The sequence below is a fragment of the Shewanella sp. 125m-7 genome, assembly GCF_052977045.1.
On record NZ_JBRILQ010000024.1, the window covers coordinates 1 to 57671 of the forward strand.

Sequence of the window (57671 nt, forward strand, 5' to 3'; positions counted from 1 at the left end):
TTCCCCTGTAGTTCAGTTGGTAGAACGGCGGACTGTTAATCCGTATGTCACTGGTTCGAGTCCAGTCTGGGGAGCCACTTTGATTTAAGTTGTTATGTTTTAAAGGTTTTCTCAATTCCCCTGTAGTTCAGTTGGTAGAACGGCGGACTGTTAATCCGTATGTCACTGGTTCGAGTCCAGTCTGGGGAGCCAACCTTTCACTTCTTGCTTTATCCTTCCGGTTATAAATTCCCAAACAAATCAACTGCAATAAAACGATAAACCTGTTTATAATAGCCCCAATTAAACCTGTGTAACTCAAATAATGACGAGTTATTGACCGCGTTGAACGGACTCTTTATGGCAACCTCTAAACTTTTTCAGTTGTTTTTAGCTTTACTTTTTTCAGGTCTCACCTTTTTAACTTACCAACATGAAAAGAACAGTTTAACGACCCAAGCCGAGCTGCAGCTGGAGCAATACGTCGTTGCGATTAAGCATGAAAAACAATGGCAAGGACCTGGTGAAGAGCTTTACAATACCCTCAAAAAGAAATTTAGCTTTCAATTTTTCCAGTACATCGACAAATCTGATAGCGGTAATAATTTCACCAAGGGCCAGTTAATCGTTAAACAAAAAACGGATTTAGCTCAATTATTCCCTCTTGAATCTCCTCATACTCAAACGCTTGCAGCCGGAAGGTTACAGGTCAAACTGTCTAACCAAATAACGATTGAGAATGCAGTTGCACAATTTCAAACTCATCTGATTGTGATTTGGGCAACCTTTTTGCTAATCAGTGTCGTTCACCTACTTTTAGGTATTAGGCAGAGAAAAAGTATTCGCTATATTTCACAGTCTATTGAAAGCTTAGCTCACCTTTCTTTCGGTGCAATTGAGCAATCCCGAATAAAAACTGAATATAAAAACATTGGATTGGCGCTTGAGACTGGCAAACGAGTCTTAAAGACAAAAATAGATGGTTTTCATGACGCTCATGAAAAACTGAGTAAAAAAGCCTTTGAAGATCCTATTACTGGTTTTGGAACGCGAGCTCGATTTACTGAAAAGCTCGACGAAATAGGTAAACCCGAGCGTAAAGAAAGCGGTATTTTAGTGGTTATTAGGGCGACTGAATTAGCCACGATTAATCAGATGCATGGCAGAGAAGCGGGAGATGACTACCTTACGCGTATTGCTGACGAAATTAGACGAGCACAGAAAGATTACCCCCAAGCTCAGTGTTATCGGATCTCTACAGCGGACTTTGCCATCGTTATTTCCGAGCTTGGTATTAAACATGCCACCATAATAGCGGAAACACTTAAAACCGCTTTTAATGAGTATCAACAGCAACTTGGCACACCTTCCATTGGTCATATTGGCCTAGTTCCTTATCTTGAAGATAGTGATCCTGTGTCGTTAATGACCTTGGTTGACACCGCAGTTAGCATTGCACAAACCCTAGGCCCCAACAGTTTCCATATTCAAGAGAAATTAACGGGAGGAGAACTTTTTGGCGAGAGTCGCTGGAAAGTGGCAATAAACGATCTATTACGACGTAAAGCGATAACGTTTTATGTGCAAGCGATACGACCATGTCGAAACGATGTTGAATCATACCGTGAGTTACTGTCTCGTTTTTATAACAGCCAAGGTAAGCTACTGCCCACAACTACGGTTATTGCGATGGCTGAACGCCACGGCATGAGCGAAGAGATTGATAAACTCGTCGTACTAAATACTCTGCGTATACTGCTAGCTAATCCCAAACTTAACGGCCTGATTGGCATCAACATAAGCGCAGCATCTGCCACCAATAAAGGCTTCGTCTTTTGGCTAAAAAACATATTGAGCAGACAGAGACAAATCGCCGCACGCTTAGTCTTTGAAGTCAATGAGTCTGGTATGCAAAGCAATCTTAGCGCGACCTATCATTTTATAAATGAGCTACACAGTGTCGGTTCTCGGATCTCGATTGAGCGCTTTGGCTTAGGTTTTACATCGTTTAAGTTTTTTAAAGAGGTCCGTCCTGATTTTATTAAATTAGATCATAGTTATACCCAAGGGATAAGCCAAGACCCACATAATAAGTTCTTTGTTAAAATGATTATCGATATCGCCCGAAAACTGGGTATTCGCGTCATCGCGACCGGAGTCGAAAAGCAAGAAGACAAGCTAATTATGGAGCAGTTACTCATAGATGGGCTACAAGGCTACTATATCGCTAAACCTACACCGTTTATGCAAGGTGAAAAGTCACTAAACCAAGCTTAATACGAGTGATTTATTAAGTAATATTTTATCCCTGCTTTCTATGTGTTGTTAATAACGTAGGAAAAGCCGATAATAGCGCTAATTCTGTCTAAAAAAATTGAATCGAGATGAGTGAATATCTCCTGTTATTGATTGGCACAGTGCTGGTCAATAATTTTGTATTAGTAAAATTTCTTGGTCTATGCCCATTTATGGGGGTGTCTAGTAAACTTGAGTCTGCTATTGGTATGTCAATGGCAACGACTTTTGTACTAACCTTGGCCTCAATTCTGAGCTACTTAGTCAATCAGTACCTCTTACTGCCGTTTGAACTTGGTTATTTGCGCACTATGAGCTTTATTTTGGTGATTGCTGTGGTCGTACAGTTCACCGAAATGTTAGTGCAAAAAACCAGTGCATCACTGCACCGCGCCTTAGGTATTTATCTACCGTTAATTACAACTAACTGTGCTGTTTTAGGTGTTGCCTTGCTAAATATCAATGAAAAACATGGTTTTATTGAATCTGCTATTTTCGGATTTGGTGCTGCAGTTGGATTTTCATTGGTATTGGTACTCTTCTCTGCCATGAGAGAGCGCTTAGCTGCAGCAGATGTTCCTACCCCCTTCAAGGGAGGCGCTATAGCTATGGTCACAGCTGGGCTTATGTCTTTAGCATTTATGGGATTCACAGGGTTGGTTAAATAAACATGTCAGGTATTGTCATCGCTATTGTTGTACTTACAATACTCGCGCTTGTCTTTGGTGTTTTACTGGGATTTGCCGCCGAAAAATTTAAAGTTGAAGGTAATCCGCTCACAGATCAAGTAGAAGCTTTATTACCTCAAACACAATGTGGTCAATGTGGTTACCCGGGTTGTCGCCCTTATGCAGAAGCTATCGCTAATGGCGACAAGATCAATAAGTGTCCGCCAGGTGGGTCCGCCACCATGGAGAAGCTGGCCGATTTGATGGGCGTTGACCCAGAACCGCTCAATGCCACCGAAGCAGTACAGGTCAAAAAAGTTGCCTATATTCGGGAAGATGAATGCATTGGTTGCACCAAATGTATTCAAGCCTGTCCTGTAGACGCCATTTTAGGTTCAGGCAAGTTAATGCATACGGTCATTACTGACTATTGCACAGGTTGTGACTTGTGCGTTGCACCCTGCCCTGTTGATTGTATTGATATGCTACCTGTAGAACAAACCACCAAGACTTGGAATTGGCAACTTAATGCCATCCCTGTTAAGCAGTTGCAAGAGGATAAGTCGTGTTAACTTTATTAGAGCAAATTGATAAAGGAACGCTTTGGCGCTCTCATGGTGGCGTTCATCCTTCTGAATTAAAAACATTATCTAACCAAACTCGTATTGGGAAGCTACCACTTGCTAACCAATACATTTTGCCACTCACCCAAGTTGGTGATAGTGCCCTTTTAGCGGTAAAAGTAGGCGAACGAGTCCTTAAAGGCCAATCGCTCACCACTGGAACAAGTTTTTCATATAGTCCAGTGCATGCCCCCACCTCTGGAACCGTCACCGTTATTAAGCCGATGCCAAGTAACCATGCATCAGGCATTGCTGTTTTGAGCTGTATCATCGAACCTGACGGGCTAGAAGAAGCGCTACAAGTAACTCCGGCAGATCCGCTAAAGCTGACGAATCAAGAGATCCTACACAAAATTCAACAGGCTGGTATTGCGGGCCTTGGCGGCGCCGCGTTCCCGACCCACATAAAATTGAGCCCCGCCAGTGAAATTGAGCTTGTTATTATCAACGGTATTGAATGTGAACCTTACATCACGTCTGATGACCGCTTGATGCGCGAGCATAGCGATGAAATCCTAGCGGGTATCGCGATTATCGAGAAACTTCTCAATCCAAAACGGATTATTATCGCTATCGAAGATAATAAGCCTGATGCTATAGATGCGATGCAACACGCGCTTAATCGCAGCGGTATTGCCGCTAATAGCGCTCGGATCACTGCCGTTCCCACCAAATACCCTTCAGGTGGCGAAAAACAGTTAATACAAATTTTAACGGGTCAAGAAGTGCCATCTGGCGCAATTCCTGCGCAACTCGGTATGCTAGTGCAAAATGTCGGCACGGCTTACGCCATTCAGGATGCCGTGATTAATGGCAACGCGCTAACCCAAAGAGTCGTCACAGTAACGGGGCTAAATAGTCAAACTCCCGGTAACTATTGGCTGCCAATAGGTACGCCGATAACACACATTCTTGATTCGCTCGGTTTTAGTGGCGACTTGGCCAAGGATGAAGTGATTATTGGTGGCCCAATGATGGGGCACTCGTTACCTGATGTGCAGGCGCCAGTGTTAAAGGGGACCAACTGTGTACTCCTTCCTAGTCGTGAAGAGATAGCCGATGATACAGAGGAAAAACCCTGTATTCGCTGTGGAGAATGCGCCGTTGTCTGCCCTGCCCTATTATTGCCACAGCAACTATTCTGGCATGCGAAAGCAGAAGAATACGATAAGGCTGCCAGTTTCAATCTTCATGATTGTATCGAATGCGGCTGTTGTAGTTTCGTATGCCCAAGCGATATTCCGCTGGTCGAATACTACCGTATCGCTAAATCGGCTATACGCACTCAAACCGAAGAAAAGAAACAAGCCGATTTTGCTAAGCAACGCTTTGAAGCGAGACTACAACGCTTAGAAGAAGAAAAGCGAGCGCGTGAAGCCAAGGCTAAAGAAGCTGCAGAACGTCGTAAGAGCACGATGTCAAATACTGACAACAATGCTGTAGCTGAAGCCATGGCGCGCATAAAAGCTAAAAAGGCTGCTGAAATGGCACAAGCTGATGCACCGGTAGAGGGCAAAGAGTTAGCCGAAGTCACGACCTTAGTCGATAAGAAAGCGCAGGTGGCTGCAGCAATTGCCCGTGCCAAAGCGAAAAAAGATAAACAAAGCTCAGAGCTATCTTTAAGCGCTGAGCCACAGGGTGATGCCAATAAAGTAGATGCCGCTCCGGTAAGTACTGCGCCAATAGATGACAAGAAAGCCCAAGTTGCTGCTGCAATAGCGCGTGCTAAAGCAAAAAAAGCCGTTCAAACAGGTGCTGACTCTCAAGCGACTGTTCTTGCCAGCAGTATTGAAAATGACGCTGCGCCAATAGATGACAAAAAGGCAAAAATAGCCGCCGCAATAGCGCGTGCTAAAGCAAAAAAAGCCGTTCAAACAGGTGCCGACTCTCAAGCGACTCACCTTAGCAGCAGCATTGAAAGTGACGCTGCGCCAATAGATGACAAAAAGGCAAAAGTAGCCGCTGCAATAGCGCGTGCTAAAGCAAAAAAAGCCGTTCAAACAGGTGCCGACTCTCAAGCGACTCTCCTTAGCAGCATTGAAAGCGACGCAGCCCCACTTGACGACAAAAAGGCAAAAATAGCCGCCGCAATAGCGCGTGCTAAAGCAAAAAAAACCGTTCAAACAGGTGCCGACTCTCAAGCGACGGACCTTAGCAGCAGTATTGAAAGTGACGCAGCCCCACTTGATGACAAAAAGGCAAAAATAGCCGCAGCAATAGCACGTGCTAAAGCCAAAAAAGCCGTTCAAACAGGTGCCGACTCTCAAGCGACTCACCTTACCAGCAGCATTGAAAATGACGCAGCCCCACTTGATGACAAAAAGGCAAAAATAGCCGCAGCAATAGCGCGTGCTAAAGCCAAAAAAGCCGTTCAAACAGGTGCCGACTCTCAAGCGACTGTTCTTACCAGCAGTATTGAAAATGACGCAGCCCCACTTGATGAAAAAAAGGCAAAAATAGCCGCTGCAATAGCGCGTGCTAAAGCAAAAAAAGCCGTTCAAACAGGTGCCGACTCTCAAGCGACAGCCGTTGATGCAGCGACTGATCTTACAAGCTGTATTGAAAATGACGCCGCCGATAAGCCCAATGTTGATGCAGTTGAAGTGATTGAGTCAGCTACAGCGCAAGCCGAGCGACAAGAGATGACAGTAGAGCAACGTAAAAAAGAGCGTATTGCGGCAACTATTGCTAAGGCAAAAGCCAAAAAAGCTCAAGCACAATTGCAGGAAAAGGAATAAACCATGGCGTTTAAGTTAGCCTCATCACCTCATTTAAAGGTACAGCTTCAAACCCAGACCGTCATGCGCCGAGTCATTTTGTGTGCGTTGCCTGGAATTGCAACTCAGTGCTATTTTTTCGGTTGGGGCGTGTTAATCCAAGTCCTATTAGCCATCGTTGTTGCCTTAGCTGCTGAAGCCGCTGTTTTGGCTCTCCGCAAAAGAGCCATTCTGCCGACCATCAGCGATAACAGTGCTGTTTTAACTGCGGTATTAATTGGTGTAGCCATTCCGCCTATTGCACCTTGGTGGTTAGTCGTTATTGGCACTTTATTTGCGATAGTGCTGGTAAAGCAGCTCTATGGTGGTCTTGGGCAAAATATTTTCAACCCAGCTATGGCCGCCTACGTCATGCTGCTTATCTCGTTTCCTGTACAGATGACAAGTTGGTCAATCCCAACTGCAATTGCACAAAATCCTATGGATATCGGGCTAAGCTTGCAGGCCATTTTCGGTTCAATGTCAGCAGAACAGATAAATCTTTATAAACTCGGTTTTGATGGTCTTGCAATGGCAACGCCGCTCGATACCGTTAAAACCGATTTATCTTTAGGCTTAACCATGTCTGAGAGTTTAAGCAAAGCGGTATTTGCTGATGGCTTTGGCGTAGGTTGGTTTTGGGTTAATATGGCTTATCTCACTGGCGGCTTAATTATGTTAAAGCTAAAGGTGATCCGTTGGCATATCAGTGTGGCTATTTTAGGCTCACTCTTTGTCTGCAGTGGTTTTGGCTACCTGTTAAGCCCTGACACCCATGTCGATCCTTTGATGCAGCTATTTTCTGGCGCAACCATGATTGCGGCATTTTTTATTGCCACCGATCCTGTAACCGCAGCAACAAGTGTTCGTGGTCGATTGATTTTCGGTGCGCTAATTGGCGTGCTTGTTTATGTTATTCGAACCTTTGGCGGCTACCCCGATGCTTTTGCTTTTGCCGTACTACTCGCTAACCTTTGTGCGCCTTTTATTGACTACTATGTCAAACCTCGCGCTTATGGCCACCGTACCGGTAACTGAGTATAAAGAGAGTTTACTTTGAAAAAATCGATGTTGAAAAATGGTTTACTCCTCGGCCTGTTTGCACTTCTATGTACAGGGCTCGTGGCAATTGTTAACCAATTGACCTATGACAAAATTAAGCAGCAAGAACAAATGGAACTTGCACGAGTGCTGCACCAGATTATTCCTGATGAGATGCATGACAATGAGCTTACCGCGCATTGCATTTTGATCGAATCAGCTGAATTTTTGGGCTCTAGCGATGCTCTGCCTGCCTATGTCGCGACTAAAAATGATAAAGGTGTCGCTATTGCGATTGAAGCCATCGCTCCCGACGGTTATAACGGTAATATTCGCATTATTATTGGCATAAGCAGTACTGGCGAAGTTCTTGGAGTACGCACCCTGTCTCATCAAGAAACACCAGGACTCGGTGACAAAATTGAGATTAGAAAATCTGATTGGGTAAAGTCGTTTGATGGATTACAGCTATTATCAGATAAAGACAAGCGCTGGAATGTCAAAAAAGATGGTGGTGATATCGATCAATTTACCGGCGCAACAATCACACCTCGCGCCTATGTAAAGGCAGTAAGGAAAGCGCTGCAGTATTTTAATGCCCATAAAGCACAGCTGTTATCAGCGCCTGCAAATTGTGAGGTTGGAAATGAGTGATTATAAAGAGCTAGCCAAACAAGGGTTGTGGAAAAACAACCCAGGACTAGTGCAACTGCTTGGGCTTTGTCCCTTGCTTGCCGTTACAGCAACATTAACCAATGCGCTAGGTTTAGGTTTAGCGACGATGTTAGTCCTTATCGGCTCTAACATTCTCGTCTCACTGGTACGTGACTTTGTGCCTAAAGAGATCCGTATTCCTGTTTTTGTGATGATTATTGCCGCCTTAGTTACCACTGTGCAATTACTCATTAATGCTTATGCATACGGACTTTATTTATCATTAGGGATCTTCTTACCCCTTATCGTCACCAACTGCGTCATTATTGGCCGTGCCGAGGCTTATGCTTCACGTAATAATGTTGCTAAGTCTGCCTTTGATGGATTAATGATGGGCTTAGGTTTTACACTGGTTCTTTGTATTTTAGGCGCAAGCCGTGAGATCTTAGGCCAAGGCACGCTATTTTATGGTGCCGATCAGTTGTTAGGTGAATGGGCAAAATCGCTAACGATTCAAATCTGGCAGGTTGATACCAGCTTTTTATTGGCTATGCTGCCACCCGGTGCGTTTATTGGTATGGGTTTGCTGATTGCACTTAAAAATGTTATCGACCAATATATCGCTGCAAAACAGCCAAAAACCGAACTTGAAGCGCCAACGCGAGCACGCATTACTAAGGTCAACTAACCTGCCGTAACGAGCACAGCTAATAATAAAAATAATACGGAAAAGTATAAATGAACGCAGAAAAACGTCGCTTGATCTTAGAAAGGCTGAGGGCAAATAACCCTCACCCAGAAACTGAGCTTAAGTTCTCTAGCCCATTTGAGCTGTTAGTTGCGGTGACGTTATCTGCTCAAGCAACCGACGTTAGCGTTAATAAGGCAACCGACAAGCTATTTCCGGTTGCTAATACCGCTCAAGCGATTGCAGCACTTGGAGTTGACGGGCTTAAGCAATATATAAAAACCATTGGCTTATATAACAACAAAGCCATCAATGTGGTTAAAGCCTGCGAGATCTTGGTCGAGAAGTATAACGGTGAAGTGCCTGAAGACAGAGAAGCGTTAGAAGCCCTGCCGGGAGTCGGTCGTAAAACCGCTAATGTGGTACTTAATACTGCCTTTGGTTGGCCTACAATCGCTGTAGACACCCATATTGATAGGGTTTCTAATCGCACTAAGTTTGCTATGGGTAAGAACGTGGTTGAAGTTGAAAATAAACTCTTGAAAGTGGTTCCAGCCGAGTTCAAAGTCGATGTACATCACTGGCTTATCTTACATGGTCGTTATACTTGTATCGCGCGTAAACCACGCTGTGGCAGCTGTATAATAGAAGACTTATGTGAGTTTAAAGATAAGGTTTACCCAGAAGAGTAAAACGCTTAAAAAAATCATGAGTTATAAGCAAATAAAAAGCCGCTATTAGCGGCTTTTTGATATACATGTGTTTAGAACATGCTGATAAAGAAAATAGATAAAGTCACAGCAATAATCGCGCTTAGAGCAAGCGACATTTTTAGTTCGGTTTGCATCAAAATCTCCTTAATTGATTCGGTTAATAGTATAAGAAAAGTGCGATATTCTCAGGCTATTTTCGCGCTTTTGTGATCTAGATACTGACTAAAGAAATTGATCTAGCGCAATTTTACAAAAAGTGTTTAATCACCTTCTTAATTCTTAATATTAACCGATATACTGGGCACATAAAAAACTTAACCCTAGGATATAAAATGGCACAACTACTACACACCATGCTTCGCGTAGGCAACCTTGAGCGCAGTATTGAGTTTTACACCAACATTTTAGGCATGAAATTACTCAGACAAAGCGAAAACAGCGAATATAAGTACACCTTGGCTTTTGTTGGCTATGACGACGAGTCTACAGGTAGCGCGGTTATAGAGTTAACTTATAACTGGGGCACTGAAACTTACGATCATGGTAATGCATTTGGCCATATTGCCATTGGTGAAGAGGATATCTATGCTCGCTGTGAAGCGATTCGCGCTGCTGGCGGAAAAGTCATTAGGCCTGCAGGCCCTGTTGCTGGCGGCAGTACTGAAATTGCGTTTGTAGAAGATCCTGATGGTTATAAAATTGAATTTATTCAGATGAGTTCAGCGCAGAAAGGTTTAGGTTAAGCGGTATTTTTGACAATAAAAAAGCGCCTTTCGGCGCTTTTTTTAGATCAAATAGCGAGTGCTATTTAGAAGTTCATGGTTACACCAGCAAAGAATGTACGACCGATAACGTCGTATACTTCAGGTACTGTACCGCCGTCACTGCCGTTAGAGACTTTTGATGGCTCTTCATCAGTAAAGTTCTTAACGCCTGCCGTTAGCATCCAAGCATCGTTGATGAAGTATGATGCTGATAGGTTGTGGTAAAGAACTGAACTAACATCATCAACTTTAGCTACACCGCCAGATGTATAATGGTCTTCCATTTCACCGATATAACGGTTGAAGTACATTACGCTCCAGTCATCTTGACTTGCTTTGATGGTGAAGTTGTTACGTACTTTTGCGTAAGCACCAAAGTTACCATCGATGGTTCCAGTATAATCAATACCATCTTGCTCAAAATTAAGCAGGTAAGTGGTATCGTTACTGATAACCCAATCAAGATTTAACGCTTCGAAGTTATACGCTAGGTTAAAGTCAAGACCACTAGTATCTTGGAAACCAACGTTAGTCAGTGAGTTGCTCAAATCATCTAAATTTCCATTCTCACCGATTTGGAATGCAATACATGCACTATCATCACCAATACCCTGTGTTTGATAAGCGTGGCATGAATTCAGGCCTGCTTGCGTATCAAGGCGGGTAATTGCGTTCTTCACTTTAAAGCGCCAGTAATCAAGAGTTAACGACAATCCTTCAACATAGCTTGGTGAGTAAACTAAACCTGCCGTGTATGATTCTGACTCTTCAGGCTGTAGATCTTCATCTGAGGTATAATTAACAAGGATCTGTGGATCTTGTTCTTTACCCCATGGATCTTTTAGGTAATCGAATGAACCTGAGTTACCACCATATAGCTCACTCACGCTTGGTGCACGGAAACCTGTTGCTGCTACAGTACGAAGCATTAAGTCATCAGTTGCTTCATAAGTAAGACCGATCTTCCAAGTAGATGCGTTACCAAATGTTGAGTAATCATCAAAGCGTAGTGCGAACTCACCAGTTAGCTTATCAGTAAAGGGTACGCTCACTTCTTGGAATACAGAGATAACGTTGTAGCTACCATCTGTTGGATCTTGTTGAGCTGATGTACTATCGCCATCTTGTACAATTTGATCAGGAGTATAGTAACCACTTTCATAACGGTATTCGGCACCGATTGCGAATGCTACTGCACCTGCATCTAGGTCAAATAGCTCGCCATTAAGACCTGCAGAGAAAACGTGTTGCTCGTTACCACCATCAGCTTCTTCCGTGTAACTTACTCCATCAAGAACATCTTGGTCAGTAATAGGTTGGCCGCTGAACCAAACATCTTGATTTTCATAAATTGACTGCGTCATCAATTTACCGTTGATTGAGTTTTCAACTGCTGTCTTAGCCTTGTTGTTACCGTAGGTATACGATGCATCCCAGTTCATGCCAGTATTGATGTCTAACGAACCTTCAAGGCCAGCTGAAACACGCCATGTATCTGTATCTTGAGTATAGACACGAGGGCCTACATCATTCATACGTTTTCTGTAGTTAATCTCACCATTTTCATCAGCAACAATTCCACCAGCTGCCATTGCAGATGTAATTTCAACACAGGTAACTTCGTCTTGGCCTGGCTCACAGACATCTAGCTGTAAATTGGCTGGTTGCGGAGCTAACTGTTGGTTTGACTTACGCTTGGTGTATAGAATATCACCAGTCATTACGATGTCATCGCCTAACTCTTGGGTCATGTTAGCGAATAAGCTGTAACGTTTATTTGGTGTTTGGTAGAAGCTATCTTGGGTGAAATCATAACCTTCAGGTTGAGCAACCCATTCACTGCCATTATAATTTTTAACTTCTTGTTTGATATTACCGTCTTCATCAAGAACAGGATTACCGTTTTCATCCAGTTTATTACCTACGATACCGCCTTGTGGTGTAAACGAGCTATTACCAGGATCTGTCCAATCACGATCTGATTGAACAACGCCACGACGCTCTGAGTATGCGGCACCAAACGTATAGTTACCCGTATCGGTATTAAAACCGTAAAGTGCGCTGATCTCACCGTTCTCGCCATCACTCTTATCGGTCATGCCACCAGTGACATCAACTTGAAAACCTTCAAAATCTTTCTTAGTAATGATGTTAACCACACCAGCGATAGCATCAGAGCCATACACTGCAGATGCACCATCTTTTAAAATTTCAACGCGGGCAATCATTGCGACTGGGATAGCATTAAGGTCAACAGCACTATCGGCACCCGAACCAGAGTTCACCATACGGCGACCGTTAAGCAAAACTAATGTACGTTGCGAGCCCATACCACGTAGATCAACCTGTGCAACACCGTCTGCTCCATTGTTTGTACTAGAACCAACAGCTTTACCACCCATAGATGTTTGTGCCTGTAGCAGTTCATCAACTGATGTAAATCCTTCAGCACGAATTTCAGCAGCATTAATCACGGTCACTGGCGATGCTGTTTCCATGTCTTGACGTTGAATACGGGAGCCGGTTACTGCAATGCGTTCTACATCGGCACCAGTTTCTTCAGCAAAGGCTGTATTTGATACGGTAAATGCAGTGGTAGAAACCGAAGCGATTAAGCCAAACTTTATCGCAGAGGCCAATTTAGATGGTCTGTTCATTTGTAGTACTCCCTAACCTAATTATTTTTATATACGTCATTTGTTATTTCTGACGTTGGTATCGATACTGCATTTTCACGTTTATGCCGTCAATCGAGCAATTTATTAACCATTGACGATATTGTGTTAATAAAATTAAACCCAAAAGTTACACTTGTGATTTACACATCCCTACACCAATGTGCACAACATCACATGCCAGTTTAATTAACCATAAACACACAATTAAACAGGTTAATAATCCAAAATGAGTGCAACTTTTTATTAACCAGCCCAAAAGGCATAAATGTGACGCGTATCACACTTTTGGGCGGGTTAGTTTAGTAAGAACAAGCGATTTAGTGCGATTTTTTAGAAGTTGCTCAAGTTTTTTATTAACGTTCTAGGGTAGTGATCAGCTTAGGTTCAGCAACGGAGTAGAGCAGAATTTGGAAATGTGACGAAATGTTACATCTAGGGGGCACCCATTCGAACTGAATATATCCTATAGGCAATGTCTTCAAGATATGGCTCCGCTCACTTTAAAAAGAAGTCGGTGTGCTTGTATCAATCGTACTTAATAGCAGTTCCAAGTCTCAAAAGCTTCAATTAAAACTGACTCGTTGAGGAAAGGGTTATTCCCTTTTAAGTCTGCGCACCGTAGAAGTGAAGTGCCTAAGTGACCCACTATGTACGGCTGATGTACAAAGCCAATTGCCCCCTCTGTATATCGTTAGATAGGCTTCAACAAACCATTCAGCTACGGGTTAGCGATTTAAAAAACAAAGAGTAAATCCCGAGGATGCGCGCAAAATTAGACTTGAAATTGAAATTGGAGTTGGAGTTGGAGTTGGAGCTGGAGTTGAAATTGGAGTTGAAATTCGAGTTGGAGGTGGAGTTGGAGGTGGAGTTGGAGTTGAAATTAGATTTTGAATAAACACTATAGATATTCATTAAGAACACAGAGCAGTATAGGCACGGAGACTGTAACTAACTTTGTCTAACTGCCTCTATTAATTAAACAGGAACCGTGCCTGCCATCGCCTCACGGTTCCTAATGATTAAAACCAATTACTAATTACTGATGATTAATGCTGATGACTAATGCTTAGGCTTCAGGCTTAATCATATTAAAGTGATTATAAGCTCTTGGGGTCGCAATGCGCCCTCTTGGCGTTCTTTGTATAAAGCCTTGCTGGATCAAAAATGGCTCAAGCACATCTTCAATCGTTTCGCGCTCTTCACCAATAGCAGCGGCTAAGTTATCAAGGCCAACGGGACCGCCCATAAACTTATCGATAATCGCCAGCAATAACTTTCTATCCATGTAATCAAAGCCTTCGGCATCAACATCGAGCATATCGAGTGCCTCGTCTGCGATTGCTTTTGTCACTGCGCCGCTGTGTTTAACCTCAGCAAAATCTCGTACGCGTCTAAGTAGACGGTTGGCGATACGCGGCGTGCCACGCGAGCGCTTTGCAATTTCAATCGCACCATCATCATCGATCTCAAGCCCCATCACCTTGGCTGAACGCGATACAATACTGGATAAGTCTTTAACGTTATAAAACTCAAGTCTTAACGGAATACCAAAACGAGCTCTTAACGGCGAGGTTAACGCGCCTGCTCGTGTTGTCGCACCAACTAAGGTAAACGGTGGCAAATCGAGTTTTATTGAACGCGCCGCTGGCCCTTCACCAATCATGATGTCCAGCTGATAATCTTCCATTGCCGGATAGAGGATCTCCTCAACCACAGGGCTTAAACGATGAATTTCATCAATAAACAGCACATCATTAGGTTCAAGGTTGGTTAACAGCGCCGCTAAATCACCCGCCTTTTCAAGTACAGGGCCTGAGGTAGATTTAATATTAACCCCCATTTCATTAGCAACAATCATCGCCAATGTGGTTTTACCTAGGCCTGGAGGGCCATAAATCAGCATATGATCTAATGCTTCACCGCGATTTTGTGCCGCTTGAATAAAGATCTTTAGCTGCGCGCGGGTATCATCTTGGCCAGTATACTCATCGAGCATCTTCGGGCGCATGGCGCGATCAACGGCTTCAATTTCATCGCGCTCTATTATATTGGGTTGTATGAGTCGGTCAGCTTCAATCATCTATATTCCTTAAAGCATCGATTTCAATGCAGATTTAATCAGCGTCTCTGAACTCATGCCATCGGTATAAACCGATGACACCGCTTTACTCGCCTGTGCAGGTTTATAACCCAAAGACAGTAATGCTGCGATAGCATCCTCTTCTGCTGTATTGACCACTACTGGCGCCTTGTAATTCGATTGCAACATAAACTCACGCTCTGAGCCTACAGAAGCTTCCATCAAGCTCTTTAATTTATCGCGCATTTCAACTAATAAGCGCTCTGCCGTTTTCTTACCCACACCCGGCAATTTTACCAGTGTGGCTATATCGTCACGTTCAACACAGGCGACAAACTCACCCGCGGTCATACCCGATAAAATCGTTAATGCTAATTTAGGGCCGACACCGTTTGCCTTAATCAATAATCTAAATAGACTTCTTTCTTGTTTAGATACAAAACCATAGAGTAACTGCGCATCTTCTCTTACAATAAAGTGAGTATAAATAACCGCTTCTTGACCCAGTTCAGGTAGCTCAAAAAAACTGGTGAGCGGCATTTGGATCTCATACCCTACTCCAGAGACATCAACCAGCACCTCTGGTGCTTGTTTCTCAATTAATAATCCGCGTATACGACCTATCATTTATATCGTCCATATGTTCTTACGCTGGCTCTGCCGCTAAGGGCGGCCAAACTTTGGCTAGTATGATAATGACACACAGCCACACCTAGCGCATCTGCCGCATCTGCTTGCGGCGCACTGGGCAGTTTCAGTAATTGCTGGATCATGTGTTGCACTTGTGATTTTTGCGCACGGCCGGTACCGACTACCGCACTTTTTATTTGTGTCGCGCTATATTCTGCAACGGGTAAATTGGCCGCGGTTGCTGCAACGATTGCCGCTCCACGCGCTTGTCCTAGTTTTAACGCCGAATCCGCATTTTTTGCCATAAACACGCGTTCAATAGCAAACTCATCGGGTTGGTATTGCCTAATAATCTCGGACAATCCATCAAAAATTTCTTTTAATCGAATAGGAAGTTCATCAGAACTTGTTCGAATACAACCACTTCCAACATAAACCTGTTGGCGACCAACGCAGTTAATTACGCCGTAACCTGTGATCCGAGAACCTGGATCAACTCCCAAAATTATTGCCATATAAGCTCTATTCCAGACCTTCCATCACTTGTTCAGAAATATCTGCATTATGGTAGACCTCTTGTACGTCATCATGATCTTCTAAATTATCAATAAGACGTAAAAACTTAGGTGCCGTATTGGCATCTAAATCTGCTTTCGTCGAAGGCACCATAGTGACCTCGGCATTAATAGACTCAAGCCCAGCGCTATCGAGGGCATCTTTTACGCGGCCAAAATCTTCTGGCGACGTTAGCACATCAATTGAACCATCTTCATGAGTCACTACATCTTCAGCGCCAGCTTCTAGTGCGGCATCCATCACGGTATCTTCATCGACACCTTCGTAGGAGATAATACCTTTTTTATCAAAAAGGTACGCTACCGAGCCATCGGTGCCTAAGTTTCCACCAGACTTACTAAACGCATTTCGAACGCCAGATACGGTGCGATTCTTATTGTCAGTCATGGTTTCTACTAGTACAGCGGTGCCGCCGGGGCCATAACCTTCATAGATAATAGTTTCCAGCACCTGTCCATCGAGCTCACCAGCGCCGCGCTTAATGGCGCGTTCAACGGTATCACGCGTCATATTGTTAGAAAGAGATTTATCGATAGCAGCACGTAAACGTGGATTTGAATCAGGGTCTGAACCACCTTCTCGAGCCGCTACGGTGAGCTCGCGAATAAACTTAGTGAATAGTTTGCCTCGCTTTGCATCTTGAGCCGCTTTACGGTGCTTAATATTGTCCCATTTACTATGTCCTGCCATGCCTATCTCCTCAATACATTCTTATAAACGACCTGCTTAACTCGTTAACCACTGCCTGTTTGCTCAATAACCAAGTGACTTTGATCGTGAGTTGCTTTGATAAAAAAGTCTTTTATATAAGCTGCTTTGATAAAAATCACTTGGGTATATTTGATCAAAAAAAAGCCGAGTCTTAACTCGGCTCTTAATTACGCTTTATTATTCCGCGTCTTTTGTTTCAGACTCTTTAGCTTCTGCTTCTACAACGCCGATTCCAAGCTCTGCCAGTTGTACAGGGTTTGCAAAACCTGGAGCATTCGTTAACGGACAAGCTGCAGTTGTCGTTTTAGGGAACGCCATTACATCGCGAATTGAGCTAGTACCTGTCATCAACATGATGATACGGTCAAGGCCAAAAGCCAAGCCAGCATGCGGTGGTGTGCCATAACGTAAAGCTTCTAACAAGAAGCCGAACTTCTCACTCGCTTCTTCATCATTAATACCTAGAATTCTAAATACTGCAGACTGCATCTTGCTGTCATGAATACGAACCGAACCCCCACCTAACTCACAACCATTTAACACCATGTCGTAAGCATCAGAGATAGCACCGATTGGATTCGCTTCTAGCTCTTCTGGCGTCATGTTGCTTGGCGCTGTGAATGGGTGATGCATTGCATGCAGTCCACCATCAGATGTGCGTTCAAACATTGGGAAGTCGACAACCCAAAGTGGTTTCCAGTCGCCTTGTAGCAAGTCAAAATCTTCGCCCGCTTTTAGACGTAGTGCGCCCATAGCTTCAGCAACGATATTGGCTTTATCTGCACCAAATAGGATTAGATCGCCCGTTTGCGCGCCAGTGCGTTCAAGTAGCGCGGTAACCACATCTTCACTTAGGAACTTAAGTACTGGAGACTGAATGCCTTCCATGCCCTTATCAAGGTCATTAACCTTCATCCAAGCTAGACCTTTCGCGCCATAGATAGTGACATACTTAGCGTATTCATCTAACTGTTTACGTGACAGCTTAGCGCCGCCAGGAATGCTTAATACTGCAACACGACCTTCAGGATCGTTTGCTGGGCCATTAAAGACGGCAAACTCAACGTCTTTAACGATATCAGCAACATCAATCAATTCAAGCGGGTTACGTAAATCTGGCTTATCTGAACCGAAACGACGCATCGCTTCTTCGAACGTCATTTTAGGGAACTCACCTAAATCAACGTTTAATAGCTCAAGGAACAAGCCACGTACCATCTCTTCCGTCTTCGCCATAACTTGATCTGAAGTCATGAAAGACGTTTCGATATCGATTTGAGTGAATTCTGGCTGACGGTCAGCACGTAAATCTTCATCACGGAAACACTTAACGATTTGATAGTAGCGATCGAAACCTGACATCATCAACAGCTGCTTAAATAGCTGTGGTGACTGTGGTAAAGCAAAGAACTGACCTTTATAAGTACGACTTGGGACTAAGTAGTCACGCGCACCTTCTGGAGTTGCTTTGGTTAAGATAGGTGTTTCGATATCTAAGAAACCGTTACCGTCTAGGAAACGTCTTACCGCACTGGTCACCTTAGAACGGAAGATAATGCGCTCAGCCATTTCAGGGCGACGCAAATCTAAATAGCGATACTTAAGACGTTGCTCTTCAGTATTGTGCTGGTTTTTGTCCATGTTGATTGGTAGTGGCGCAGAGCTATTTAAAATCGTTAGCGCTAAACCTAAAATCTCAACCTCACCAGTACGCATATCTGCGTTCACTTGGTTGTCGGGTCTCGCTCTTACAAGGCCTTTAATCTGAACACAAAATTCGCTGCGTAGCGTGCTTGCAACATCAAAAACTTCTGGAAGGTCTGGATCATAAACAACTTGAACAATACCTTCTCTATCACGAAGATCGAGAAAAACAACGCCGCCTAAATCTCGGCTGCGATTAACCCAACCCACTAGGGTCACTTCTTGACCAACGTGAGACTTATTGACGTCTCCACAATAATGACTGCGCATTTAACTCTTTCCTTTATTCCGCAAAGCGATGCTTGAGGATCTGGTTCAAAATAAGACAAAGCGGCATTATAGAGAACTATTGCCGTTTTCCAAATAACTTCTCGCTCGGTCGGCTAACTATCAATCAATTTAGGTTAAAAATTAATTGGTTCTGCTTATCTTAGCAAAACTAGCTACTTCTATATGCCCTGCCGCCCGCATTTTTAGCATGATACATACGTGTGTCTGCGGTTTTCAATAGTGTATCGATACTATCTCCATCATTTGGATAGACAGCGATACCTATGCTGGCCGATACAGATAAGGTTTGTTCACTTATGACAAAGGGCTCAGATAAACTATTTAATAAGTTTTCTGCCACGTCACACACTGATTTTATATCATGAATATCATTTAAAATAATCACAAACTCATCACCGCCCAAGCGTCCAACCGTATCAGAGCGGCGAATACCCATAGTTAAAACCTTGCTAACATGCAGTAAATACTCATCACCGGCATGGTGGCCAAATCTATCATTAATTTGCTTAAATCCGTCTAAATCGATGAAGATCACTGCAAACTGGGCGGTACCACGGCTATGGAGCAAAATTGCCTGTTCGAGCCTGTCTTCAAGCAAGCTACGATTAGGTAACTGTGTCAGACTATCGTGCTTAGCAAAATGTGCCATTTTATTCTCAGCCTCAATACGCCTAGCAATCTCTTTGCGTAAACGCCGATTTGCCAGTAAAGCAGCCACTATGACGACACTCAATATAACAAAGACTAAAATACCTAGCTTTAAGTTTCTTTCATACTCTTCACGACCAAATTCTATCGTCTGTGACACCCACTTTTCATGGATCTGCTGTTGTCGAGTCGCATCTATGTTAGCCAGCACGGCATTGATTAGCGGCAGTAGAGCCTTGTTGCTATTATGTACCCCGATATGACTGCGCTGCTCAGCAAAATCAACTAACATCGACATCTGCAAACTCGAAAACTCACCACTGCGAATATCACTGCTGAGATTAATCACCTTATCGATAAACACATCCGCCTTGCCTTGGCTGACCGCACGTAAACCGGCAGTGCTATTCGGCACTACAATCAATTTTAGACTGGGGTACTTTCGCATCAGTTCACCGACAATATGATAGCCTTCGATAACTGCGATTCGCTGACCACTGAGCTCATCTAAACTAAAAACATTCACGCTATTTAATGACGTTACAAGTCCCCATGGAGATGGCCAATAAGAGTCTGAAAAGCCCAATTGGAACTTCCGCTCTGGAGTCATGGCGACACTGCCAGCCATATCAACAGCACCAGAAACCAGGGCATCGAGCAAACTTTGCCATTCATCAAATGCCACTGGCTGTATATTCAAACCGAGTTCTTCACCTATGATGCCCATAACGTCGCTATTGATCCCTGCATACTCACCCTCTTCAACAAACTCCATGGGATGCCAATTGCGTAAAAAACCAACTTTAATAGGGCCAGTTTCATTAATTAACTGCTGCTGTTCTGAGGTTAAATGGATCTGGATCTCTTGATTGTTATAGATCCTGTCTTCAGGGTTTAACATCCACTTTCGTTCGATGTTAGCCAGCTCTAAATTCGACATCTGCTGGAAGCCCGCGGCAATGCGCTCCGCAAACCCCACATCACCATGTCGATTTAACACATATAATTGGGTTTTGAACGCTAGCGCTTCATATTGATGAAATTGATCCCAGCTCTGACTCAGTAACAGATAATGTTGCGTCCATGCTCCAGCGGCAACGAAGGCGCTAATATCTCCTAGCTTGGCAGCTTCTATCATGCTATCCACAGAATTAAAGTAACGAATGGACGTGTCTGGTAGCGCGTCAATGAGCTCCTGTAAATAAGGCGATGTTGCGGAAACACCAACCTTCTTACCTTGTAATTGTTCAAGGTTTTTTAGCGGTTGCTGATAGGAAAACAAACGACTCGTGACGCTATATATATTATGCGCCCGGTTAAGGCCTGTTTGCATTGCGTCGCTCTCAGGATAGGCTAATTGTACATCAGCAATACCGCGTTTTACGTTGTCTATGCTTTGCTTCATGCTTCCCGGTACAAAGCGGATCGGTAAGCCCGTTTTTTCGGACCAAAGTTGCCAGATATCAACCAATAAACCATGAGGTAACCCATCGGTGCCGATATCAGCATAAGGGCCCACACCTGTTTGCATCGCAATAACGATATCGTTCTGATAACGCTGATCACCTAACCATTGGTGAACATACTGTTCAATAACATCCGGTTTTATCGCCGCAAACCCTTGTGCCACTTTTTGCGCTAACCGCTGATTCGCTTTATTAAATGCAGGATAGATAAATAGTTCAGATATAGGCTTACGATTTTCTATAGGAAATTTTATCGATACAGCATCATTAATTTGGCTTTCTCGTAAAAATCCTTCTAAGCCGACAAACACTAGGACCTCTTCGTTTACGACGGCTTTTAATAATTCGGTACGGCTGTCAAAATAACTGAACGTCAAATTGGGCTCTTGTTGCTTTAAAATCTCTATTTGTGCCGCACCTTGCACTACGCCAATTTTATACGGACGTAGATGAGCCAATGTTTCAGGTTTAGGTAACTGGTAATTAACATAAAGAAAGCTATTTACACTGGCAATCTTGGGCGCAAAAATTAGCTGCTTTTCTCTGGTCACCGTTTTGGCCATGCCTATATGGACATCCGCCCTCGCCTGTTTAACACTTTCGACGGAGTCAACCCAGTCTGCTGGCTTAAATATCACTTTGGTATTGGTTTGTTCCGACCACTTCCGCCAAATATCGACCAAAAGCCCACTCGGTTGATTACTTTCATCAATAAACTGAAACGGGTAAGTGTCATTGCTCATCGCGATAACGATGGCAGGCTCTTCCTTGACCGTATCTGAAAGGGTTGGAAATGCGACAAACATAGTTGCCAAAGTGAGCAACAAACAAGTGATAGTTTTCAATTACATTTCCCAAAAGGTTAAATTTGTGAGCACATTTTGTTTTATTATTGCTATTAGACAAAATTTTATGAGTAAATTCCAGTACTAGTCTTGCTGCTTACTAAGATGATTAGCTAGAATGAAGTGTTGAACTCCCACTATTTGATCACATGAACACTTCTACAGATAATCTCTTTGCCAAGCCTTATGAACAAGTCAGCGATTTTCAGTTCGATGACAAAGTTGCCGGTGTCTTTAATGATATGATTAGGCGCTCAGTTCCAGGTTATGGACAAATCATCAATACCATTGGTGATCTCGCACAAAAGTATGCTACGCCTAATACCAAAATTTATGATTTAGGTTGCTCGTTAGGCGCTGCAACCTTAAGTATTCGCAGACGAGTTGAAGGTCGTAATTGTCAGATCGTCGCGATAGATAACAGCGAATCTATGATTGAGCGCTGTAATGAGAATCTATCGGCTTATGTTAGCGAAACTCCTGTTGAGTTAATCTGTGGCGATATTCGTGACATAAAAATAGAAAATGCATCTTTGGTAGTACTCAATTTCACCATGCAGTTCCTTTCTCCTGATGATCGTGAAAGCTTACTCAAGAATATTTACCAAGGTCTGATCCCTGGCGGTTTACTTATTTTGTCTGAAAAACTTTACTTTAAAGAAGATAAAATCCAATCAACTTTGGATGATTTACACCTCGATTTCAAAAGAGCAAATGGTTACAGTGAGTTAGAGATCAGTCAAAAACGTAGTTCATTAGAAAACGTGATGAAACCTGATACACTAACAGAACATGAGAATCGGATCAGGTCTCAGGGGTTTAGCCAGTTCAGCGTTTGGTTTCAGTGTTTTAATTTTGCATCAATGGTGGCAATTAAGTGATTAGCTTTAGCTCTTTCTATAAACAAATTTCCGACTCAAGCCTACAGCATTGGCTTGAGACACTTCCGTCTATTCTCGGCCAATGGCAGCGAGAGCATAAGCACGGGTCACTCCCCAAGTGGGAGAAAGTACTCAATAAACTGCATTATCCACAAGCTGACATCATCGACTTTAAAACCAGCGTAAAAATTGGTTCAGGCGAGCAGCTAAGTGATGGTGAAAGAGAAAAACTAGAAAACCTATTAGCTCTTTTCAAACCTTGGCGTAAAGGCCCCTACTCACTTCATGGCGTCGAAATTGATACAGAATGGCGCTCAGACTGGAAATGGGAACGCGTGGTACCGCATATTTCGCCATTAGCAAACCGTACAGTCTTAGATGTGGGCTGTGGTAGTGGTTACCATATGTGGCGTATGCTAGGCGAAGGCGCGAAACATGTGGTGGGCATTGATCCGTCACCACTATTTATGTGCCAATTTGAAGCCGTTAAACGCTTAGCAGGCAATGAACATCCCGTTCATTTCTTACCACTTGGTATTGAAGAGTTACCTCCTTTAGATGCATTCGATACCGTATTTTCGATGGGGGTGCTATATCACCGCCGTTCGCCTATCGATCACATTTATCAACTCCGAGATCAACTCCGCACAGGTGGAGAGCTTGTACTTGAAACCTTAGTTATCGATGGTGATGAAAACACGGTTCTCGTGCCAAAAGATCGCTACGGTAAAATGAACAATATATGGTTCTTACCTTCGGTCGACGCATTGATGCTTTGGTTAAAGAAGTGTGATTTCACCGACATACGTTGTGTCGATGTTGATGTTACATCACTTGCCGAGCAAAGAAGCACACAGTGGATGCCGAATGAGTCGTTAGTTGATTATTTAGATCCTAATGATGTTAGCCTTACAGTTGAAGGCTATCCAGCCCCCAAACGGGCTACGATTATAGCCACCAAAAATCAGCCAAATAAAGATTTGATCTAGCAAATAGTAAATGGGAAGCACTATGTTTAAGCAGATAATTTGTATTGCCGCAATCACAACCGCCATTTCTGGTTGTGCAATGACCAAAGAACCTAACGCACCAACACCTGTTGATGTCACGGTGCTAGAAGCTAGTTTAACCAAACAAGAAAGCAATATACTGGCTGCAATCGATACCTGCAATCAAGCTCAGGCTGCTGGCCTGGCATCGCTGACGACTCAAATTGATCAGCTCAATAGCAAAATTGCTGAGCTTGATGTTAAAGAAGAGCCCGCTGTGGTTCCGGTTATCGCGCCAGTAAAGTGCCCAGCTTCACCTATTGGTGGCAAGTTTATGCTAGGTGCTATCGAAAACGTTTATATTGATGAACTTAAAGCAAGCTTTGATACTCGAATCGATACTGGAGCAGAGTCGTCTTCACTGGATGCGCGTAATATCATTTTATTTGAAAGAGATGGCAGCCAATGGGTACGATTCGACGTCTTTACCCAAGGTGATAAACAACCCGCTCAAACATTTGAGTCTAAAGTCGAGCGTTTTGTACGCATCAAGCAAGACGTAGATGAAAATAGTGATCGTCGCCCGGTTATTCATGCCCATCTCCAAATCGGCCCATACAAAGCAGAAACCGATCTTAACCTGAGTGACCGTAGTAACTTACAATACCCACTCTTACTTGGGCGCAAGTTTATGCAAGACATCGCTGTTGTCGATGTTGGACAAACCTATATCCACGGAAAAAAACAAGACGCTCAGCCGTCTAAAACGAAAAAATAGGATTAGTACAAATGCATTCTAAGAAACCCTTTTACATTTTAGTGGTGTTACTGTTTATCAGCGGAATTACCGCCAGTGTCTACCGGGGAATTGAACACAGCGTGCCTTTCTTACCTGGTAAACAGGTACAAAGCTGGGCTGTTGACGCTAAAGTTAGCTTCCAAGGTACAGGTGAACCAGCCGAAGTGTCATTCTCATTGCCAGAAGATCCGGCCTATGAGATTTTAGTCGAGAACGCCACGTCACCAGGTTATGGTTTGACCATTACCGATAATGTAATCGATCGCCGCGCAATTTGGTCTATCCGCCGCGCCGTAGGCACCCAAGATCTGTATTATAAAGTGACTCTAATCCCTACAGGGCAAGATAAGCTTTTAGCCGATGAAACACCTGACACTCCTGCGCCATATATGTGGCCTGCAACAGAGCAAGCCGCGGCAGAACAAGCAACCGAAGAAGTCTGGTCTAAGAGCGCCACTAACCTTTCTTTTGCGCAACAGTTAAATAAAGAGTTAAATGCTAATGAGCGTAGCCAAAATATTGAGCTGTTACTAACAAGTAATTCACCCAATAAACTCTTTATCAGAATGCTACACACCAAAGGCATTCCCGCTAAAGAAGTCAGTGGCCTTTATTTAGAAGATCAACGTCGTAGACAGCAGCTTTCTAATTTTGTTGAAGTGTATAACGATGGCGAGTGGCACTTATTTAATGCAGAAGATGGCAGTCAAGGTCGCCCAGACAACCTACTATTATGGGATCGTTCTGGCACATCTGTCCTTGATGTTATCGGTGGTGTAAATTCACAAGTTAACTTCTCAATGTTGCAAGATACGCGCTCAGCGTTAGCGACTGCGATTGACGTGATGAAAAACGATAACGCCTTAGACTTCTCTCTATATCAGTTACCACTAGAAGAGCAAAGCCTATTTAAGGGGATCTTACTTATTCCTATCGGCGTATTAGTGGTTGTATTCCTTCGCGTGCTTATCGGTATCAAAACCTCTGGTACTTTTATGCCAGTGCTAATCGCCTTGGCATTTATTCAAACGACATTGATTACGGGCTTAGTCGGTTTCTTGTTAATCGTTTCCTTCGGCTTAATGATCCGCTCTTATTTATCAGAGCTTAACCTCTTGCTCATATCGAGGATCTCGGCCGTCATTATTGTGGTGATCGGTATCATTGGCTTATTCACGCTATTATCGTACAAGTTTGGTCTCAGCGAAGGCTTAACCATTACCTTCTTCCCGATGATCATTTTGGCATGGACCATTGAGAGGATGTCTATCCTATGGGAAGAAGAAGGCCCTAAAGAAGTTATCGTACAAGGTGGTGGCAGCCTATTTGTCGCCACGCTTGCTTACCTTGCAATGAGCGCGACTTGGGTGCAGCACTGGGTATTTAACTTCTTAGGCATTCACTTAGTGATACTGGCACTAGTGTTACTTATGGGGCAATACACTGGATACCGCTTGCTTGAACTTAAACGCTTCAAGCCTCTAGCTGGAGAAAAGTAATGTTTTTAGCGAGTCCTTCAGTCTTAAAGCGCAACGGTGTGCTTGGTATGAACAAGCGTAATATCGACTACATCGGTCGATATAACCCGCGTAAGCACTACAAGCGAGTGGACGATAAATTAACCACCAAGCAATTAGCCCTTGCCAATAATATCGCCGTGCCAGACTTAATCGGTATTGTGTCTGAACAGCATGAAATTGCCGAAATCCCTGCGATGGTCAAAGACACAGACGGTTTCGTGATTAAACCGTCTAAGGGTTCTGGCGGTAAAGGCATTTTGGTTGTGACCAAGGTTGAACATGGCCGTTATTACAAGCCAAATGGCCAAGAAGTGACACCATCAGAAGTCTATCGCCATGTATCAAATGTGCTCAGTGGTCTGTTTTCATTAGGCGGAAAGCCCGATGTTGCCATTGTAGAAGGTTTGATTCAGTTTGATCCCGTCTTCGATGGATACTCCTATGAAGGTGTGCCTGACATTCGTCTAATCATCTTTAAAGGCTTCCCTATTATGGGAATGCTACGCCTATCAACGGCAGCATCAGATGGTAAGGCGAACTTACACCAAGGTGCTGTCGGCGTGGGTATCGATATTGCAACCGGTAAAGGTTTGCATGCGGTGCAATTTGATCAGCCTATCGACTTGCACCCAGATACACAAAAAGAGTTGATCTCAATTGCCGTGCCCCAATGGGATACCTTGCTGCATACCGCATCAATGGCTTATGAAATGTCTGAACTCGGTTATCTTGGAACCGATATGGTTCTGGATAAATATAAAGGCCCACTTCTGCTTGAGCTAAATGCCCGTCCAGGTCTTGCTATTCAGATAGCAAATGGCCGAGGTATTTTGCCTAATCTTCGTCATGTTGAAAGTATGGGAAACCACAACATGAGCGTGGAAGAGCGCGTGGCCTATGCAAAAATACATTTCAGTGCCAACAGCTAAGCGAATTAAATGGCTGTTAAGCCCGTTTTTATTTGTAGTTTGTTGGTTTAACACGGCAGCTTATGCTGCCGTGTCGCCTATTCCACTGCTAGTTGAACAATGTTTAGCGTACGAGTTCCCCACGCAGCAACTCGAAAAACCCAGTGACAGTGACACATTAGCGATAACACTCGAACGCGAGTTAATTGGCTTCTTTAATATTAACGATCGAATAAAATACTATCGTCAGTTTCCATTAAGTTATGCAGACCGTGAATTAGTGCTGCAATGCCAGCTCTATTTAGCCGATGAACTGGCTCTATTTTTCAAGTCTGCGCAGTTTCAATCAACTCGTTTTACGCTCGCCGAAAGCCAAAGTCCCACAGTCCAAGCACTCGTCATGCGCATTAACCGACTTGCTAACAATATCGAAAAACCTAAAGATAAAGCCCAGCTTCATACGGCTCAAGCGGCGTTTAAGCAAGGCGTAAGTAGCCAAGCACTTAGCCTTAACTTCGCAAATAATAACTGTAAGCTATCAAGCGACAGCGACACTAATGTGGCGGCAGACTTTAACGGCTCACTCGCCAGCTATCTCATCAAACAACCCAATGAGCAGTGTCGCAAACAGGTGTGGCAAGCCTATCAAGCTCGTGCATCACATAAAAATAACAGCTCGCTGGACTTAATAAAAAACCTACGCCAACAGCAAGCAGAGCTTAATGGTTTTCGTGATCACAGCCATGAGCAAATACAGCAGCAATGGCTGTCTTCCCCAGAACTCGTCGGCCAATTTCTAGAGTCGCAGACTCAAGCCATCGCTATCGCGCCATGGAATGTTGGCTTGACGCTCGCGAAGGCCAAATCAACCACAGTTGAACCAATAGCATCGAGCTTATGGCTACAACAAATTATCAAACAGCTAGACGTTTTTTCAATCTCTGTAATCGCCGTTAATGATATCGTGCACCGTGTTTATCTAGAAGGACGACTATTAGGCGATATTTACCTTTCAAAGGGCACGCGAACCCAGGTCAAACTGATACGCCAGTTAGTTGTTGGGCAGCAGTTTGGCCAAGCGGAATTATCACTTAAGCCGGAACTGAGCAGTTACCAACAGCAAAGTGCTGTAATTACCGCAATAGCTAAAATCATCACTCAGTTCGCCAGCAGCCAAGCATTTTATTTGTCTAACACTATTAGCGATACTCAAGATACCGCAACCATAGATACCTTATGGCTACAGCTATATCTTAGAGATAAGCTCTTGCCCACCTTAGCGACTGATAGCCGCGAAGCATTAGTGCAGCAATACGCGACGCAGCTAAAGATATTTAGAGCAAAAGTGGCGATAAACACCTACCTAAACGACAACAGCGAACAACTATTTGATTTAAAGACTGCGTTTAGTCGCGCATTTTCAGCCGATTGGAACAATATCTCAGATGCCCCTTACACCTTCAGCGCCATCGTATATGAAGGCCCGCTTTACTACCAAAAGGTATGGCAGCCAGCCCTCGCAAACTCTATTTACCAATCAACAAAAGACTGTCAGAATCAAAAACTTGTTTTCGATTATTTAGTGGTTAATGAATCAGCTAGTAACATTGCAACTATTTTGCAGCGGTTATTAGGTGAGCCAATAGCTAAAGACTCACTCATTCAAAGGACTCAACATGCCTTCAATCATCAAGATCAGCACCCTCGCCGCTGCACTCTTTTGCGTTAATAGTTTTGCCGCAGACCTTGCTGTAACCGAGTCGACTAAAAACCTGGTTTATCAAGGTATAAAAAATAACCTTGAAGAGCACCTATTTGAGTTACCGCCACGTGTGCAAGGTCATTACGGTATTCGTCAATATCGCATGACCGGTGATGCTAAATACGCCAATGCTGCGTTGGTGGATCTTTATGTAGTAACCGAAGCCCAAGCCTTCTATGCCTGTAATTTAGATAAGCCTGGCTTCATATCTAAGCAAGCTGATCAAGCCATTTCTGCTTTAGGCAAAGGTCCTCGTGCTAAAGCACGTAAAAAAGCATTACAGCCCTTCCCTGAGTTTATCTTCTATACCGATGTACTATTGCGCTATTCAAGCCGTATCGATGAGTTTGGCTTTACCGGCCCCTGTCATGACAAATTAACCACAGCGTTAAAAAAGGCCGATCTAAAAACCGGTTTAACCGATAAAGCCATGATAAAAACATGGGCAGCTCAGCTCATTAACTATGTGTACTGGGCCAAGCAGATCGGTGTAGGTGATTACCTAGCGGATTACAAGCAAGCCTTTATAGAGGTCTACCCTGATAATAACGATAGCAACCTAGATAAGAAGCAATATCGCAACAAGCTATATGGTATGACGCACTTTATTTTTGCGGCCAGCGAGTACTATCAACACAATGTCGATGCTAAAGAGTTTGCGTGGATTTTAAACCACTTCGAAAATAACATTGACCGTATTTTAAACGATGCCACCGATGACATAATCGCAGAGGTTGGAATTAGCTTCTTACTCGCAGGCCAGCCCAACAACCCTGTCGTGAAGAAGACGCAACAGCATATGATTAATGCTTTTGACCCTAAAGAGCAGATCATTCCCTCTCCACGAGGCAACCCAGATCTGGTTATGGGTGAACACCGCAATGTGTTAGCCATGATGTTACTCGATTGGCCAGAGACGCTGCATAAGGGCCCTTACTTGTCAGAGCTGAAGGCAACGAAGAAATATTTGCCTAAACAAGTGACTCCAATAAAAAAGTAAAGATTCAATATAAGGTAAAAGACTCAAAAGAGTCTTTTACCTGTGAACTCAATACACATTACAACTTAATCACCACATAAAGCGGTATAACCTCACCCATTTCGCGAGCCCTTAGTGATCCCAGATAGAGATATACCCAAGCCACCTGAAGATGCAGGGTTCAGTGGGAATTTAATGCGCTTTAAGCAAGGCGTTGATTGCAGTTAATGGTTGTTCCCTTAGCAAGATCAATAACGCAGCAGAAAGTGCATTAAAACCCATCGAAGAAGGCTTTGCGCAAGCCCACTTCGTTGTTGCACTAGCTTAAAAGGGAGTTACCATTCCTACGTTAATACGCCTAGAATTGAACTCGCGCAAGGCCTCTGAAATGAGCATGTTCAAGTCGTTTGGGTATAAACAAGGCCCAGCCTGTGAGCGATTGGCTATTCGATGAATAGCAAAAATTTACCCCTCTATTCGACTCTCTAACCAAGCCTTTATTCAGTATAAACATCGATATCTGACTATTTACGATCCAAAGACAAAGTCCCTTGGTGTTCACAATGACAAGCCTCTATCTACAACTTTGGGTGCCTTAGTTATTGTTATTATTTTTAATGCCTTAGCTATCCTTCTTGGTCATTGTTATTTCTTGCTAGTTATTTGAACACAAAATTCGCACATCCTATCCAGCAATCGCGCTATTTGTATCTAGAAAAATTCTATATAACAAAGCAAAATAACAAAGCAAAAAGCGCTCAATCTGAGCGCTTTTAGTCTGAAAAGAGGCTTAGGTTTATACTTTAATATCGATTAAAGTCCCGATCATATCTGATGAGGTCTGAATAACTTCAGCTGAAGCCTGGGCATGAATAACGGCTTGGCTTGCATCGACTAATGCTTCAGTTGTACTGGTTGTTGTACTGGTTGTTGTCCCTGCAGCTGACTGACTAGAACTTGCGACATCAATCGTTGCTTGGGTTAGATCTGACTGAGCGGCTTGAAATCCATTGTGCCCAGAAATGATACTTGGTGGGATCTGCATTACCTTCTCCATCGCAAACAGTAAGTAGCGCAATTATTATCCAGAACGTTATAGAAGTACAGTTTATAACTTATTGTAAATAAAAATCGCCAAGCATAATTTATTAAATCCATTAATAAAGCTTCATCGCTGCTGTTATAGTTTGAAATAGCCTTTAAATCAGTAAAATGATACAGTTATCACATAAATTACAGAAGTTACAAATAGCGCTATCTTGCGAGGAGATGCCTAAATGAATAAAGCGAGAATACTGGTCGTAGATGATGATCCTGTCTGTTCAAGCCTTTTATTATCGATTCTAGGCGATGACTACCAAGTCACAACCGTTAACTCTGGTACTGACGTTATAGATCTCGCCAAAATCCAGCATCCGGATATTATCTTTTTAGATATCATGATGCCGGGGAAAAACGGCTATCAAGTACTTAAGGATTTAAAAGAAGATCCACAAACTGCTAAGTTGCCAGTAATCATTGTCAGTGCCCTTTCAGAGCAATCTGATGAAAGCCTTGCACTGCGTATCGGTGCTGACGGTTATATGGCCAAACCGATTACGCCATCGAGTGTATATGAGATACTTAAAAAGCATCTATAAATAACTCTCTACATAATAAAACATTGAATAAGCCACACTAAGTGGCTAGTGATGTATTTCACTGGAGAAAAGCTCTATTTACAGTCTCTGCAATGCAAGTATAGTGGTAGCCAGTGTACAAAAGCACACCACAACACACTGATTATGTTTAAATTAATAGATTACGCATAAGCCGACAGAGTTAATCTAAGCTCAGCTCAATGCATAGGCAAAAATCATAGCGAGCCGTTTAATACTACTAAAGGTAAAGGTATATAACGTTTTAACTTAGGAAATAGATCCCTGCAAATTACCTGCTTATCTTGATACACACCGATTTTATTAATCGGAAAAAGTAATGCTTTAATCTGATACCTTTGCTTAGCAATAGTCAGGGAGTAGCGCTTATAAGGCAGCCATAACGACTTTTTAAACACGATATTGCCTTCGCTACTCACTCTCAATGTTCCCGATAAACTATGGTAATCGAGCTTAACTTGATGACCACTCAGCTCAAGGGTTTTATACTGCTTGTAGCTTGTAATACACAGGCATCACCAGCCTGCTTCCCAGTCTTTCCAAACAGGATTGAGTCCACGCGTTAACATAGCTTCTGCGACCACTTGCGGCGTCCGTTCATCGCTTATTTCAAACTGATCCAGTTCAGTATTGGGCTCAACATAACCGCCTGGTTGGGTCGAGCTACCGGCACTGACATTGGTCACGCCTAACGCAAACAAATTGTTTCTTAGCTCAGGAGTTTCCCGAGTAGACAGGCTAATCTCTAGCTGTTGGTTGAACAATCTAAACGCACAGATCATTTGCACTAAACCTTTATCTGTCAGCTCAACTTTTGGTAGCACCCCGCCTGTGCAAGGCCTCAGCCTCGGCAATGAAATACTGTAGCGACTTCGCCAATAGGTTTTCTCTAGATAATCGAGGTGATACCCCATTAATAGTGCATCCAAACGCCAATCATCTAAACCCAACAACACACCTAAGCCGATTTTATCAACGCCGGCCCGCGCGACTCTATCGGGTGATTCAAGCCTGTACACAAAGTCCTTCTTTTTTCCTCGAGTATGATGCTCGGCATAAATCACAGGGTTATACGTTTCTTGATACACCATCACCGCATCAAGCCCCTCGCTCACTAACTCTCGGTAATCTTGCTCCTCAAGCGGCTGTACTTCCATGGCAACCTGGCTAAATTGCTCACGAACCAAAGGCAAAACTTGTTTAAAGTAATCTAGCCCTACTTTAGTTTCGTGCTCACCCGATACCAGTAAAATAGAGTCGTAATCCATCGTTTTAATTAGAGCCATCTCAGCTGACACTTCATCATTAGACAAGGTCTTGCGCTTAATTTTGTTGCTCATGGTAAAGCCACAGTAATCACATTCATTGGCGCAGAGATTAGATAAATATAGTGGAATATACATACCGATACTGGCACCAAAACGCTGCCGAGTCAGAGCTGCCGATTGCTGTGCCATCTGCTCAAGATATGGCTCAGCAGCTGGCGATAATAACGCTAACAAGCTATCTAAATTACCCGCAGAGTGCCGCAACGCACGCTCTACATCTTGTGATGTTTGCGAATAAATCTTAAGCTTAAGCTCTGAGCGAGACAGCTTTTTAAACACATCAACAAAACTTGTTTTTGGGTTATCGTTTTGACTCGCTTGCCATTGCTGAGATTGGTTATTCATTTAAAAAACCCGTTAACGGACTGGTGTGGTGGGCTTGATGGCTAACTGCGCCGAGCCCGGCCATATAGGCTTGCCGTCCGGTATTGACCGCTTGTGCAAAGCAGCGCCCCATGGCAACAGGATCAGAACTGCTGGCTATGGCGGTATTAACGAGCACTGCATCGGCGCCTAGCTCCATCGCATGGGTTGCTTGTGATGGGGCGCCAATTCCAGCATCAATGATGACAGGCACATTCGCCTGCTCAATAATGATCTTCAAAAAGGTTTCAGTGGCTAGTCCTTGATTTGAACCTATTGGGCTACCCAGTGGCATCACTGCAGCGCAGCCCACCTCCTCTAAACGTCGACAAAGCACTGGATCTGCATGAACATAGGGTAAAACCACATAACCTTGTTCACATAAAATCCGCGCCGCTTCTAAGGTTTCAATAGGATCTGGCATTAAATATTTAGGGTCTGGGTGGATCTCAAGCTTAATCCAGTTAGTTCCTAACATTTCGCGCGCTAGATGAGCTGCAAAAATGGCTTCTTTTACATTGCGGGCGCCAGCAGTATTGGGCAGCAATTTTACACCTCTGCCTAACAAGGGTTTTAAAATATTGTCGCTACCGCGATTCCAATCTAGCCTTTTAACGGCTAATGTCACCAACTGAGATTGTGATGCTTGAATTGCGGCTAACATTGTCTCTGGCGCAGCAAACTTCCCTGTACCAGTAAATAATCGTGACTCAAATTGATGTTCTGCAATCGTTAACATATTAACCTCCGGCCACAACTGAAAAGAGCTCAAGCTTGTCATCTGTCTTGCAAGGCGTTGTTTGCCAGTTATCACGCGGCGCTAACTCACGGTTAACTGCTGCGGCAATCGCCTTTATATCAACACCTCTTGTCACGCAATACGCTTCAATCACACACTGCAGTGTCGAGTGAGCATAGATCTCTTTAACTTCATCATTGATGTAGATAGAAATGCGTTTTGTCGTGGCTATTTCTAAGTCATTATCTTGCTGCATAATTTGTCTCCACAAGCTTAACGCTTGCGTTTATTTTTTTAACGGGCAGTGCCGTGTTAGTTAACAGATAATCATTAACAGGGTTGCATACTGGGCAGTGTTTATTGCGTGCAAGCCTGATCTCTCGCCAACTAAAGAGCTTGCCGTCAAAGCGAAAAAGTTTACCCACTGAGTTTCTGTCACCTAATAACTGCTGCAAAGCCATTAAGGCTTGCATCGAGGCTATAGTGCCAACCATTGGACCTAGCACCCCGACCGTTTGACAGCTCTGGTTAACCTGCATATCGGCAGGAAACAAACAATGATAACAACCGCAAAGAGGCTCTGATGACTGATCCACACACAGTAATTGCCCTTGAAAATGAGCAGCAGAGCCCGACACTAACGGCCATCGATTAGCAATGGCGAATTGATTAACCAAGTGGCGGGTTTCAAAGTTGTCACTGCAATCGAGTAGCAGATCATATTCAGCCTGATTAACAGCTAACAACTGCTGAATATTGCCTGTGGTCAAATACGCTGGCACTGCATATAACTGAGATTGTGTATAGGCCAAGCCCAGCTTTTCCTGAGCAACCAGCGCTTTATTTCGACCCAGTTCAACATCTGTAAATAACAGCTGCCGTGGCAGGTTTGACACCTCGATGTCATCACCGTCCACCAGCGTAATTTTGCCTACGCCAGCTGCTGCCAGATATTGGGCAACCAAGTTACCTAACCCACCAACACCAATCACAGCCACATGGCTTTTAGCCAGCAAAATTTGCCCTTGCTCACCCACTTCGGGCAGCAACACTTGGCGCGAATAACGTAGAAAATCGCTATCACTGAGTGCCATGTTTACGCCTCCTCAAGCCATGCTTGCGCTAACATTTTATATGCTGCAGTAGGATCGCCTGCCTCAGTTAATGCTCGCACCACAGCAATATCATCCACGCCCGTCGCTTTCACACTTGCAAGGCGCGCAGCATCAATACCACCAATGGCAACAATAGGCAGTTCCCCTTTCATCAGCGAGACATAGCGTGTGAGTTTTGCGACCCCTTGAGGAGCCGACGGCATGACTTTAGTGGTTGTCGGGAATATATGACCAAAAGCGATATACGACGGCTTAATTTGATCAGCGAGTAATATTTCAAAGTAACTATGGCTCGACAGCCCCAGCGCGATATCAACCTCGCTTAACTGCGCCAAGTTGCTCTCAATCAAGTCTTCTTGACCAAGATGCACGCCATAAGCTTGATGTTTTATCGCAAGTTGCCAGTAGTCGTTAATAAACACCTGCGCTTGATAATCACGACCTAGCGCTATCGCTTGAATGATCTGCTGCTCTAATGCTGGGTCTTGTGGGTCTTTTACCCGCAGCTGTATGGTTTTAGCGCCAGCTTTTAAGAGTCTCTCAAGTAGTTCAACATCAGCAACAACTGGGTAAACCCCAAGAGCTTGCTCAATCTTTTTAAATCCTGTTTCTATTAAATCGGCTCGAACGTCACTAAAAGAGCTTGCTGCTAAAGAGCTCGCGGTTAATACTCTGGGCTGCAGATCATCAGCTGTCACTTGCTTGATATAAGGGAATAAGCGCAAATCCTTCGGCCAAGCAGTTCTGCCTAAGCAACCGGGTCCACCACCTGGTTGATAACTGCCCCTAAGGCCTGCATTGACATAGGCTTTGGCTACAACAACCGCATCATTGAGCACAAAACCGTGAGCCATAACAGCCGCAATCGCCGAAGATAACGTGCAGCCTGTGCCGTGATTATTATGACTCGCAACCCTTTGGCTCGATAGCCAAAAGCTTTGCTGCTGATGTATAGCCGATATGCCATCGACATCGCGGCACACCAGTAAATCATTAGCTTGATGCTGACACCAGCTTGGGCCTTTATCGCCGCCTTTAGCCAACACCGATGTAGCGAGTTTTTCAGCCAGTTTTTTGGCCGCGGCCACACAGGTATCAACGCCATGCAACGGCTCGCCCGCTAACACTTCAAGCTCGCTAACATTGGGGGTGATTAAGGTCAGTAACCCTTTAAACGGCGTAAAATCTAAACCTTGACCATTGGCCAATGAATCACCGCAGGTTGCTACCATGACAGGGTCGAGGATCACGGGCACCTTGTTGCTGGTGTTAAGCCATAATGCTTGCTGATCGAACAACCATTTCGCTAATACCTCTATTTGAGACTGCTCTGCCAGCAAGCCTATTTTAATGGCTGCTGGCGGCAAGTCTGCCGCTAAAGTATTTAGCTGAGACAGCAACATGTGCTTCGATACTGACTCAACCAGTGACACGCTTACAGAGTTTTGCGCTGTTAATGCAGAAATCACACTACAGGCATGGGTGTCTAGATCTGACATTGTGGCCAGGTCGGCTTGTATACCTGCACCGCCGCCACTATCAGAGCCCGCTATCGTCCACACTATTGGACGAGTCATGGGCAATGTTTGTGCCTTTGCCATGATTAATCCTCTAATACTGGATAACGTTGCTTATCAGCGGCTTCATGGTATAGCTCTGCGCCTTTGGCTTTAAACTCAGCGGACATTTGCGCCATGCCTTGTTCACGCTGAGCGGCTATGTCTTTTGCTGGCTCACTATCGTAGGCTCGGTACTGTGCAGCAGACTTTATTTCGATACTTTTGGCTTGCTCCTCACGCTCTTGAGCGGCAGCGTAGTCACGCACCTCTTGAGTGATCTTCATTGAGCAGAATTTAGGACCACACATAGAGCAAAAGTGGGCGACTTTGGCAGACTCTTGTGGCAAAGACTCATCGTGATAAGCACGGGCGGTGTCTGGATCAAGGCCTAGGTTATATTGATCCTCCCAGCGAAATTCAAAACGCGCCTTAGAGAGTGCATTATCGCGTATTTGCGCACTGGGGTGCCCTTTAGCAACGTCACCCGCATGAGCTGCAATCTTGTAGGCTATCAAACCTTGCTTAACATCTTTTTTGTTCGGCAGACCCAAATGCTCTTTAGGCGTGACATAACACAACATGGCGCAGCCATACCAAGCAATCATGGCCGCACCAATGCCTGAGGTGAAATGATCGTAACCCGGTGCTATATCCGTTGTTTGTGGGCCTAACGTGTAAAATGGCGCTTCATCACACACCTCAAGCTGCTTATCCATGTTCTCCTTGATGAGATTCATTGGAATATGGCCAGGCCCTTCGATAATGGTCTGAACATCATATTGCCATGCAACTTTTACCAACTCACCTAAGGTTTCAAGCTCTGAAAATTGCGCTTCGTCGTTGGCATCAGCAATGGAGCCTGGGCGCATACCATCACCAAGAGACAGTGATACATCGTATGCGGCGCAGATCTCACAGATCTCTTTGAAATGTTCATAGAGGAAGTTTTCTTTATGGTGCGATAAACACCACTTAGCCATGATTGAGCCACCGCGAGAAACGATACCGGTTAACCGTTTGGCCGTCATTGGCACGTAACGCAGTAACACACCAGCATGAATAGTAAAGTAGTCAACCCCCTGCTCGGCCTGCTCAATCAAGGTATCACGGAAGGTTTCCCAGTTAAGGTCTTCTGCAACGCCATTCACTTTTTCTAGCGCTTGATAGATAGGCACGGTACCAATTGGCACGGGGGAGTTTCGAATAATCCATTCGCGGGTTTCATGAATATAACGCCCGGTAGACAAGTCCATCACAGTATCGGCACCCCAACGGGTCGACCATACTAGTTTTTCAACTTCTTCTTCAATCGACGATGTCACCGCTGAGTTACCAATATTGGCATTCACTTTGACTAAGAAATTACGGCCAATAATCATTGGCTCTGCTTCAGGATGGTTAATGTTGAGCGGGATGATGGCGCGGCCGCGAGCAATCTCTTGCCTTACAAACTCAGCGGTTATCGGCTCACCAATCACAGCCCCAAAGCTTTCGCCTTTGTCTTTTTGGATCAAGATAGGGTCTATCACCTCTGCCATTGCCATGTTTTCACGTATAGCAATGTATTCCATCTCAGGCGTGATAATGCCCTGACGAGCATAATGCAGTTGAGTGACTCGCTTACCTGTTTTAGCTCGGCGCGGCGGTAATAATGACTCAAATCGTAAATGATCTAATCCGTCATCGGCTAAACGTTGCTGGGTAAAGCCAGAGCTAACACTTGCAAGTTGCTCGGTATCACCACGCTCTTCAATCCAGTTATCACGAAATTTATCAAGCCCTTTGCGCACATCAATATTGGCATCAGGATCGGAGTAAGCACCGGCACAGTCATAAACCTTTAACGGTGGATTCGCTTCAAAAACAGGATTAGTTTCATTGCCACCAATCAGGGTATCTGCTTGGTGGATTTGACGCATACCCACTTTTAGATCGGCTCGACTGCCTTGTAGGTAAATTTTCTCAGAATTGGGGTGTTGCAGCGGCTTTAAATTATCAATAAATTGTTGAGCTTGAGCTCGGGTTTCGCGACGATTTGACATTAGCAAACTCACTTTTAGAAAGAAATGAAGTTGCTTGCCAGGAGAAAATGAGAATGTGAAAAGTTGAACGTATAACTCGGCAATAAACGCCAGTTACACGTAACCTTCGAAATACTGCTTGAGCGTGTATTTAAACACCACTTTCTGCAGTTATTTCGCTTGTTTCCTTCGCAGGTTCTAGCCTGATCAGGTTCAACGGATCCCGAATTAACGGTCTCAGCCATATGGCACTCCGACAAGATGAGCTGGCAGTATAGTCTTATCCACTTGTTAGATACAAGTGCTAAAGCAGATATTCGCCTAGGATGATCATACAAAGAATTAGAATCGTAACCATTTGTAATATTTAGATTTAAATCAAAATCCATATTAAAACATAAAAGCAGATGAATTTTTATCAACTAAAAACTTAGCGGTTTTTACTCACCATGCGCTTTTCTAGCCGAGCAGATATTACATCATTAATGGCTTTTTTAATCTTGTCGCCACCACAATTAAAGGGGTAACCTAGGTTTTCTGCATGAGGGTTAATTTGCGTTGGTACTTTGACAATTCGGTAACAAGTATCCCCCTGCCTAACGATGCGGTTTGGGTCTAACCTGTGATCTGTGATGCTCACCTTGCTGTACGTTTCGACCTCTAGAAAAACTAACTCTTGCATGTCTGCATCCATCTCACTTAAGGAGCGTTTTCTCGTGTATTGATTAGCACTGTTTATAACGAGAGCATCGAGTTCATTGGCCCTTTGTTTTGCTAAATAAGACTGAGTAAATTGACTTGAACGATTTGCTTTTTGACCTAATTCCTTCCCTGATTTTTGAATTAGCTCTTGACTCATTTTCTGACTTGGACTGGAGACTGGCGGTGCCATTACGGCCGACTTAACTTGCTCGGTTGCCTGATTAGCGTTTTCAGGTACCAATTTGGGCTCTGGCTGCACAATGGCCGCAGTCGCTTTATTTTCTTGCTGATTTACCGTTTGTGCGACTTTCGCTTGACTATCAATGTGACTACCAACTTGCATTACTTGCTCAGAGGCATTTTTAGGTATTTGGTACAGATAGGATTGAATTTTAGGAGCCGCTACCTTTTTCGCTATCGGTATTACGCGAGTCCATAAATGATTAATCACAATGATAGCGATAAGGTGCAACAAGACTACGCTGGTGATGACAAGCAAGGTATTAAATCCAGTCTTGTGTCTATGGCCATTATTATTGTTAGCGACTTGGCTCATTTCACTTAATAAGTTTGCTTCAAGCTTTGAGTGACAATCGAGTGAGACAAAAGTGAGGCTCAGATCCGGCCCCTTTTTTTTGTCAGCCGTAAAGCTTATGTCCACTTCGACATTCTGCTCACGCATCGCCATCGATTTTCCTACTAATCTCAATTGCTTCATCCTAACTGTTTAGCTTGATTGAACATTCTTTCTATAGTGACAACAGCTTAGAGCAAAAATGATTTTATTGGTTCAACACTATTTCATGCTTGTAATTTAATCCTTCAGCCTTTTAAGTTACAGGTAAATCCTTTTCAATTAATTCTGCTTGGTTAAATATATGCAGCTGAGCTATTTGTTTATCTCAGGTTCAGGGCTAAGACCGATATTGAATCTAAAGTCTAGAGAGTTAAATCTGAGTACAAAGTTAAGCGTACACGTGTGCGCTTAAATTGTGGCTTTTCAAATCATAAATGTTACACTGACGCTAATTGTGGTCAAACCAGAAGTCTTTTATATGATGCCAGTAGAACAAGCGACAGCTTCAGACAATCAAGGCTCTAAGCCAAAAAATAAGCAGACAAATAAGCAAATAACCTCTGCTAGTTATTGTGCTAATGAAGAGCGTGCCAATAGCCTTAGCCACGGTATAGGCGTGCTTGCCGGGATCGTTGGACTGATTTTATGTCTGCTTAAAGGCTATGATCACTTAAGTATTATTCAGTTAACAGGCGTGGTCGTTTACTGCTGCAGTATTATTTTGCTCTTTTTGTGCTCAACGCTTTATCACAGCGCCACCTCACCGCTTTTAAAGCATAAGCTTAAGATTGCAGATCACTGCGCTATCTACCTGTTAATCGCCGGTACCTATACGCCGTTAATGCTCATCACGCTAAATGGCAGCGGCGCTAACTGGGTGTTAATAGCTATCTGGTCACTGGCTATTGGCGGTATTTTATTTAAAACCTTGTTTATTGGCCGCTTTAAAGCATTCAGTTTAATTTTATACCTAGTGATGGGCTGGCTGTGTGTGACTGTGATGCAAGAGTTAATCGCCAATATGTCTGCTCTAGGTTTTAACCTGTTGATAATCGGCGGACTCTTTTATAGCTTAGGCGTGATTTTTTATGTGGCCAAACGCATTCCTTTTAATCACGCTATCTGGCACTTATTTGTATTAGGTGGCGCGGTGTCTCACTTCTTATGTATCTATCTGACTGTTATTTAATTGCTTAAATTATTATCCAAATCGTACTAAATATATGATTTGTATCAATACGATAGATATTATCCTGTACAACAAACTTATATAATATAAGGCGCTTTATGCGCCTTTATTATTGCTGATTTCATTATGGCTTAGGCCTATTGCTCAATAGAGACTAATGGCAAAAATCAGTCAATTCGCTAATTAACACCTGCGCTTCATCATGCATGTCTGCTTGTTTAAAAAGCTCAATGATACACTCCAGTGTACACAAGCCCCCTTCAACCTGATTACGTCTGAGAGTAAACTGTGACTCAGGGGTATTGGTTAAGGAGTATGTATTAGCGGCTTTAAGATACGGGCTTTGGCGCAACATTTTACGCGCTTCTTGCCAGGTTGCATCTAAGATCACCAAGGTCTTAGGTAATGACGTTACATCATTTGTGCATAAGTCGCCGTAATGAGGATGACTGCCCCTTGGCTCTTCACTGATGTTAGACACTTTATTATTGCTATCTTGTACTTGGCCTTCATCAAGCTTAGCGGTTTTTAGTGGTCCACCTTGTAAGCCGTGCACTGGATCAGCCGGTGTAAATTCTGCTTGTGGAAATAGCAGTGCCGTCCCCGGCTCTGCTAACTTGTCCAATAACAAGCTTGATGGCGTTACTCGAGACCACATTACTCGCTGACAATGCTCAGGAAACCGTTTAAGTGCAATACTGCCTGTATTGGTTGGCCGACTGGCTTCTCGCTCGTGGGTTAGTAATATTACGTGCAATGGAGTGTCTCTACATTTAACAACGGCATGAGTATATCCCCAAACCCATTAAGGTTGCAGGTGACAGAACCGCTAATCCGCTATGAGCTGTAAAAAAGCGCCCCTCATAAGAGACGCGCTTATTTTTACTACTATGATTTTATTCTAAGCTAGTCAAGCGTTTACAAATATATTATCTATTTGTATTTCTTGACTTTTTTCAACGCCACCTGCTGTTTTAGCATAGAGAGGTGATCAGTAAATACCACACCATTAAGATGATCCATTTCGTGCTGTAAAACAATCGCTAAGAATTCATCGGTATCAATTTCAAACACCTTACCGTCACGATCCAACGCACTCACCTTAACCCCTTCATGGCGATTAACTTTGGCGCGGTAACCCGGGATCGATAAACAACCTTCTTCGCCTTGATATGCACCACGAGACTCAACAATCTCAGGGTTAATCAACACCATTGGCTGGTCACGTTCTTCAGATAAGTCGATGACCAAAATGGCATGTAGACTGCCTACCTGAGTTGCTGCTAGGCCGATACCATCTTCGGTGTCGTACATAGTCTCAATAAGATCATCAATAAAACCTTGTACAGACTCAATATCTGTTACAGGCACAGCTTTACGCTTAAGGCGTTTATCTGGGATCGTTAAAATGTCTAGCACAGCCATATCATTATCACACTAATGTTAACTAAAAAATTCCGCGCTATTATGACCGAATCAATCGCAAAGGCAACTCCTGCGCTAATTTAAGTCTATTTATGCTGTAAAGCCCGCCACATGCGATTAATGACGCCCCCTTCAGCGCTATTTCAACCTAAGTCACTGAACCTACCAGGCGTTAATTTGCACAATAAACTCCACTTTTATGTCACATGTGATAGCATAATTTAAAATGTATAAAATATACGGAATTATAATATGACTCAAGCAGGACGCACTGCGCTGCCCCCTACATTCTTCGTCGCCAATACCATGGAGATCTTTGAACGCTTAGCCTGGTATGGTTTTTTCGCCCTCTCTTCTCTTTATATGACTTCACCACAAAACCAAGGTGGCTTAGGCTTTTCCGATCAAGAACGTGGTTTATTGCAAGGCATGATCCCGTTTTTCCTTTATCTATTCCCTGTATTAACTGGTGCGCTTGCCGACCGTTATGGTTACCGGAAAATGTTTCTCATCGCCTACGCGATTATGTGCCCAAGCTATTACCTGCTCGGCCAAGTCGATACCTTTATGGGATTTTTTGTTGCTTTTATGGGAGTCGCTGTCGGTGCAGCCTGCTTTAAACCCGTAGTGACTGGGACCGTAGCACGTACCACTGATGACACTAACCGTGGCTTAGGCTTCGGGATCTTCTATATGATGGTTAATATCGGCGGTTTCTTAGGCCCATTTATCGCAGGTTACGTCAGAGCGATTAGTTGGGACTGGGTGTTCATCATGTCGTCTTTCTGGATTGCGGTTAACTTTATTCCTGCTTTCTTTTTCTATAAAGAGCCGACAGATCAAAATCAACAAAAAGGTAAACCACTAACAGCCGTATTCCAAGATATTCAAGAAGTTCTTGGTAACGCTCGCTTTGCAATTTTGTTCTTTGGTACCTTAATCATCTTAATGTCTTACGGCGCGAAGTGGATCACCGGTGAAACAACACTAATCATTTATGCAGCTTGGTTTACAGGACATATCGTCTGGGACAAACTCGCCTCAGCTAAAGCAAAAGCACCTTGGTACGCACAAAAGATTAGCCTAGGTAACAAACCTTTTGTGATTTACCTACTTATTCTATCCGGCATGTGGATGGTATATCAGCAGATTTTTATTACTCTGCCCATCTATATTCGAGACTTTGTCGATACATCAGATCTTGTATTAATGCTCGCGGGTTACCCTGACTTACAGCAGTTTTTTGCTCCTGTTGATATCAGCTTACTACAAGCAGAATTAATTCGTTTAAGTAGCGAAATGGCTAGCGGTACGCTCAATGCAAAACAAGCCTATTTTGAATTGGTACATACTAAAGTAATGGTGCCTAGTGCAGAGATAAGCCAAGCCTTTGCCGCAATAGCACAAACACCAGCGCTAGCAGCTCAGTATGCACAAACCTGGGCGAGTGAATACCGTCAAATTAACCCTGAGTATCTTATTGGACTTAACTTCTTATCAATTGTGCTGATGCAGTTAATGATCAGCCGGTTTGTGGAGCGATTCCAAGCACTACCCGTTCTAGTTGGCGGAACCATTATTCTTGCCATCGGTACTGCGATTGGTGGTATTGCACATGGCACAATTATGGGCGGCGCGATGGTTTTGACCTCAATTCTAGTCTTTTCAATTGGCGAAATGGTCGCGTCACCGAAAAGCCAAGAGTATGTGGCAAGCTTTGCTCCACATGACAAAAAAGCCATGTTCATGGGTTACTACTTTGTCTCTTCAGCGATAGGCTTCTTGCTCGCAGGGCCGCTATCTGGCTATCTATACTCTGAAGTCGCCAAAGGCGCCGGACGCCCTGACTTAATGTGGTACATCATAGGTGCATTAGGTTTACTTACGGCGCTAGGTCTGGTGCTATTTCACAAGTTTGGCACCACACCAGTAGCTGAAAATGAAACAGCAACGCCAATTGCTCAAGCGACTTAGGCGGCTCAGTCCAGTTAAGCAACTTACATTATCTGTCGGCAATAACTTCCGATAAGTAAACTTCAAACAAGCGGCTTGCAAACAAAAAGCCCATGTTAATCTAATCCGATCAACATGGGCTTTTTAATTCTAATCTTGTAATCCTTAACCTCACGACCGCTTATTACCACACGATTTAGAGTTTAGAATCGAGAGTTTAGAATCGAGAGTTTAAAGTCGAGAATTTAAAATTGAGAGCGCACTGCAAATACCCATTGAGTGTCTTCGCTTTCAAAGCGTTCAAGCTTTTCCCAATCATACTGATAACGAATCACCCAAGACCATTGAGGATTGATTTGATAGCCAAGTGCTAGCCAACTTCTTGCTTCATAGCGCTCTACGCCATCAACCCCCGCATTACCTTGCAGGTAAAACTCACTATACCAATGTTCAGTCATCGGCTTTAGTACTGTCATGTTAGCATTGGCAGCAGTGCTATCTTTATAGGACTTAACGGCTAAGTGGTTTACTGCTAGCTCAGTAAACACCTGAGTGCGAAACCAACCTTGATGCTCGGTCATTAAACCAAGTTGATATTGATAATGGTTGGCTTTTCCTTGTGGGGTGTCTGTTTTACCATGATCAACAGAGGCTCTAAGATTCACCTGATTTGAGCGATACAAATAACCTAAATGCCATTTATCGCCGTCAAAATTAGTATTAGCCGAAAACTGTTGATGGCTAGTCGCAAAACTGCCTCCCAATTTAAAGACATCACCATCAAAACCCACATATAGTGAATCATTTAAATTTAATGGATCTGCAATATGTCGAAAGTCATTAGCAAATACAGGGGCCGACACCGCGGAAAGGAATAACAAAGACCCTAAAAAAGGACGTAAAGCCGTAACTGACATTATGTATACCGTCAAAAAGCGCTATTATTACTTTAGCGCTAACTATCAGCAAGAGCTTTTACCTTATATTACAATCAAGTAACCGACAAAACACATCAAACAAAGATGTTAACACTTGCAACTTGGTGCAGGTCGATAACGTACACTTTCAGACTAAAATATTGATCTCATCTAGATTAAAACTTACCGTAACAACAGGAAGTCAAACTCATGCAGCCAAGCAGCAAACCGTCACCAATGACGCAAATATGGCATATTGTGTCTATGATCCCTAAAGGGAAAGTGTGTTCATACGGTAAAATTGCTGATTTAGCAGGACTACCCGGCCGCGCTCGTTATGTATCAAAAGCGCTAAAATCAGCACCCGATGAGCTAAACTTGCCCTGGTATAGAGTGATTAATAGCCAAGGTAAAATTTCTTTTGCTGAACATAGCACGCCTTTTATCGAACAGATGCAGCGTCTACGCAGTGAAGATATTATAGTGAACCGTGGCAAAGTTAAGTTGTCTGAATATGAGTGGCAACCCGATATCGCAACATTAGTGCTCTCAATGCCATTTTAGTTGCTGGCTGTCAGCTATCTTAGTTGACATAACGACAAGTTAAGCGGCTTACACAAGCAAACGATATCAAAAGCTAGAGCACTGAAAATCATTCTCTCTTAAAGGAGTTGTCTTTGTTTAAAATATCATCAGCGCTATTTGCTATCAGCTTATTATTTGCAAGTCACGTAAGTCTTGCCGATACCACTGCATTGACCCCCCATACTGCGGAGTACCAAGTCAATTACGGCAGTATTGAGCTAGGCCGTGCCCGCTATATCCTCGATGCACCCGATGGCAATCAATTTCAATACCGTTTTGACAGTGATGTGGGCTTACTCATGTTATCTGACCAGCGCCACATCCGCAGTGAATTCACCTTAGAGGGGAATAACCAACTCATACCTATGCGCTATTCAGTTGAGCGCACGGGTACTGGCCCAAGCTTTAGAGAACAAGCCGCTTTTGCCAAAGGGCAAAACGTTATCCATAGCCGTTACAAAGAGGAGCGAGCTCAATTCCCTTACGACAGCGAGCTGTTTGATCCACTGATGGTGCAGTTACAATTTAGACTGGACATGGAAGCCCATAAAGATGAGCTGCACTACACCATGGTTAAAGAGGGTGAAGTTGATGATTATGCCTTTAAAATCATAGGCAAAGAACGCGTAAATATCGACAGTGGTAGTTATCAAACCATTAAATTTGAAGTTATCCGAGAGAGTAAAAAACGCCAAACTTTTTTTTGGATGGCCCCAGAGCTTAGCTACCTTCCTATTCGCTTAACTCATTTTGAAAAAGGCAGTAAACAACTCGATATTAAGCTGCTTAATTACCATTTTAAACCGATAAAGCCAAGCCAAGAGCCCACAACTGAACAGGCTCAAGTTGAGGGTGATATTAACAATGAAGAAGGTTAAAGCTTATACCCATCAGTATAAGCAAGTGATCTACTCAGAGTGCTTTTAGTAAGCTAATTCAAGGCGAACGGCTGATGGAATGCTTGTTCCCTTATGAAGTCATTCAACGCCGAAATAGGAAGCCAAAACACGTCTTGCAGGTGAGTTTTAGCGCATCCGATGCTGCGACTCTTAAGGAACAAGAGGGAGCTTAAACGTAGAACAACTATGCTCCTCACTCGTTGCAAGCAACATGGATGTTGTAAATGCCATTAATGCACGACTATATGGATATAGGAGGTAGAGCGAAGCAGGATACTAGAGCCGATGAGCTATTAATGGCCTTGCCTCTGAAGCGCTAAACTCTCGCTAAAGCGATCACACCTTTAGACTGATTGCTATAAAATGCTGATTACAACCTCTTAATGATGTGACGAACTGACTAACTCCCCCTTTTTAAACAGCTTCCACTCACCAGGAGTCAGTACATTCCACTGTTCATTGTTCGTCAATGGCCGCGTTGCAATCACAGTCACCACATCGATAGGCGTGGTTTCCTTATTAAAATCAATCACCACATCGGTATCTATCAGCTTAGCTTTACCAAAAGGTGCTCGTCGAGTGATATAGCAGAGGTTATTACTGCAATAACTCATTAGATGCTCACCATCACTTAAGATCATGTTAAACACCCCTAATGCACGAATTTCATCGGCAAGGGTTGAGATATAATGGTAAACCGCCAGTCTATCATTAGGCGCTTTATCGCCAAACTGCTCTACGACTTTGTCCATTATCCAGCAAAAAGCCATTTCACTATCAGTATCACCCACGGCGGTAAAACGCTTTGAGACAAATTTTTGCTCATAATCACTCAGCTGGCCATTGTGAGCGTAGGTCCAATATTGGCCCCAGAGTTCACGCGTAAACGGATGAGTATTTTCTAGTGAGACACAGCCACGATTAGCTTGGCGAATATGGCTTACGACGACTTCGCTTTTTATCGGATACGATTTGATGAGCTGAGCGATATGGGACTCGCTACTTGGGCGTGCATCTTTAAAGGTACGATTACCTTTACCCTCGTAAAAAGTAATACCCCAGCCATCAACATGTGGCCCTGTCACACCGCCTCTTTGGGCAAGCCCTGTAAAACTAAATACAATATCAGTCGGCACATTGGCGCTCATGGCCAGTAACTCGCACATTAATTTTAATCCTGTTAAATCTGCTACCTCTTTATATCACTCCATTCTAACCACTTGATAGCCATTGTGGAATGGTTAACGACAGCAAATAATTTAAACATTTGTTTGAAAAAAACTTGTATTAAAATTAACTAACGTTTAAATTTTATGAAACACAGGTCTGACCACACGCTATAATTGTGAGGCAAGCCCAAATAAAGTGCCTTTAGATCAGCTATAGGTCACACATAAAAGGAGAATTACAGTGACTACCCTACTTTGGATCTTGGCGATGATTGTGACCATAGGCGCTTTTGCTTATCTCAGAGTCTCTCTACTCACCGCCACCTTAGGCACCGCAATTGTATTAGCAATTAGTACCGGCGCCGCAAGTGTAAGCCCATTACTATGGGTAGTGTTTCTTGTCATTGCTCTGCCTCTTAATATTAGCTCGTTTAGACAGAATGTGATTACTCGCCCATTACTTAAGATATATCGTGGCATCATGCCTGAGATGTCTTCAACAGAAAAAGAAGCCATTGAAGCGGGCACGACCTGGTGGGAAGCCGACCTGTTTGCGGGTAAGCCTAACTGGAGCAAGCTACACAATTATCCAAAAGCGAGCTTAAGCGCCGAAGAGCAAGCCTTCTTAGATGGCCCTGTTGAAGAAGTTTGCCGCATGTTGAATCAACATCAGGTTTCTCATGAACTTGCTGACCTCCCTGAAGAAATTTGGCAATACCTCAAAGATCATGGCTTCTTTGCGATGATTATTAAGAAAAAGTATGGCGGTTTAGAGTATTCAGCTTACGCCCAATCACGCGTATTACAAAAGCTAGCAGGTCTTAGTAGTGAATTAGCCTCAACCGTTGGTGTACCTAACTCATTAGGCCCTGGTGAGTTATTGCAACATTATGGTACAGCAGCCCAGCAAGACCATTACCTACCTCGTCTTGCTAAAGGCTTAGAAGTGCCCTGTTTTGCACTAACAAGCCCAGAAGCTGGTAGTGATGCTGGCGCAATTCCTGATTACGGTATTGTCTGTAAAGGTGAATGGGAAGGCGAAGAAATATTAGGTATGAAGCTAACCTGGAACAAACGCTATATTACCCTTGCTCCTGTTGCAACCGTACTTGGCCTTGCATTTAAACTGCGCGACCCTGACCAACTGCTTGGTACTCAAGAAGAGCTAGGCATTACCTGCGCCCTTATCCCTACGGATATTGAAGGCGTTGAAACCGGTCGTCGTCATTTCCCGCTTAACTGTATGTTCCAAAATGGTCCGACATACGGTAACGAAGTGTTTGTACCACTTAGCTTCATCATTGGCGGCGTTGAAATGGCTGGGCAAGGTTGGAGAATGTTAGTTGAGTGCCTATCTGTTGGTCGTGGTATTACCCTACCGTCAAACTCTGCCGGAGGCATAAAAACCGCTGCACTTGCAACGGGTGCATACGCCCGTATTCGTCGCCAATTTAAGCTACCTATTGGTAAACTTGAAGGTATCGAAGAGCCAATGGCACGCATAGGGGGTAATGCTTACCTTATGGATGCCGTAACCTCACTCACCACAACGGGCATTGATCTTGGCGAAAAGCCATCGGTGATCTCAGCCATTGTGAAATATCACCTCACAGACAGAATGCAGCGCTGCGTAATTGACGCCATGGACATTCATGGTGGTAAAGGTGTGTGCTTAGGCCCAAACAATTACTTAGGCCGTGGTTATCAAGCAGCCCCAATTGCGATAACCGTAGAAGGCGCTAATATCCTTACCCGTTCGATGATCATCTATGGTCAAGGCGCGATTCGTTGTCATCCATATGTATTAGCCGAGATGGAATCAGCATTTGATCCTGATGCAAGCAAAGGTTTACGCGACTTTGATGCGGCTATATTTGGTCATATTGGATTTACCACCAGCAACCTAGTTCGTAGTTTATGGATGGGTCTAACTTCAAGCCACTTCTCTAACGCGCCTTATTCAGATAAGACTAAACGTTACTATCAGCAGATGAACCGCTTTAGTGCAAACTTAGCATTACTATCGGATCTTGCGATGGCGACACTGGGTGGCAACCTTAAGCGTAAAGAACGAATTTCTGCTCGCCTAGGTGATCTTTTGAGTCAGCTATATCTCGCTTCAGCAACGCTTAAGCGTTATGAAGATGAAGGTCGTCTGACTGAAGACTTGCCACTAGTACAATGGGCCGTTGAAGACTCACTGTACAAGCTACAGTCTTCATTAGATGAGTTACTCGATAATTTCCCTATGGGTCTAGGGATCGGACTACGTGCCGTTATCTTCCCATTTGGCCGCCCACTTAAGCGTCCAAGTGATGTACTTGACCACAAGGTAGCCCAAATTATGCAAACACCTTGTGCAAGTCGTGACCGTCTAGGTAAAGGACAATTTTGGACACCAAGCGAGCACAACGCAGTAGGTATTCAAGAACAAACCTTAAAGGATATCTTGGCATCAGAGCCTATCTACGACAAAGTCTGTAAAGCGGTAGGTAAACGCCTACCCTTTATGTGGCTAGATAAGATTGCAGCCGAAGGCAAAGCGCTAGGCGTACTAAGCGAAGATGAAATTGCGTTACTTGAACGCGCTGAAATTGGCCGTATGAAGTCTATTAATGTTGATGACTTTGACCCTGAAGAATTAAAGGCACGCACACTTGAGTACGCTAAGCAGGTGCAAGCAGCCTAACAAATTGTAAGGATATCAAGCTAAAAAATGGGGGCCTAAGTAAATAACTTAGGCCCCCATTTTATTAGGCATTTAACGGTCAAAACTCAAACACTATGTGTAGACAATGCAATAAGCTCAAATGTCTTCATTATGGCTTAATGTAGCAATACCCTTGCTTTTGTTTAATCGCTATTTCATAAACACCCGCTAAAACAATAATCGCTTGTTCAAAAATCTCTTTCTCAGAAATCTTCATTTTTGTAAGAGTGTTGTTACAAACTGCAAATATAACCTTATGACGATGAAGTTCGTTAAGCATGCCCAGCTGTTGAGATTTATCTATTGCTGATTTTGTTATACAAGAAACTGCAGCACCATGGACAACTAGCTCTATGCATGCTGTGCTATCAATAGTTAACACATTTTGAATATTGTTCAGTGCCATATTCCAGTGTTCTGGTTGATTAACATGAAAAACAATTTGCATAATAGTACTCCTCAGATAAACTGATTTGATACTTAAGAAGTAAGATCTGTATTTGCAAGTAATTGACAGAATTGACGTTTAATCAGAGTTTCACTAATGTAAATAATCGTTATCGTATCATTTTCATAAGTGTAAGCGACTCTACAGGTTAAATGTTTATCTGCCACAATTTTATATTCATGAATTTTATAACGATTAAAGCGAAGTGGGTTCGCTAATTTAAGCTTAGGACTATTTTCGATAATGAGGCGAGGCAAACGTTCAGCAATATCTTTTCGAATAGCAGCTTCAGATTGACTGTGCTGGTTGAAAAACACTCTTAAGTGGCGATTATTATCATAAACGATAAGCATAAATAAGCTTCTTTCCCAAATAAATACTATTAACTATATATCTTCCTATGCACTGTATTGATAAATATTTTTATACCATTTTATTGGCCACGACATTTAACATAGTTAGCCGTAATCAACGTCCTAAGCAACTAAGCAACTAAGCAACTAAGCAACTAAGCAACTAAGCAACTAAGCAACTAAGCATGATTAACGCTCAAGGCATAGATTCGCAAGCTGTAGCTCACTAAAATAAACCCTTTGAAATCATTCAATGTTGATACTGCATCCCTCAAAGGAGCAGTTAACACAATTGAGTTCGACAAATATATGTAACCTTATAATGAATGAATCCCCGAATTATATAGGAGGCTAAGCTCAGCACTTAGTCCTCCGATATATTTGAGACCTCCAGGTTTGGCTCAAGAGCGATTTATCGCATGAGCTACTAATCCTCCTCGACAATAGCTGCGCCTTAATGACTGTTAACCCAGATCAAAACGATCTGCGTTCATCACCTTAGCCCACACGGCAACAAAGTCCTGCACGAACTTTTGCTTATTGTCATCTTGAGCATACACTTCAGCATAAGCTCGAAGAACCGAATTGGAGCCAAAGACTAAATCAACGCGTGTCGCAGTCCATTTAACCTTTGTCGTTTCGCGGTCACAGATTTCATACCGATTATTTCCAGCAGGTTTCCACGTGTTATTCATGTCGGTCAGATTAACAAAGAAATCATTAGTCAGAACTCCCGGATGTTCGGTTAATACGCCATGCCCTGCACCAGCATAATTACAGCCAATAACACGCATCCCACCAACCAGTACCGTCATCTCATTGGCTGTAAGCCCCAGCAGCTGTGTTTGGTCAAGTATCAACTCTTCAGCGCTGACAACATAATCGCTCTTTAACCAATTACGATAACCGTCATGAAGAGGTTCTAACACTTGAAAGGAGTCAACATCGGTCATTTCAGCTACGGCGTCACCACGCCCAGGTGAAAATGGCACACTGATATCAAACCCTGCAGCCTTAGCCGCCAGCTCGACACCGAGCCCACCCGCAAGCACAATCACATCAGCCACGCTTGCCCCGCTTTGTTCAGCGATGGGTTCAAGCACAGCTAGCACTTTACTGAGTTTATCAGGCTCGTTACCTTGCCAATCTTTTTGCGGAGCCAAACGAATACGAGCACCATTAGCACCACCTCGAAGATCAGAGCCTCGGAAGGTTCTAGCACTGTCCCAAGCTGTAGTAACCATCTCGCTAACACTCAAGTCACTTGCCATGATTTGCGTCTTAACCGCCTCAACATCGTAATCACTGCGACCTTTAGGCACAGGATCTTGCCAAAGTAGATCCGCTCCTGGCACATCAGGACCTATATACCTTGTTTTAGGTCCCATATCACGGTGGGTCAGCTTGAACCATGCTCGAGCAAATACATCTGAAAAATACTCAGGGTCGTGATAGAAACGCTCGGCAATTTTTCGATATTCGGGGTCCATCTTCATCGCCATGTCGGCGTCAGTCATAATCGGGTTATATCGTTTAGTCAGATCTTCAACATCGACAGGCTTATCTTCTTCTTTGATATTAATCGGCTCCCACTGCCATGCACCAGCAGGACTCTTTTTCTGCTCCCATTCATAATTAAGCAACAGGGTAAAATAACCGTTGTCCCACTGAGTTGGATGCGTCGTCCATGCACCTTCAAGACCACTTGATACCGTATCGCGGCCAATGCCCCGTTCGGTTTTATTTATCCAACCCAAGCCTTGCTCTTCTACATCGGCCCCTTCAGGAACAGGGCCTAATAACTCTGCATCACCGTTACCGTGACATTTACCTACCGTATGCCCTCCGGCCGTTAGCGCGACTGTTTCTTCATCGTTCATCGCCATACGCTCAAAGGTTACGCGCACATCTTTGGCCGTTTTAAGTGGATCAGGATTTCCATCAACCCCTTCCGGATTAACATAGATAAGTCCCATCATCACAGAGGCTAGCGGGTTTTCAAGATCGCGCTCACCTGAATAACGGCTGCCTTCACTACCACTTGGGGCAAGCCACTCTTTCTCGGCGCCCCAATAAGTATCTTTTTCTGGATGCCAGATATCCTCACGACCAAAGCCAAAACCAAAGGTCTTCAGTCCCATGGACTCGTATGCAATTGTGCCAGCATAAGCTATCAAATCAGCCCAGCTCAGCTTGTTGCCATATTTCTTCTTAATGGGCCAAAGTAGACGGCGAGCCTTATCTAAATTGACATTATCTGGCCAGGAATTAAGTGGCGCAAAACGTTGATTCCCACGGCCAGCGCCGCCTCGGCCATCTGCCGTACGGTAAGTCCCTGCGGCATGCCAAGACAAACGGATCATAAGGCCACCATAGTGCCCCCAATCTGCAGGCCACCAAGGCTGGCTATCTGTCATTAACGCATGCAGATCTTTCTTAAGTGCAGCAACATCTAATTGTTTCACCTGTTCACGGTAGTTAAACCCTTCCCCCATCGGGTTAGTTTTCCTATCGTGTTGATGCAAAATATCGAGGTTTAGCGCCTTAGGCCACCACTCCATATTCGACATACTCATTTCAGTGGCGCCGCCATGCATTACAGGGCATTTGTTGTCAGCCATAATTATTCTCCATCGTTTAATTAACCCTATCCAAACGAGTAAAGCGCATTATATTGGACAGTTAAGTTAACTAGTGTAGTTGCTTATGGTGACTTTTCGACATCATGACGGTTTATGTTCTGGCTTAAACTTTCAACTTTCAACTTACTTAGTGAACCTTGGCCAAGTTCATTAGCAGCAGTTGCCATCTCTTAACCATCAATATCTGAGTACGCTTATGCAGCGATGGGCTCGACACCTTTGTTATGCACTAAAATGGCTTCATCAATGACAGCGTATGAAAGAAAGTGTACTGATACTCGTCTGGAACAAAAAGATGAAACGCTTTTTAATGCCGCAGTCCCTTCTTGGTGCTATCAATAACCAGGGGCGAATACCACGGAGCACCTATATAAAAAGCTGATGTATTAATAAAGATGATTGTTTGAATGGAAGAGTTTGAATGCTTTAGTTGGAATGCTTTAGTTGGAATGCTTTAGCTTTAATTGCTTTAGTCTGCCAGCAACCACTGACAGTATTGTTTAAACTGCTGTCAGCACTTTTATATGCGGTGCTTATATACTCGCTGCATATAAAAGCGCTGCATAATAACCTCTTACTTCAGTAATGCTATAAGCTTAGTAAGAGGTCAAAATATGCCTTTGACAATAAAGGGAGTCATTAACCTCACTCTAACTGTGAAAAGGAGTGTGGGCGAATAATCTCTTTTTCATAAGGTGAACAGACCCACCGAAAAAACTATGGATCTTCAAGCTAGTGAGACTACGACACAGGCTTAGTCGTTATCGTTAGCAATAGCGGTTGCTGCACCAATAATGGCTCCACCAACCAATACTCCCGTCAGAAAATTATCATTTTTATGTTTCCATCTGTCATGGCGGTTATCACTCAATGCATGACGAATTTCACGGCGTGCTTCGCGTTTTTCTCTGGCGACCTCACGGTAACCCTCACGAATTTCACGTTTGGCACATTTTCGAGTCTTGCAACGTAAAACTTCACGGGCAGCTTCGCGTTTTTCGCGGTTAACTTCGCGGCTCCCCTCACGGATCTCTTTACGAACTTCATACCGACCAGCATTGGCATCAAAGCTTACAAGACTGGACATCATCAATACCGTCGATACCATCATGGCAAGTGTTAGGCCTTGTTTCATTTCTCGCCTCTCGTGTCTTGGTAAAATACGCCGGCACGTTTTTCAAAGTTTGCCAACGCTTCTTTGCACTCCTGCACATTGAGTTCAATATTGCTACCGTATCCAAAGCTAGCAGCATAGAGAAACGCTCTGTCACCCCCCAAGGTGCGACTGATTTCACTATTGATATTCATGGCCTCGGTTTCTAACTGCGCACGTTGCTCTTCTGTCACACAGCCAAGGGCTAAACCAGTCTGATAGCCAAAATTTTTCAGCCCTGTATCAATTTGCTGTTCTTTTAATAGAACGTCCTGTTGTAATAGAACGTCCGGCTGAGATGCGTCAGCCAAGACTGGTGTTGTTAATACCGTTATTGCTACGAGTAATAATATTTTTGAGGTGCGATGCATAAATTTCTCCAGTTCCCCAACCTTTGCCTAATTACACTTTTTGAAGTTTAGCACTTCACAGCAAGTGAGTAAGTTTCAGTGATTCTTCGCTGATGGCGCTAGTAGGCCTGTGTGGAGATGAACGCAAGCTGAACGCAGACTACAGGTCAAACAATGCGACAACGACAAGGGTTCTATTTGATTGGCTGTTATAGCAGCGTTTGACTCATTAATCACAGAGACAAAGACATGAGTGTCGACATAGAAAAACACTGGCAGATAGCCAGTGCTTTAGTTTCATCGCCGAGTAAAAAATTACAACAAACCACCGTTAATCAAAGCATAGCCAAACAGGATAGCGACGATTAATAGTTCAAAGATCAATGCTGATCTTGCAATCTGTAAGGAAGGTCCATCTCTGAGGCTAAAGAGAACAAAAGCCCATGGCTCCTGTCCTCTTTTTATTTTACTGTACCAATGAATAGAAGATTGCCGAGATTGAAACTAGTCCGATAATCACTACAAAAACATTACTGATGGTACCTGAGTATTGCTTCATCGCTGGTACTTTCATGATGGCGTACATCGGCATGATAAACAGCAGCAGAGCAATGATTGGTCCACCTAGACTTTCAATCATTCCCAAAATATTGGGGTTGATAGTTGCGACGGCCCAAGTGGTCAGTAGCATAAAACCAGCAGTAACACGGTTCAGAGTAACAGGGTTGACCTCTTTGCCCTTACCGCGTGCAGCCTTGATGATTAAACCATTAAAGCCTTCACTCGCCCCAATATAGTGGCCAAAAAATGACTTAGTGATAGCGATGATCGCAACAATTGGTGCGGCATAGGCAATAATGGGTGTATCAAAATGGTTTGCCAGATAAGTTAATATCGACACATTTTGCGCTTTCGCCTCAGCTAAATTGGCAGGCGATAGGCTAAACACACAACTAAATACGAAAAACATCACTGTTACAACCATAAGAATATGGCTAAAAGCTAAGATCCGTGAACACTGTTTCTCAGCATTATCACCGTGAAACTTCCTACGATCGACTGCGAAAGAGGAAATAACCGGAGAGTGGTTAAATGAAAATACCATCACAGGTAGTATTAACCACAATGCCATTAAGATGGTGCTGATCCCACCTTCAGCAGGCATCACATTGCTAAATATTGACGTATTCCAGTAAGGGATTAGGTAAACAGAAAGCAACAATAGCACGGCAACGAATGGGAAAACCAGTATACTCATCGCCTTGATAATTAACTGTTCACCTAAACGAACTACGGCGATCAAGCCAATAATCAAGATTAAGGCCAGGGTTGCGCGGTTAGGCGGAGTCATGCCTAGCTGATGTTGCATAAAGCTTTCAACAGTATTGGTAAGTGCAACACTGTAGACGAGCAAAATCGGGTAGATGGCAAAGAAATAAAGTAAGGTGATGACCTTACCCATACCGACGCCAAAATGCTCCTCTACCACCTCGGTGATCCCAGCTTCTGGATTTGAACCCGATAACACAAAACGAGTCAGTCCGCGATGAGCGAAGAAGGTCATTGGCAGTGCCAGTAGCGCCATGATAATGAGAGGGATCAAGCCACCTTGAGCCGCATTAATTGGCAGGAAAAGGGTGCCAGCCCCCACCGCCGTACCATAAAGCCCCAATACCCATAGAGTATCGCTCTTGTTCCAGCTTGATTTTACCTTGACTTGTGCCGAGGTATTTTCAGTTTTATTAATTACAGAGTCCATTATGGACATCTCCTTAGACGGTTCTTATATGACCTTTTAAGGGTTCTGTTTTCATACCTAACTTCACACCACGTAGCCGCCGAAAATATCAACCTAAGCAACACCGGCAACATAATATAGGGGTTTTGATTCAAAACCTGAATGAAAAACTAGCAGAGCCCATAAAGGCCGCGCAGTATAGGGGAGAGATTTGGGGATAAATGTGATTTCGAACAAACTTATTTAGGTTTTACAAATAAACTAATCTATTCGTTGCTTTTTCGACCTACTGAAGAGAAGTTAAACTGCTACTCATGCCGATCTCGGCGTGTCATAGCGAAAATTGTCTCAAGAAAACTCGGACTCTACCTCAGCAACAGAGCTCTATTGCTTGCTATAGCATCGAGCTGACTCACTTGCTTTTTAACAG

47 protein-coding genes, 2 tRNA genes and 1 riboswitch are annotated in these 57671 nt (G+C 43.6%); of the genes, 24 read left to right on the forward strand and 25 right to left on the reverse strand.

Annotated elements, in window-relative coordinates:
• Position 1: 1 nt before the first annotated feature.
• The 11 genes from ACVBIL_RS12160 (at position 2) to gloA (ending at position 10160) form a co-directional block, all read left to right on the forward strand.
• Positions 2 to 77: transfer RNA gene (locus ACVBIL_RS12160), tRNA-Asn, on the forward strand.
• Between the two features lie 39 nt (positions 78 to 116).
• A tRNA-Asn gene (locus ACVBIL_RS12165) sits at positions 117 to 192 on the forward strand.
• 147 nt (positions 193 to 339) lie between these two features.
• Positions 340 to 2256: an EAL domain-containing protein gene (locus ACVBIL_RS12170; RefSeq protein ID WP_447167236.1), complete on the forward strand. Its 1917-nt coding sequence runs from the start codon at positions 340 to 342 to the stop codon at positions 2254 to 2256.
• A gap of 107 nt (positions 2257 to 2363) precedes the next feature.
• The gene (rsxA, locus tag ACVBIL_RS12175) at positions 2364 to 2942 is read left to right on the forward strand and encodes an electron transport complex subunit RsxA (protein WP_447167237.1); all 579 of its coding nucleotides are present in this window, start codon (positions 2364 to 2366) and stop codon (positions 2940 to 2942) included.
• A gap of 2 nt (positions 2943 to 2944) precedes the next feature.
• Positions 2945 to 3514, forward strand: a complete 570-nt coding sequence (rsxB, locus tag ACVBIL_RS12180) for an electron transport complex subunit RsxB (protein WP_447167238.1) — start codon at positions 2945 to 2947, stop codon at positions 3512 to 3514.
• On the forward strand, positions 3508 to 6303 hold the full coding sequence (gene rsxC / locus ACVBIL_RS12185) for an electron transport complex subunit RsxC (protein ID WP_447167239.1): 2796 nt from the start codon (positions 3508 to 3510) through the stop codon (positions 6301 to 6303). The genes rsxB and rsxC overlap by 7 nt, the downstream gene beginning before the upstream one ends.
• A gap of 3 nt (positions 6304 to 6306) precedes the next feature.
• On the forward strand, positions 6307 to 7359 hold the full coding sequence (gene rsxD / locus ACVBIL_RS12190; protein WP_447167240.1) for an electron transport complex subunit RsxD: 1053 nt from the start codon (positions 6307 to 6309) through the stop codon (positions 7357 to 7359).
• Positions 7360 to 7377: 18 nt separating this feature from the next.
• A complete protein-coding gene (gene rsxG, locus ACVBIL_RS12195) occupies positions 7378 to 8016 on the forward strand; it encodes an electron transport complex subunit RsxG (RefSeq protein WP_447167241.1) in 639 nt (212 codons plus the stop codon).
• Positions 8009 to 8704: an electron transport complex subunit E gene (locus ACVBIL_RS12200; protein WP_447167242.1), complete on the forward strand. Its 696-nt coding sequence runs from the start codon at positions 8009 to 8011 to the stop codon at positions 8702 to 8704. Before rsxG ends, ACVBIL_RS12200 begins: the two co-directional genes overlap by 8 nt.
• Before the next feature lie 50 nt (positions 8705 to 8754).
• On the forward strand, positions 8755 to 9396 hold the full coding sequence (gene nth, locus ACVBIL_RS12205; protein WP_447167243.1) for an endonuclease III: 642 nt from the start codon (positions 8755 to 8757) through the stop codon (positions 9394 to 9396).
• Positions 9397 to 9749: 353 nt separating this feature from the next.
• Entirely contained in the window at positions 9750 to 10160 is a 411-nt protein-coding gene (gene gloA, locus ACVBIL_RS12210; RefSeq protein WP_447167244.1) for a lactoylglutathione lyase, read from the forward strand.
• 65 nt (positions 10161 to 10225) lie between these two features.
• On the opposite strand, the gene ACVBIL_RS12215 is transcribed toward gloA, so the two are convergent.
• The 7 genes from ACVBIL_RS12215 to ACVBIL_RS12245 all read right to left on the reverse strand — a co-directional run bounded on the left by ACVBIL_RS12215 (position 10226) and on the right by ACVBIL_RS12245 (position 21810).
• The gene (locus ACVBIL_RS12215; RefSeq protein WP_447167245.1) at positions 10226 to 12838 is read right to left on the reverse strand and encodes a TonB-dependent receptor; all 2613 of its coding nucleotides are present in this window, start codon (positions 12836 to 12838) and stop codon (positions 10226 to 10228) included.
• Positions 12839 to 13925: 1087 nt separating this feature from the next.
• Positions 13926 to 14939, reverse strand: coding sequence for a Holliday junction branch migration DNA helicase RuvB (ruvB, locus tag ACVBIL_RS12220; protein ID WP_447167246.1), 1014 nt, complete (start codon positions 14937 to 14939; stop codon positions 13926 to 13928).
• A 9-nt stretch (positions 14940 to 14948) separates the two neighbouring features.
• Complete coding sequence (gene ruvA, locus ACVBIL_RS12225) at positions 14949 to 15566, reverse strand: Holliday junction branch migration protein RuvA (RefSeq protein WP_447167247.1); 618 nt, start codon at positions 15564 to 15566, stop codon at positions 14949 to 14951.
• Entirely contained in the window at positions 15563 to 16084 is a 522-nt protein-coding gene (gene ruvC / locus ACVBIL_RS12230) for a crossover junction endodeoxyribonuclease RuvC (RefSeq protein ID WP_447167248.1), read from the reverse strand. The genes ruvA and ruvC overlap by 4 nt, the downstream gene beginning before the upstream one ends.
• Positions 16085 to 16091: 7 nt before the next feature.
• A complete protein-coding gene (locus ACVBIL_RS12235; protein WP_447167249.1) occupies positions 16092 to 16835 on the reverse strand; it encodes a YebC/PmpR family DNA-binding transcriptional regulator in 744 nt (247 codons plus the stop codon).
• A 198-nt stretch (positions 16836 to 17033) separates the two neighbouring features.
• Complete coding sequence (aspS, locus tag ACVBIL_RS12240) at positions 17034 to 18830, reverse strand: aspartate--tRNA ligase (RefSeq protein ID WP_447167250.1); 1797 nt, start codon at positions 18828 to 18830, stop codon at positions 17034 to 17036.
• Between the two features lie 169 nt (positions 18831 to 18999).
• Positions 19000 to 21810 (reverse strand): transporter substrate-binding domain-containing protein, encoded by a 2811-nt coding sequence (locus tag ACVBIL_RS12245; RefSeq protein WP_447167251.1) that lies wholly within the window; start codon positions 21808 to 21810, stop codon positions 19000 to 19002.
• A 149-nt stretch (positions 21811 to 21959) separates the two neighbouring features.
• On the opposite strand from ACVBIL_RS12245, the gene cmoA reads away from it, so the two are divergent.
• From cmoA to ACVBIL_RS12280, 7 genes are read left to right on the forward strand one after another with little or no spacing between them, the layout of a single operon-like run.
• Positions 21960 to 22691 (forward strand): carboxy-S-adenosyl-L-methionine synthase CmoA, encoded by a 732-nt coding sequence (gene cmoA, locus ACVBIL_RS12250; RefSeq protein WP_447167252.1) that lies wholly within the window; start codon positions 21960 to 21962, stop codon positions 22689 to 22691.
• A complete protein-coding gene (cmoB, locus tag ACVBIL_RS12255) occupies positions 22688 to 23680 on the forward strand; it encodes a tRNA 5-methoxyuridine(34)/uridine 5-oxyacetic acid(34) synthase CmoB (RefSeq protein WP_447167253.1) in 993 nt (330 codons plus the stop codon). Before cmoA ends, cmoB begins: the two co-directional genes overlap by 4 nt.
• 22 nt (positions 23681 to 23702) lie before the next feature.
• Entirely contained in the window at positions 23703 to 24458 is a 756-nt protein-coding gene (locus tag ACVBIL_RS12260; protein ID WP_447167254.1) for an ATP-dependent zinc protease family protein, read from the forward strand.
• A gap of 11 nt (positions 24459 to 24469) precedes the next feature.
• Positions 24470 to 25978 (forward strand): UUP1 family membrane protein, encoded by a 1509-nt coding sequence (locus tag ACVBIL_RS12265; RefSeq protein WP_447167255.1) that lies wholly within the window; start codon positions 24470 to 24472, stop codon positions 25976 to 25978.
• Positions 25978 to 26928, forward strand: coding sequence for an alpha-L-glutamate ligase-like protein (locus tag ACVBIL_RS12270; RefSeq protein WP_447167256.1), 951 nt, complete (start codon positions 25978 to 25980; stop codon positions 26926 to 26928). The genes ACVBIL_RS12265 and ACVBIL_RS12270 overlap by 1 nt, the downstream gene beginning before the upstream one ends.
• Entirely contained in the window at positions 26897 to 28636 is a 1740-nt protein-coding gene (locus ACVBIL_RS12275; RefSeq protein WP_447167257.1) for a M3 family metallopeptidase, read from the forward strand. The genes ACVBIL_RS12270 and ACVBIL_RS12275 overlap by 32 nt, the downstream gene beginning before the upstream one ends.
• Entirely contained in the window at positions 28584 to 29669 is a 1086-nt protein-coding gene (locus tag ACVBIL_RS12280; RefSeq protein ID WP_447167258.1) for a DUF3541 domain-containing protein, read from the forward strand. Before ACVBIL_RS12275 ends, ACVBIL_RS12280 begins: the two co-directional genes overlap by 53 nt.
• A gap of 775 nt (positions 29670 to 30444) precedes the next feature.
• Here the strand turns inward: ACVBIL_RS12280 and ACVBIL_RS12285 are convergent.
• The gene (locus ACVBIL_RS12285) at positions 30445 to 30693 is read right to left on the reverse strand and encodes a chemotaxis protein (RefSeq protein WP_447167259.1); all 249 of its coding nucleotides are present in this window, start codon (positions 30691 to 30693) and stop codon (positions 30445 to 30447) included.
• A gap of 232 nt (positions 30694 to 30925) precedes the next feature.
• On the opposite strand from ACVBIL_RS12285, the gene ACVBIL_RS12290 reads away from it, so the two are divergent.
• On the forward strand, positions 30926 to 31288 hold the full coding sequence (locus ACVBIL_RS12290; protein WP_447167260.1) for a response regulator: 363 nt from the start codon (positions 30926 to 30928) through the stop codon (positions 31286 to 31288).
• 533 nt (positions 31289 to 31821) lie between these two features.
• Here ACVBIL_RS12290 and thiH read toward each other — a convergent pair.
• The 7 genes from thiH to ACVBIL_RS12325 form a co-directional block, all read right to left on the reverse strand.
• Positions 31822 to 32979, reverse strand: a complete 1158-nt coding sequence (gene thiH / locus ACVBIL_RS12295; RefSeq protein ID WP_447167261.1) for a 2-iminoacetate synthase ThiH — start codon at positions 32977 to 32979, stop codon at positions 31822 to 31824.
• On the reverse strand, positions 32972 to 33736 hold the full coding sequence (locus ACVBIL_RS12300; protein WP_447167262.1) for a thiazole synthase: 765 nt from the start codon (positions 33734 to 33736) through the stop codon (positions 32972 to 32974). The genes thiH and ACVBIL_RS12300 overlap by 8 nt, the downstream gene beginning before the upstream one ends.
• A gap of 1 nt (position 33737) precedes the next feature.
• Positions 33738 to 33992, reverse strand: a complete 255-nt coding sequence (thiS, locus tag ACVBIL_RS12305; RefSeq protein WP_447167263.1) for a sulfur carrier protein ThiS — start codon at positions 33990 to 33992, stop codon at positions 33738 to 33740.
• Positions 33979 to 34830: a HesA/MoeB/ThiF family protein gene (locus ACVBIL_RS12310; protein WP_447167264.1), complete on the reverse strand. Its 852-nt coding sequence runs from the start codon at positions 34828 to 34830 to the stop codon at positions 33979 to 33981. The genes thiS and ACVBIL_RS12310 overlap by 14 nt, the downstream gene beginning before the upstream one ends.
• Positions 34831 to 34832: 2 nt before the next feature.
• Positions 34833 to 36452 (reverse strand): thiamine phosphate synthase, encoded by a 1620-nt coding sequence (gene thiE, locus ACVBIL_RS12315; protein ID WP_447167265.1) that lies wholly within the window; start codon positions 36450 to 36452, stop codon positions 34833 to 34835.
• 2 nt (positions 36453 to 36454) lie between these two features.
• Positions 36455 to 38452 (reverse strand): phosphomethylpyrimidine synthase ThiC, encoded by a 1998-nt coding sequence (gene thiC, locus ACVBIL_RS12320; protein WP_447167266.1) that lies wholly within the window; start codon positions 38450 to 38452, stop codon positions 36455 to 36457.
• A 146-nt stretch (positions 38453 to 38598) separates the two neighbouring features.
• Positions 38599 to 38697: riboswitch (TPP riboswitch) on the reverse strand.
• 164 nt (positions 38698 to 38861) lie between these two features.
• Positions 38862 to 39842 carry a hypothetical protein gene (locus tag ACVBIL_RS12325; RefSeq protein ID WP_447167267.1) on the reverse strand — a complete coding sequence of 327 codons (981 nt, stop codon included), beginning with the start codon at positions 39840 to 39842 and terminating at the stop codon, positions 38862 to 38864.
• 346 nt (positions 39843 to 40188) lie between these two features.
• Here ACVBIL_RS12325 and trhA point away from each other — a divergent pair, with 346 nt between their 5' ends.
• Positions 40189 to 40899 (forward strand): PAQR family membrane homeostasis protein TrhA, encoded by a 711-nt coding sequence (gene trhA, locus ACVBIL_RS12330; RefSeq protein ID WP_447167268.1) that lies wholly within the window; start codon positions 40189 to 40191, stop codon positions 40897 to 40899.
• 154 nt (positions 40900 to 41053) lie between these two features.
• Here trhA and ACVBIL_RS12335 read toward each other — a convergent pair whose 3' ends face one another.
• Both ACVBIL_RS12335 and def read right to left on the reverse strand, forming a co-directional pair.
• Positions 41054 to 41656, reverse strand: coding sequence for a DTW domain-containing protein (locus tag ACVBIL_RS12335; RefSeq protein WP_447167269.1), 603 nt, complete (start codon positions 41654 to 41656; stop codon positions 41054 to 41056).
• 176 nt (positions 41657 to 41832) lie between these two features.
• Complete coding sequence (gene def, locus ACVBIL_RS12340) at positions 41833 to 42324, reverse strand: peptide deformylase (protein ID WP_447167270.1); 492 nt, start codon at positions 42322 to 42324, stop codon at positions 41833 to 41835.
• A gap of 252 nt (positions 42325 to 42576) precedes the next feature.
• On the opposite strand from def, the gene ACVBIL_RS12345 reads away from it, so the two are divergent.
• Positions 42577 to 44298 carry an MFS transporter gene (locus tag ACVBIL_RS12345; protein WP_447167271.1) on the forward strand — a complete coding sequence of 574 codons (1722 nt, stop codon included), beginning with the start codon at positions 42577 to 42579 and terminating at the stop codon, positions 44296 to 44298.
• 224 nt (positions 44299 to 44522) lie between these two features.
• On the opposite strand, the gene ACVBIL_RS12350 is transcribed toward ACVBIL_RS12345, so the two are convergent.
• On the reverse strand, positions 44523 to 45194 hold the full coding sequence (locus tag ACVBIL_RS12350; RefSeq protein WP_447167272.1) for a hypothetical protein: 672 nt from the start codon (positions 45192 to 45194) through the stop codon (positions 44523 to 44525).
• A gap of 210 nt (positions 45195 to 45404) precedes the next feature.
• On the opposite strand from ACVBIL_RS12350, the gene ACVBIL_RS12355 reads away from it, so the two are divergent.
• Positions 45405 to 45758 carry an MGMT family protein gene (locus ACVBIL_RS12355; protein ID WP_447167273.1) on the forward strand — a complete coding sequence of 118 codons (354 nt, stop codon included), beginning with the start codon at positions 45405 to 45407 and terminating at the stop codon, positions 45756 to 45758.
• A gap of 113 nt (positions 45759 to 45871) precedes the next feature.
• On the forward strand, positions 45872 to 46657 hold the full coding sequence (locus tag ACVBIL_RS12360; protein WP_447167274.1) for a DUF3108 domain-containing protein: 786 nt from the start codon (positions 45872 to 45874) through the stop codon (positions 46655 to 46657).
• A gap of 401 nt (positions 46658 to 47058) precedes the next feature.
• Here ACVBIL_RS12360 and ACVBIL_RS12365 read toward each other — a convergent pair whose 3' ends face one another.
• A complete protein-coding gene (locus ACVBIL_RS12365; RefSeq protein ID WP_447167275.1) occupies positions 47059 to 47844 on the reverse strand; it encodes a class II glutamine amidotransferase in 786 nt (261 codons plus the stop codon).
• Between the two features lie 244 nt (positions 47845 to 48088).
• Here ACVBIL_RS12365 and fadE point away from each other — a divergent pair, with 244 nt between their 5' ends.
• Entirely contained in the window at positions 48089 to 50536 is a 2448-nt protein-coding gene (gene fadE / locus ACVBIL_RS12370; protein ID WP_447167276.1) for an acyl-CoA dehydrogenase FadE, read from the forward strand.
• A gap of 130 nt (positions 50537 to 50666) precedes the next feature.
• On the opposite strand, the gene ACVBIL_RS12375 is transcribed toward fadE, so the two are convergent.
• The 6 genes from ACVBIL_RS12375 to ACVBIL_RS12400 form a co-directional block, all read right to left on the reverse strand.
• The gene (locus ACVBIL_RS12375; protein ID WP_447167277.1) at positions 50667 to 51005 is read right to left on the reverse strand and encodes a DsrE family protein; all 339 of its coding nucleotides are present in this window, start codon (positions 51003 to 51005) and stop codon (positions 50667 to 50669) included.
• 32 nt (positions 51006 to 51037) lie between these two features.
• The gene (locus tag ACVBIL_RS12380; protein ID WP_447167278.1) at positions 51038 to 51358 is read right to left on the reverse strand and encodes a hypothetical protein; all 321 of its coding nucleotides are present in this window, start codon (positions 51356 to 51358) and stop codon (positions 51038 to 51040) included.
• Between the two features lie 464 nt (positions 51359 to 51822).
• Positions 51823 to 53979, reverse strand: a complete 2157-nt coding sequence (katG, locus tag ACVBIL_RS12385; RefSeq protein WP_447167279.1) for a catalase/peroxidase HPI — start codon at positions 53977 to 53979, stop codon at positions 51823 to 51825.
• A gap of 775 nt (positions 53980 to 54754) precedes the next feature.
• The gene (locus ACVBIL_RS12390; protein WP_447167280.1) at positions 54755 to 55135 is read right to left on the reverse strand and encodes a hypothetical protein; all 381 of its coding nucleotides are present in this window, start codon (positions 55133 to 55135) and stop codon (positions 54755 to 54757) included.
• Positions 55132 to 55524 (reverse strand): hypothetical protein, encoded by a 393-nt coding sequence (locus ACVBIL_RS12395; RefSeq protein WP_447167281.1) that lies wholly within the window; start codon positions 55522 to 55524, stop codon positions 55132 to 55134. Before ACVBIL_RS12395 ends, ACVBIL_RS12390 begins: the two co-directional genes overlap by 4 nt.
• A gap of 445 nt (positions 55525 to 55969) precedes the next feature.
• Positions 55970 to 57262 (reverse strand): serine/threonine transporter, encoded by a 1293-nt coding sequence (locus tag ACVBIL_RS12400; RefSeq protein WP_447167282.1) that lies wholly within the window; start codon positions 57260 to 57262, stop codon positions 55970 to 55972.
• Positions 57263 to 57671: the final 409 nt, after the last annotated feature.

What these genes read in the sequence shown, in the direction of transcription:
- ACVBIL_RS12170 (WP_447167236.1), top strand. Translation starts at nt 340, where the DNA reads ATGGCAACCTCTAAACTTTTTCAGTTGTTTTTAGCTTTACTTTTTTCA.
- rsxA (WP_447167237.1), top strand. Translation starts at nt 2,364, where the DNA reads ATGAGTGAATATCTCCTGTTATTGATTGGCACAGTGCTGGTCAATAAT.
- rsxB (WP_447167238.1), top strand. Translation starts at nt 2,945, where the DNA reads ATGTCAGGTATTGTCATCGCTATTGTTGTACTTACAATACTCGCGCTT.
- rsxD (WP_447167240.1), top strand. Translation starts at nt 6,307, where the DNA reads ATGGCGTTTAAGTTAGCCTCATCACCTCATTTAAAGGTACAGCTTCAA.
- ACVBIL_RS12200 (WP_447167242.1), top strand. Translation starts at nt 8,009, where the DNA reads ATGAGTGATTATAAAGAGCTAGCCAAACAAGGGTTGTGGAAAAACAAC.
- nth (WP_447167243.1), top strand. Translation starts at nt 8,755, where the DNA reads ATGAACGCAGAAAAACGTCGCTTGATCTTAGAAAGGCTGAGGGCAAAT.
- gloA (WP_447167244.1), top strand. Translation starts at nt 9,750, where the DNA reads ATGGCACAACTACTACACACCATGCTTCGCGTAGGCAACCTTGAGCGC.
- ACVBIL_RS12215 (WP_447167245.1), bottom strand. Translation starts at nt 12,838, where the DNA reads ATGAACAGACCATCTAAATTGGCCTCTGCGATAAAGTTTGGCTTAATC.
- ruvB (WP_447167246.1), bottom strand. Translation starts at nt 14,939, where the DNA reads ATGATTGAAGCTGACCGACTCATACAACCCAATATAATAGAGCGCGAT.
- ruvA (WP_447167247.1), bottom strand. Translation starts at nt 15,566, where the DNA reads ATGATAGGTCGTATACGCGGATTATTAATTGAGAAACAAGCACCAGAG.
- ruvC (WP_447167248.1), bottom strand. Translation starts at nt 16,084, where the DNA reads ATGGCAATAATTTTGGGAGTTGATCCAGGTTCTCGGATCACAGGTTAC.
- ACVBIL_RS12235 (WP_447167249.1), bottom strand. Translation starts at nt 16,835, where the DNA reads ATGGCAGGACATAGTAAATGGGACAATATTAAGCACCGTAAAGCGGCT.
- aspS (WP_447167250.1), bottom strand. Translation starts at nt 18,830, where the DNA reads ATGCGCAGTCATTATTGTGGAGACGTCAATAAGTCTCACGTTGGTCAA.
- cmoA (WP_447167252.1), top strand. Translation starts at nt 21,960, where the DNA reads ATGAACACTTCTACAGATAATCTCTTTGCCAAGCCTTATGAACAAGTC.
- ACVBIL_RS12260 (WP_447167254.1), top strand. Translation starts at nt 23,703, where the DNA reads ATGTTTAAGCAGATAATTTGTATTGCCGCAATCACAACCGCCATTTCT.
- ACVBIL_RS12265 (WP_447167255.1), top strand. Translation starts at nt 24,470, where the DNA reads ATGCATTCTAAGAAACCCTTTTACATTTTAGTGGTGTTACTGTTTATC.
- ACVBIL_RS12270 (WP_447167256.1), top strand. Translation starts at nt 25,978, where the DNA reads ATGTTTTTAGCGAGTCCTTCAGTCTTAAAGCGCAACGGTGTGCTTGGT.
- ACVBIL_RS12275 (WP_447167257.1), top strand. Translation starts at nt 26,897, where the DNA reads ATGCAAAAATACATTTCAGTGCCAACAGCTAAGCGAATTAAATGGCTG.
- ACVBIL_RS12280 (WP_447167258.1), top strand. Translation starts at nt 28,584, where the DNA reads ATGCCTTCAATCATCAAGATCAGCACCCTCGCCGCTGCACTCTTTTGC.
- ACVBIL_RS12285 (WP_447167259.1), bottom strand. Translation starts at nt 30,693, where the DNA reads ATGCAGATCCCACCAAGTATCATTTCTGGGCACAATGGATTTCAAGCC.
- ACVBIL_RS12290 (WP_447167260.1), top strand. Translation starts at nt 30,926, where the DNA reads ATGAATAAAGCGAGAATACTGGTCGTAGATGATGATCCTGTCTGTTCA.
- thiH (WP_447167261.1), bottom strand. Translation starts at nt 32,979, where the DNA reads ATGAATAACCAATCTCAGCAATGGCAAGCGAGTCAAAACGATAACCCA.
- ACVBIL_RS12300 (WP_447167262.1), bottom strand. Translation starts at nt 33,736, where the DNA reads ATGTTAACGATTGCAGAACATCAATTTGAGTCACGATTATTTACTGGT.
- thiS (WP_447167263.1), bottom strand. Translation starts at nt 33,992, where the DNA reads ATGCAGCAAGATAATGACTTAGAAATAGCCACGACAAAACGCATTTCT.
- ACVBIL_RS12310 (WP_447167264.1), bottom strand. Translation starts at nt 34,830, where the DNA reads ATGGCACTCAGTGATAGCGATTTTCTACGTTATTCGCGCCAAGTGTTG.
- thiE (WP_447167265.1), bottom strand. Translation starts at nt 36,452, where the DNA reads ATGGCAAAGGCACAAACATTGCCCATGACTCGTCCAATAGTGTGGACG.
- thiC (WP_447167266.1), bottom strand. Translation starts at nt 38,452, where the DNA reads ATGTCAAATCGTCGCGAAACCCGAGCTCAAGCTCAACAATTTATTGAT.
- trhA (WP_447167268.1), top strand. Translation starts at nt 40,189, where the DNA reads ATGATGCCAGTAGAACAAGCGACAGCTTCAGACAATCAAGGCTCTAAG.
- def (WP_447167270.1), bottom strand. Translation starts at nt 42,324, where the DNA reads ATGGCTGTGCTAGACATTTTAACGATCCCAGATAAACGCCTTAAGCGT.
- ACVBIL_RS12345 (WP_447167271.1), top strand. Translation starts at nt 42,577, where the DNA reads ATGACTCAAGCAGGACGCACTGCGCTGCCCCCTACATTCTTCGTCGCC.
- ACVBIL_RS12350 (WP_447167272.1), bottom strand. Translation starts at nt 45,194, where the DNA reads ATGTCAGTTACGGCTTTACGTCCTTTTTTAGGGTCTTTGTTATTCCTT.
- ACVBIL_RS12355 (WP_447167273.1), top strand. Translation starts at nt 45,405, where the DNA reads ATGCAGCCAAGCAGCAAACCGTCACCAATGACGCAAATATGGCATATT.
- ACVBIL_RS12365 (WP_447167275.1), bottom strand. Translation starts at nt 47,844, where the DNA reads ATGTGCGAGTTACTGGCCATGAGCGCCAATGTGCCGACTGATATTGTA.
- ACVBIL_RS12375 (WP_447167277.1), bottom strand. Translation starts at nt 51,005, where the DNA reads ATGCAAATTGTTTTTCATGTTAATCAACCAGAACACTGGAATATGGCA.
- ACVBIL_RS12380 (WP_447167278.1), bottom strand. Translation starts at nt 51,358, where the DNA reads ATGCTTATCGTTTATGATAATAATCGCCACTTAAGAGTGTTTTTCAAC.
- katG (WP_447167279.1), bottom strand. Translation starts at nt 53,979, where the DNA reads ATGGCTGACAACAAATGCCCTGTAATGCATGGCGGCGCCACTGAAATG.
- ACVBIL_RS12390 (WP_447167280.1), bottom strand. Translation starts at nt 55,135, where the DNA reads ATGAAACAAGGCCTAACACTTGCCATGATGGTATCGACGGTATTGATG.
- ACVBIL_RS12395 (WP_447167281.1), bottom strand. Translation starts at nt 55,524, where the DNA reads ATGCATCGCACCTCAAAAATATTATTACTCGTAGCAATAACGGTATTA.
- ACVBIL_RS12400 (WP_447167282.1), bottom strand. Translation starts at nt 57,262, where the DNA reads ATGGACTCTGTAATTAATAAAACTGAAAATACCTCGGCACAAGTCAAG.